Genomic DNA, 56,271 nt, shown 5'->3' on the forward strand with positions numbered 1-56,271 from the left:
GGTCCCCTGCACAGCAAAGGACCTCTTGGATGAATAAAAATCTTCAGCTTATGGTTTGACTGCCTTGAAATGGATCAACCCTTCCAAGACTCCTTCGGAAGCCGGTTTGGTTGCAAAGAAACGGTTCTTGGTTCGTTTCAAGGCATCCAATGCCGGTTCGTGGTTGGCCACGATGACCGATTTGAACGGTTTGGCGAACATGTCACGGTCGTTTCCGGAGTCACCGCAGGTGACGATGTTTCCCACCTCGAGCCCCCACTTCCATGCGAGGTACTGGATGGCATCCCCTTTACCGGCACGGTAGGGCAGGATATCCAGATATGTATCATGGGAAAGTATCAGGTGGTGCATGCCGGTATGGTTTCCCAAGGCCTGTTTTACCTGTTCCATGATCGTCTGGATATTGGCAGGGTCGGTGATCGTGTAGCTGATCTTATACGTGCGTTGGGTTCCTTCCTCGGTTTGCAGGACCAATGCGGGGATGTCATGGAGGGCTTGCTTGATCGCCTCGCGCTTCCAGCGTCTTCGGATGTAATTCGACCAGCCCTTATCGGGCACGTCGTCTGTTCCATAATGAACTTCACTTCCCACTGCAGTGATGAGAATGTCAGGGTGGGGGAAAGGATACTGGGAGAGAATCTCATGGGCTGAATCCAGGCTTCTTCCGGTGGCTATGGCGAATCCCAGGTGTGCCTGGTTGGTTTTGAGGACGTCGGCCAGTTTTCGGGCCGCCTGCATGTCTCCGGTCAACGTGTTGTCGATATCACAGACAACCAGGTGCTCGATGTTTGCCATACGCTTGGCAAGGGCGGGAAGGTCTTGCTTCATCGTCTTGATCGTTCCCAGTTGTTCGAGATAGGTATCGACATGGGTTTCCCAGTTGTAGACCTGACGGATCCGCTCGACTCCGTTGTGCGACAGCTGCTGCCACTTCTGTGTATCGGTCAGCAGTTCATAGATGGTGTCTCCGATCGCCTGATGATCAGCGATATCCACCAAGACACCGCTTTCGCAATTCTCAAAGATATCCTTGACTCCGCCTTTGTCAGTGCCGATGAAGGGGAGTCCGACCGCCGAAGCCTCGATGAAGGTGAGTCCAAAGTTCTCCAATGCGGCGGTGCTCACGAAGACACCGCGTTTCATGGCTGCAAGGCGATAGATCTCAGGAACATCACGCCCAGGGTTATGATGCTTGGGTATAGCCATTTTCCCATACAGGTCGTAGCGGTCCATCAGAAGCAGCATGTCTGTGAGGACCTGCCGCTCGCCTTCTTCCATGCTGCTGATATCGTCCCTGATGCCCGCGACGATGACCAGATTCGCGATAGCCTGCAGGTCCTTGCTTTTCCCATAGATTTCAATCAGCAAATCAATGTTCTTTCTTGCGTCCGGACGGCAAAGGGCGAGAATGAAAGGTTTGTCCATATTGGTGAGGAAGCGTTGGAGTTCCCGTACCATCGTGTACTGGGCATGCTTCATCTCTTCGGTGATGGATGGGTCCTGGATTTCATAGTGGTAATACGGGAAAAATGTTTCCAGGTCGAGGCCGGGCGGAATGACTTTCATCTTTTCCGCTTCCCGTGATGCATAGGGTGCATAGAGGGTGTCCTTTTCGTAATGCGTGCTGGTGATGACCAGATTTGCATGACGCATGGTACGCTCTTCCTGCTTGATCCTGGTATGGATGTGATAATACTGGTCGAGTTTTTCCTCGCTCACCTGTTGTGATCTCAGGTATTCCAGTTTATTTCTCCCCAAGGAGTGGCCGGTGAAGACAAGGGGTGTCTGGAAGTAGGTCTCCACCTCGGTTGCCACATAGCCTGCATCAGCGTAATGGGCATGGATGATGTCCGGTCCTTTCTTTTGGGTTCTGAAGAAGGAGATCAGGTTGTCGACATACTCGTCCAGATAGGGCCAGAGCAATTCCTTTCGCAGGTATTTGGTCCCGCCGCAGTTCAACCGCACGATCCGGGCGTGTTCACCAAGTTTTTCGATGCTTTTACTGTATCCTGCATCATAGCGGACATCCTTGATAAGGCGGGTGAAGAGATCGACCTCAACATCCTCACGTTTTGAGAGTTCCTTGACGAGGTCTACGACGTACCGGGTTTGTCCACCGGTATCGGCGTCACGACCCATTTCAATATCCTCTTTGCGTACAAGTCCGTGTAAGTTGATTATTGCTATATACATAGTAACCTCTTAAGGAATTTTCCCATATATGGAGAGCCGTGTCAAACGATGAACAAAAACAGGCTGCCAATCCTGACAGCCTGTTTGATAATTATTTGTTTGTAAATGGTTTAGAGATCGAGTGTCTCGAATTTATCCTTGATATTGGTCAGGTTGACCAGGGTCAAGGCGACGGCCAGGTCGGTCTGCCCGTTTTCCAGTGCTTCCACCAGATACCGATATTCGTTGACTTTCTTACGTTGTTCGTTGAAGGTTTCCGGCAGCCGGTCCATTGCCGCATACAGCTGCGGGGCAAGGTTCTCGTAGATGCTGCTGAGAATGATGTTATCGTTCGACTTGATCAAGGCGGCGTGGAAATCGAATTCTGTGGCCTTGAACTGCTTGATGGCGTCCATGTCTTTTCCTGATTCCAGGGTCGGCAGCAGTTGTTCCATCTTGGTACATGCGCGATCGAGGGAGCGGACGATCAACATTCGGTTCTGGTCACGGGAAAGTTCCCTGGTCGCCGATACCTCGATGGTGGTGCGCACCTGCATCAAGTCGGTGAGCAGTTTTTTGTCAGGCGCCTGCTTGCTGATCATTGAGTGGGAGAGCGATTCCACGAATTGATCGAGGCTGTTGCTCTGTACGATGGCTTTCTTGCCTTGCTTTACCTTGATCAAACCTTTGGCCTCAAGGTTCTTGAACGCTTCACGGACACTACGGCTGGAAGCGTTGAAGCGGTCGGCCAAATCGTGTTGGCTGGGAAGGTTCTCTCCAGCCTTGTATATCTTGGCGAGGATCTCTTCTTCCAATTTCTGGGCAATCACGCTTGATTTGGTTTCGGAACCTGATATCGTAGCACTGTTCATCATCATGTTCATCCTTGTTGGCGTCTTTTGCAAGGCACCGTATCACTGGGCAGTACGATTTTGTACTACCATATATGTATATACGGCATTTTTGTAAGAAAAGCAATGGTATATCTTAAGAATATGTTATAAGTATGTGTAAAGGGACTTTTCTTGATTTCTTAAAATAAGTATTGAAAATATAGTATTTTATATACTACTGATATGTTTTTATTGAATTAATCGATACCGTAACATCTCTGTAAACTTCTTCCATGGTGACATAGGAAGTGGTGAGAACTGCTTATGTTATAGGTAATTCTTGGAAAAATGGCTTAGAAAAGAGGTGAAAATGCATGAAATTGGAAAATGATGACATAAGCAAAAATAATAATAAAACAATATAAATGAATAAGTTAACAATATGAAATGCATGTAATTGTATAGTTTGTACGGTAAAACAAGGAATGTATTGACATAAGTTTTTCTCTGGATGTATAGTAGAAAAGAGCAGAACGGAAGAGCACTTGCACGCTTTTCCGGGAGGGAACGACCGATACATGAAACGACACAGCCTGAGTATCCTGTTGCTGGTGCTTTCTCTGAGTGCATATGCAGGTCAGATCAATCCGGCACAGGTGACCATATCACTTACTACCAGGGTACCGGAGTATCTGGTGCATGGATTTCTCACTGGTGGTGAGGAATCCCCTACCATTATGGCAACAGCGGACGTTGAGGATGCATTCAATCCTGATGGAGCCAAGCTGACCTATGCGATCCAGACCAATGTTTCCATCCCCTTGGAAGTTACCGCTACGGTGAGCCCGTTCACCCGCAAGCTGCCGATCGAAGGTGGGCAGGTGGGGATAGATTCAGTGTTGGTCAACGATACTGCTGCAGAAGTGCTCAACCAGGGCAATGGTACCTATAAGCTGCTGTATTTCACTCCTCCCAACTCAGGGATGGGATTGTATTCCTATACCTTGACGGTCAAAGCCAACCAGGATGAGGTGTCGAATGCTTCAAGCGGTTATTATGAATCCACCGTCTCCATAGGGATTGCACCGGTCAACTAAACCACACGCTTCCCTGCAAAAAAGGGCCTGAAAAGGCCCTTTTGCTGTCTCTTGATATGACAGATGTTTGAAAAACAGCACATGCTTGTATCAGTATTTCTTACTGAACTGATTCTCATTAAGGAAGCAACACTATAAGATAGGCAAACATGTGTAACAAGTTGAAATCTATATAAATATAAATAATAGAAAGAATTGAAATATTGTTGTTGTATGTATAATCTTTATGATTGAAAAAATGAATCTTATTCTTGACATAAGTCCAACTCGATAGTAGTCTATTGGTGTATAAGGGTATTCGTCGAAAAGTTATATACCTCCAAAAGGAGTTGGCTATGAATAAGAAACTGATAGTGTTGGCAATGGTTCTATTGCTTGCTGCGGGTGGGTTGTTTGCTACATATTTTGTAACGGTGCCACCTGATGTTACCGCCTTACTGAAAGCGAATGTAGGTGAGTATCTTGAACATGGATTTACGGTAAACTCGGTTAAATACCAAAGCTCCACTACGATTTTGGATGCTTTTGATACTGCAAATCCTCCGCAATTTGTGTATGGGTATCGAACCAATGCTCAAGGAAATTTTGAATTCAGAATGACGGTCGGGGACTTTTTGAATACAAACGGCGTGAATAAAGTTAGGATTGCTTCAGTCGAAAAGGGAGGCACTCCTATAAGTCCGGTTTCCGGGCAGACTTATTATCTACTATTTTCAGAAGCCAACGCTAGTAGTCTTGGTACCGTCCAACATAGTGGAGAAGATACGTTTACCATTATTCCTGCGACAAGTACCGGATCAGACCATCTTGGAGCGAGCATCGGTCCGTTGGAGTACATATCTGAAAATACCGTCGCCGGTTCCTATACTGCAACAATTACCATCGGCATTTCCGCTTCCTGACAACTACCTCTGGTGTTGAGAGTTTGGGCTGTGCAGGCAACTGCACAGCTTTTCTATTCTCTTGCATCCTGTTACGATATACCCAGTGTTTGAATACATGGAGAGCCGTATGAGAAAACTCCTCATCCTGAGTCTGATGTTGTGTTTGTGGTTCCCTCTTTTTGCGGAAGATGCCCCGAAATTTCCTAAAGCGACTGTCTATTTGGTAGGGGTCATTGAACCTAAGGACCTTGAAATATCCATCTATAATGAAGAGGGCGACCAATTGACTGCTGAAGACGCCCAGCTTGTGTTTGATTTCCCGAATCTTGAGGAATGGGAAGTGACCAAATCCCTGTATTTCAAGTATTCGGCGCACCTGACCAAGCAAACGGTCGGAAAGCTCATATTCGAGGTTGCCGATCTTTCTTTGGATGATGCGAACACCTTGCGTACGTCGCTGGAACTCGCCTCGGAAAATCTATTGACCCGTGTAGAGAATGGAAACACGTTCAACACCACATTCCTGGCAGGAAACCAGGAGAATGTCGCCATGGGGAAATTGACGGTACGGGTACAGAAACGCGCCGACGATGTATATACTGCCGGAACCTATGCAGGATCCTTCACTATTAATTATACCGAAGGGAGCTAAACTTTGTAACTTTGTCGATCTGATGTACCGAATCGCACATATATCGCTGAATTAGGGAAATAGTTACAAATTTTTGAAATTAATGTTTTACAGCGCGATAAAAGCATGCCATAATCATGAGTGTCGTTGCTCGAGTCCAGTCCGATGTTTCCAGCGGGTGGGCGCGTACCTTAGGAGAGGAGTCCTGAGGTTCTCAAGGAGGTTGCCGCTACTCGGTTTCGAGTAGCGGTTTTTCTTGGTCCAAGCCCTGCATCGTTTCCAGAATACTACGATGAAACACCCAATGATCGAGCGCTGATGCAACGCTTCCCAACACTGAACTGCGGTCCTTCAATTGGGAACGTACAAGGGGAATCTCAGCCAGTGCATGATGGGCATGTTCACGGTAGAAATCCTGTATCAGCTGCAGATACCGATCATCAAGATTTGCGATACCCCCGCCGAGAATGATTTTCTCGCAACCGGTGACCGCACTGGCTGCGATCAATGCCATAGCCATTGCTTGGCATGCAAGGCTGAGACTCTTGACCACCGCATCATCGTTAAGCTGCTGCAGCTGTTTGACGGACAGGCCTTGGTGTTTCTCGCTGAGCGCCCAACCTGCAGCGATTGTTTCCAGGCACCCGATCCCGCCGCATCGGCACAATCCCGTAGGGGCGATGGGCAGATGACCGAATCGGGTGCGCTCGCAACTGATCGTATTTGCATGCACCCATGCGCTGCTGATATGTTCACCCCAGTTCACATAGAAGAATGTTTTCGTTGTCTCATTTCCGAACCAACGCTCCGCCTGTACCATTGCCTTTACATGATTGACCAATCGGGTTGGCAGTTTGGTATGCATTTCGATGGCTTTCGCCAACGGGACATCCTTCCATCCCCAGTATTCATGATTGAGGATGGTATTCCCGTCCTCACTGATCGTCCCACCGCATGAAACGATGATACCGGCGATCGGAATCGAACTGATGCGGGTCAATTTCATGCAGGTTTTGATCACCAGTTGCCCGAATTCCTTGGCATCGGGTTGCCGCGGGGTGGGAAGCCGTTCGAACCGCAGCAGATTTCCTTTCAGATCCGAAAGAGAGAAGCTGGCCGTCCGTGTTCCCAGATCCACCCCCAGTACCAGGCGGGCATCATGCTTGAGCGCCACCATGGTCGGTCTTCTACCGTTGCGTTGCACCGTCTTGCCTTGTTCCTCCACCAATTGTTCCCCCAGCAGCTGTTCCACGATCTCGCTGGTTGACGGTTTGTTCAAGGCGAGCATGCGTGCAATATCGGAACGGCTGAGGGATGGGTATGCATCCAGTAAGTTCAGCACCCGAAGCCGGTTGACCGTACGGGCGGTGGCAGGTTGGGAAAACTTCATGGATTGAGCATACTGCACGTACCGGTTTTTGTTAAGGAACAATTGCCGATGGCATGAAAAATCAGTATGTTTGCACATATCCCTTTGGAGGTATGTACGTAAGATGGAACAGAAAAAGTTCAAAACTGAAGTATCGGAGCTGCTTCAGCTGATCATCCACTCGCTTTATTCACACAAGGAAATCTTCCTTCGCGAGTTGGTATCAAACTCATCAGATGCTCTGGATAAACTCAAGTATCTCACCCTCACCGATGAAAAGCTCAAGGCCTTGGCCTTCGAGCCGCGAATCGACCTTTCGTTTACTGAGGAAGGTGAGCAGAAGACGCTTACCATCAGTGACAACGGGCTGGGCATGAGTCATGACGACCTGAGTGACAACCTTGGAACCATCGCCTCGAGCGGAACCAAGAAATTCCTTGCATCGCTCACCGATGAGCAGAAGCGGGACAGCAATCTCATCGGCCAGTTCGGTGTCGGTTTCTACAGCGCCTTCATGGTGGCTGGCAAGGTTGAGGTTGTCAGTCGAAAAGCAGGAGAGGAGCAGGCTTGGAAATGGACCAGTACCGGTAAGGGCAGCTATACCCTTGAGGAAGCTGAACGTGACGGACACGGAACCACCATAACCCTGCATCTGAACGAAGAAGGATCCGAGTACGCCAACCGCTGGCAGATTGAGCAATTGATCAAGAAGTACAGCGATCATATTGCCTATCCCATCTTCCTCTCGTATGACCAGACCACCTATGACGACAAGAAGAAGGACAAGGAAGGCAATGCCGAGAAGAAGGTCGAGCACAAGGTGGAGCAGATCAACAGCTCCTCTGCGTTGTGGAGGAGACCCAAGAACGAACTGACCGACGAACAGTACAAGGAATTCTACAAGCAAAGCAGTTATGACACTGAAGATCCTCTTTTCTATGTCCATACCCGTGCGGAAGGAGCCACCGAATATACCACGCTGTTCTATATCCCAGGCAAGGCGCCGTTCGACATGTACTATGCCGATTATCGGCCGGGGGTGAAACTGTATGTGAAACGGGTCTACATCACCGACGATGACAAGGAATTGCTTCCTTCTTATCTTCGTTTCGTACGGGGCGTCATCGACAGTGAGGATCTACCGCTCAACGTCAGTCGTGAGATTCTGCAACAGAATCGGGTGATGAGCACCATCCGCAACGCTTCGGTGAAGAAACTTTTGGGTGAATTCCAGAAGATCAGCGAGCAGAATCCCGAGATGTACGCCAAATTCATCGAACAGTTTAACCGTCCGTTGAAGGAAGGCTTGTATTCCGACTATGCCAATCGTGATGCATTGCTGGAACTGGTTCGCTTCAAATCCTCCACTCAGGACGGGTATGTCAGCCTTGCTTCCTACAAGGAGCGGATGACCGGTGATCAGAAAGCCATCTATTACATCACCGGCGGCAAGGAGAACACCTTGAAAGCAAGTCCCTTGTTGGAAGCCTATCGTAAGAAGGGCTTCGAGGTGTTGATCATGAGCGATGACATCGACGATATCATTGCCGGATCGATCGGTACCTATAAGGAGCTGCCGCTGAAGGCCATCAACAAGAGCGGTGCGGTCGATGATCTGAAGGAAGAGAAGGATAAGGAAAAGGCCAAGGAAGCCAAGGGTCTGATCAAGAAGGTCAAGAAGGCACTTGGCGAGAAGGTCAAGGATGTCGTCGTTTCCTCCCGTCTGGTGGAATCTCCGGCTGTGGTGGTCGTGGATGAGAATGATCCTTCGGTCCAGATGCAACAGATTCTCAAGAGTATGGGGCAGAATGACCTTGAGGAGGTGAAGCCCATCCTGGAGATCAATGTGGAGGACCCAATGGTCAAGAAGATTGAGGCCAGTGAGGATGAGGCCTACATTGCAGACCTTTGCTCGGTCCTGCTCGACCAGGCATTGCTTGCAGAGGGTGTCATGCCCAAGGATCCCGTGGATTTTGCCAAGCGGCTCCACAGTCTGCTTTCCAAATAGCAGGACACACACAACCATACGGTGACGACAAGGCAGGAGGTTTTCCTGCCTTGTCTTTTTCCTGCACGGATGGTAGGGTTTTCTTACTATCTTCTGATAAGGATGTGTGCTCTATGAATCCATTATTCATGACCCTAACCGCTTCTGCTGCGCAATCCTCTTCCTTTTGGACTGTCTTGGTGCAGAAATTCAATGAATGGTCACAGTCGGGACCGCTGTCCTTCGTGCTCCGTCTGGCAACTGGGCTCTTGATCGTTCTCATCGGAAAGCTGTTGATCGTATGGATATCCCGGATCGTGAAACGGTCGCTTTCCCATGCAAAGAAGATCAACGACCTGATGGCTCGGTTCATTCTGCAACTGGTGAATATCGTCGGTTGGATTTTTCTGGCAATCGCCTTCCTCCAGCATATGGGCATCAATATGGGGCCGGTCCTGGCAGGGCTGGGGCTCACCGGAGTGATTCTGGGATTCGCCTTTCAGGAAACATTGGGGAATCTGCTCAGCGGGGTGATGATCGTCATCAATGCTCCGTTTAGGATCGGGGATTACATTGATTCGGGTTCATTCAGTGGAACGGTTACCGATATGGATATGATTTGCGTCATCCTTTCCACACCGGATAACAAACGGATCACCATTTCCAACAAACTTGTCTGGGGGAGTCCCATCGTCAATTATTCCAATGTGGAACGAAGAAGGGTTGAATTGTCGGTAAGTGTGGCCTATGGTTCCGATCTGCAGGTGGTCAAGGAAGTGGTATGGAAAATATTGGGCAGCTATGCTGAGATCCTACCTGATCCGGCGCCGGTGGTGGAGGTGAATAAACTCAATGCATCTTCCATAGACTTCGTGGTGCGCCCTTGGACCAAACCTGCCGATTATTGGAAAGTCTACTGGCGTTTCCAAGAGCAGATTTGCGACAAGCTGGCGGAAGTCGGCATTTCCGTTCCCTTCAACCAGCTAGATGTCCATATGATCAATTCGTAGATGCTGCAGATTTACATTCCCGTTCCAACAAGGTGCACAGCTCTTGGGAATCGGAGAGCAGGAACTTTCCGAGATAGGAATTGCGTTTCCATTCCTTGGTACCAAAGAGCAGGGTAATGACGCTGTCCTTGGTTTCGATCTCCACGGCAATGTTGGTCAGCTTTCCGTTTTCCAAGGTGTCATAGGTCTGTTTCACCCCGAGGAAATCGGAAAAGCCGAATAGGTAAAACGCATCCTTGAGGGTAATGCCCACCAAATGATTGGCATGATCGAAGGTGATCAGGATCCCTTCGTTCAGGTCGTTGATGTACCCCTGCTTCTGGTCGAAGTGGATCTTGCGTTCCTGCATGGCTTCATAGGCTTGCTGCTCAAGCGCCTTGAGCGTCTGCTGATAGTTGTTCGTAGCTTGTTGCTTCTTCTTCTTTCCTACCGTAAAGGCGTAGAAATTGAAGGCGGTGAAGAGAATCAATGCAATCAGCAGGATGTATTGGAAGATGGTTGTTGCACTCATAGCCGACAATACCAAGAGCGGTACGGCTTTGTAAAGAGTGTCTGTTCATGGTACACTTGCGAACGGAGAGCCCAGGTGATAAAGATTCTGATCGTCATACCCTACCAGGAGCTGATGCAAGCCTTCGAACAGGTGATCCAAGGCTACGACCTCAAGGACATCTCGGTCAGTACCACCCATATTTTCGGTACCGACCCCAAGGTCATCGATCCGTTGCATGCAGACATCATTGTAGCCAGAGGTATAACCGCTCATGCGATTAGCGAGTTCAAACCCTCGGTACATGTGGTGCCCATCGCCTTGAGCAGTGCCGACCTGCTCGAGGCGCTTGCACAGGCAAAGAACACCTCCAGAAATTGCAGCATTGGGGTCATTACCAATGAACAGCTGTGCGACCAGGAAGTGATCACCAACTTGGTAGGATGCCCCGTGACGATTTTTCAGGTGACGGACCAGCAGGATGTCCGCATGGGTATCGAGCAACTGAGACGGCAGGGCTGTACCGTATTCGTCGGTGGTTTGACCATGTGTCGGATCTGCGAGGAACAGAATCTGGCTTTCGTGCATGTAAAAACCGGGTATCAGGCGGTGGTGCACGCCGTCAGTGAGGCGGTTGCGGCCGCCCGTTCCCTGCTTCGGGCGCAGACCAGGGGGGATCTTCTGGGGACATTGCTGAACAACGCATCCTATGCACTGGTGGCGACGGACAGCAACGGCCTGATCATTGCAGGCAACCGTCAGGCGGAATTGTTGTTTGGAAGGACGTCCTTGGAGGGGCTTGCCCTGCATGAGGTATATCATACCGAAAACGAAGGTCCTGCAGTCCAGAAGGAAGAGTTGGTTTCCCTCAACGGGCAGCAGTTTCTGGTAACCCAGCAGCCGATCAGCATGGCCATCGAAACCCCTGGTTTTCTGATAACCTTCCAGAATGCAGAGGCGATTCGTCAGACCGAACATAGGATCCGCACCGAATTGAACCGGAAAGGATTGGTGGCTCGTTACAGTTTTGCAGATATCGTTACCCAGAATCCCTATATGCTGGCGTTGGTTGAGAAGGCGAAACGATTCAGCCAGGTTCCCGGGACGGTGCTGTTGCTCGGGGAGACGGGTACCGGAAAGGAATTGTTTGCACAAAGCATCCACAATGCCTCACCCCGGGCGAAGGAACCGTTTGTGGCGATCAACTGTGCGGCGCTTCCCGAGCAATTGTTGGAAAGCGAATTGTTCGGGTACACCGATGGGGCCTTCACCGGTGCAAGCAAGGGGGGAAAGTCCGGTCTGTTCGAGCTCGCCCACAAAGGTACGCTCTTTCTGGATGAGATTGCCGAGATGCCGATCGTGTTGCAGGCGAAGCTGCTGCGTGTACTGCAGGAGCGTGAAGTACGGAGAATCGGGGCCGATATGGTGGTTCCCGTCGATGTGCGGGTGGTCAGTGCTGCGAACAATACCATCATCCAAAAAGTCCAGCAGGGAACATTCCGGCTTGATTTGTTCTATCGGCTCAGCCTTCTGAATCTGCATCTGGTGCCGCTAAGGGAGCGGCTTGAGGATATTGGATTATTATTCAGACATTTCGTGCAACAATACTGCAGGGCGCATGCCCTGCCTCCCATCATGGTGAACGACGCTGCAATCGAGTTGCTCAAACAGTTTTACTGGCCGGGCAATATCCGCGAGCTTCGGAATGCAGCCGAACGGTTGGCGATCCTCCACACAAGTTCGGAAGTGGGGGAGCAGGAAATCCAGATGTTGGACATCGCTTCCACTAGTCTGTATGGGGAACAGCCGGCGCAGCATAAGGCTGTCCGCATCAAGCCAAGAATCACGGATGAGGAGTTGCATCAGCAATTTCTTGCCAGCGGGTTGAGCCGCGAAGCCTTTGCAAAACAGGTTGGTTTGAGCAGGACCACGCTCTGGAGAAAATTCGCACGGTTTGATGCATAATGTTTCAAATAGTTTCATAATGAACATGAAACATAAAAATGAAACATTGAAACAAACTTACCGTGTAGCAATTTTTTTGGAAAACTCTTTGGTATTTTTCTCTATCTAGTTGAAGAGGCATGAGATAACTGTATACAAAAATCTAAGAATTAATTGATTGTATACAATAGAAGAAAAGTTGGCACGCATGTTGCTTTCTTGTTCACTGAGCGTGCACTAGTTGTGTCTCGCACAAATGAAGAGGGAGTCTTTCATGAACAATACACCTGTGCTGGGGATACTGATCGGCGATGGAGCCGGTGTTGGCCCCGAAATCATAGCCAAGCTAGCCGTCAGTTCATTCTTTGAGCAATATTGCAGACCGATCATCATTGGGGATGCGCGCATGCTTGAGCGGGCTTTTTCGGTAATCGGGTCATCCACCAAATTACAATTGATCGATGATGTCGATCAAGCCGATTGGGCCAAAGGACTCCCCGTGTTGGATCAGAAGGATCAGGACCCGAGTGTCGTGGGATTCGGCCAACTGACCATCGAGGCGGGGAAAGCCAATCTGCATGCCCTCAAACTCGGGGTTGAACTCTATCAAGCCAAGAAAATCGAAGGTTTCTGTTTTGCCCCGTTCAACAAAGCGGGTTTGAAGGATGCTGGTTGCGAATATGAAAGCGAGCATCATTACTTGGCCCAATTGTTCAATCACACCGAGCCGTTCGGGGAGATCAACGTGGTGGGAGACTTGTGGACCACACGGACGACCAGCCATATTCCGATTAAGGAAGTCAGTCAGAACCTCACGGTCGATCGCATCCTGCGGGCAGTCCGTCTAGCCGATACATCTCTGAAAAAAAGTGGAATCGCAAAACCCAGACTTGCCTTGGCTGCCTTGAACCCCCATGCCGGCGAGCATGGGCTGTGCGGACGTGAGGAGTTGGATGTCATAGGACCGGCCATCAAGGAAGCGCAAACTATGGGTATTGATGCCAGCGGCCCCTATCCCAGCGACATCACGTTCATCAAAGCTTTCCGCGGTGAGTTCGACGGGGTGGTCACCATGTACCATGACCAAGGACAGATTGCGTTGAAGCTCCGCGGATTCGATGAAGGCATTACCATTGCCGGCGGACTTCCCGCCCCGATTGTGACCTGCGCCCATGGGACGGCCTACGATATCGCAGGAAAGGGTATTGTCAAAACAAGTGCGTTTGAGAATGCTGTAAAAATGGCCGCCCGCATGGCCCTGCATCTACAGCAGCAAGCGTAAGGAGATCGAGATATATGCAGACGAAACGGATAACGAGCAAAATGATCATCCCTGTGGTTACCGCCGTAATCGCAGCGGTGTTCATCTACCTCGGATTGACCAAATATGGCTTCTGGCATGAAATGCGTGGTCCTTTACCAGGCTTTTTTCCCACGATCATCGGATTCACCCTGCTCGGAGTGAGCCTATTGGCCTTCCTGGGGGCCCGCAAGGAAGAAGAGACCCGGTATCCCATCGAGAACTGGTATCCCGCATTGGGTGTGGTGGCCATCATGCTTTCCACCTTGGTAATTGGGATGCTCCCCAGTCTGGCGGTCTTTGTGATTCTCTGGCTCAGGTTCTTTGAGAAGTTCAGTTGGAAAACAACCCTGATCGGGTTTGCCGTCATTATGGCCATTGTGATCGGGGCCTTCGTGTTGTGGCTTGGGGTTCCGTTTCCCAAGGGTTTCATCTACGACCTGATCGCATATTGAGGAGAACCCTATGGAAAATCTACAGATGTTGTTCATGGGCTTCTCAGTAGTCCTTACCTTTCAGAATGTAATGGTGACTTTGCTCGGTGCGGTTCTCGGCTTGATCGTCGGTGCAATGCCGGGTATCGGATCACTTGCCGGCGTGGCCTTGTTGCTTCCGCTTACCTATAAATTCAATCCCACCACCGCTATCATCATGCTCGGGTCGCTGTATTACTCAAATATGTACGGTGGTTCATTCAGTGCAATTCTCCTCAATATCCCCGGTGACTCACCGGCCGTCATGACTGCACTGGATGGATATCCGATGGCAACCAAGAAAAACCGTCCTGGTCAAGCCCTGTTTACGTCCAACATGTCGTCCTTCACCGGTGGCTTGATCGGGATGCTCATTCTTACCTTCATGGGGCCTTGGCTTGCTGATTTCGGCTTGAAGTTCGGCCCGGCGGAAATGACCGCCCTCTTGTTGGTGGCAATGACCTCGATCGGTTGGTTGGTCGGTGAGAGCCCGACGAAGGGTGTGGTGCTTACCTTGGTGGGTATCCTGCTTGCAACCATGGGGATGGATACGCTCACTGGAAGTCCTCGCTATGACTTCGGCAACATGTACCTGCTCGGAGGAATTCCCTTCACGCCGTTTGTCATCGGAGCGGTTGGGTTCAGTCAAGTCCTCAAATTGATGGAAGAGCGCAATAAGGTAGTTGAGGCCAAGCTTGATCAGAAACTGACGATCAAGGGCTCGATGCTGACCCTCCATGATGTGCGGCGTCTGCTTCCCCCTGCAATCAGAAGCGGTGTGATTGGAACCTTCGTGGGAGTACTTCCCGGCGCAGGAGCCACCACCGGAGCATTCCTTGGATATGCCATGCAGAAAGCATTCAAGAGTGAGGAACCACTGGGAACCGGGGCGATCGAAGGGATCGCCAGCTGCGAGGCGGCGAACAATGCTGCTGCAGCCGGGTCCTTCGCTCCCTTGCTGGCCTTGGGAATTCCGGGTTCCGGAACAGGCGCCGTCCTGCTCGGCGGCCTGATGATGTGGGGCCTCAATCCTGGTCCACTGTTGTTCTCCACCAATCCTGATTTCGCCTGGGGCTTGATCGCCAGCCTCTTTCTGGCCAACCTCCTTACCTTGATCATCGCCTTGGGTGTCATTCCGTTCTTGATCAAAATCCTGACCGTACCGGTACGAATGCTGATCCCCATCATCACCGTGGTGTGTGTGGTCGGCGGCTACAGTACATCCAACTCGATGTATGGCGTCATCATCATGTTCCTGTCCGGATTGTTCGGGTATATCCTGGACCGCAACGGGTATGGGGCTCCTCCGATGCTTCTTGCGTTCGTATTGGCTCCGTTGCTTGAATCCAATATGCGCAAGGCCTTCATCATCAGCCACGGTGGTTTGGGAATCTTCTTTGCCTCTCCGATTGCTGCCATTCTGATGCTGGTGTTTTTTCTGATCATCCTCACGCCGGTCATCAAGTTCATATTGAGAAAACTCGGATTGCGAAAAAAAGCTGCTTGAGCAGCGTATGAAAAGGGAATTCCGGGATTCGTCCCGAAAGAATAACAAATAGGAGAAATAGTATGAAAAAAGTTGCTATCTTGCTGACTATGGTTCTTCTGGTAAGCATGGCTGTTTTTGCCAATGGCACGACCGAGGCCACCGGTGCCGCAAAGACCTTCGTTCCGACGAAAAACATTGATTGGTATGTAACCAGTTCCCCAGGCGGTGGCTCTGATATCTTCACCCGCCAGATCATGGATATTGCCGTCGCCGAAAACCTGCTCAACGGACAGAATATCGTCGTTCAGTACAAAACCGATGGTGCCGGTGAAGTCGGTCGCCTCTTGGTTTCCCAGATCAAAGCCGGTGTCCAGGCCGACCACACCCTGTTGACCTTCAACAGCGGCGACCTCATGCCGATGGTGAAGAACACCAACAACCGTTTCCAGAACTTCCAGCCGATCGCGCACATGGCTGTGGATAAGCACCTGATCTTCGTCGGTGAACAGTCCAAGTACAAGAGCTTCGAGGAAGTGCTGGCAGCTCTGAAGAATGGTGAGAGAATGGTGCTTGCCGGTTCCAAGGGTGATGACATTGCGTGTCATGCAGCACTGATCAAGGAACTGGGTGTGAGTGAGGACCAACTGTCCTATGTTGCACATGATGCCACCAGCGGCGCCATCACCGGTATCCTCGGCGGTCACTTTGATCTGTTGATCTCCAAGCCCGCTGCTGCTTCCCAGTATGTCGAGGCCGGCAAACTGAAGCCGATCCTTGCGCTTTCCACCAGCCGTTTCCCCGGCAACCTTAATTCCGCTCCCACCCTCAGTGAGTTCGGCTATAAGAACGTCGAGGTTCCCAACTGGAGATCGGTTGTTGCTCCTGCTTCCATGAGCCCTGAGGCTGTTGCCTACTGGACCGACGTAATGAAAAAGGTCAGCGAGAGTGATGCTTGGCAGAATGGATACATCGCCAAACAGAAGCTGGTTCCTGATTTCATGGATTCTGAGACTTTCAAAGCATATGGTACCAAGTACCAGGCTGATTATCTTGCTTCCATCGGGAAGGACAAATAAGCCAATCGGCAGAAGACAACGATATTTGAGGGGTGGGGGATTGATTCCTTCATCCCTCTCTTGTTACTTGTTACGTGTATCGGTAAAAATGAAGAGAGGGTGTTTTCATGAAACGAATTGCAATGGTGCATACGGTACGTCCGGTTTTGGCTTCCTTCCCGAAATTGTTGGAGGAGGTAGTGGGTGAACCATTGAAGATCCACAACCTGCTGGATGAGTTTCTTGCCTCCGATCCGGCTGAGATCGGCTATTTCTCCGAAGAGAACAGGAATCGGTTGCTTTATGATCTGAAGGCCTGTGAGCTGACCAAGGCAGATCTGATCGTCGTAACCTGTTCCACCCTTACCCCGGCTGTGCAGTTGATACGGCCGTTCATCAGTATTCCGGTCATCGCCATCGATGATGCAATGACCGAGCAGGCGGTGAGGATAGGCAGGAAGATCAAGGTGGTGGCAACCGCCATGAGCACCCTCAAACCGACCATCGCCAAGTTGGAGCAGGAAGCTGCAAAACTCGGTTTGACGATCGAAGTCGATGCTCAGGACCATGAAGCGGCGTATACAGCGATGCGGGCGGGGGATATGGAAACCCATGACCGCCTGGTTCTGGATATGATCAGTCAGGTAAAGGGGTACGACTGCATTGTATTGGCACAGGCCTCCATGGGGCATTTGCAGCAGCAAAGTCAGCAAATCGCAGGAGTCCCGGTTCTTGCTTCTCCGATCCTTTGCTGTGGAATGGTTAAGGAACGTCTACAAGGGGGACGATGATGCAGGATGACATACATGCCTACGGCCGGTTGGGCATTGTGCTCTCTATGGCCTATCCTTCCTGCATGAGAAGTGAGGAATCCTACGTTCAAGCGCTGAAAAAGGTATTGGTCGACCCGTTTTTCGAGGTTGTTGAACTTGGTTCGCTTCCCTTTGCATCCCTGAAAGCTTCTGTTCCTTTGCTTGTCTTTAGTGCACATTGCTCCTTCATCTATAGTGCCCACTCCCTGCTTTTCTCCAGGAAGCTGAACATCAACAGTCTCGTTGAGGAAGAGCGCAGGGAAGCGGTATCAGTGCTGAAAGCAGGCTTGGATGAAGCATATGCGCTGGGAGCCGAGGAATTCCAATTTCTTTCACGTCAGTATGAAACGGGAAAAGAAGATGCCTATCTGGAGGCGTTGATTACCTCCACCGAGGAAGTGTGCCGGTATGCTGCATCCAAAGGTTCGATGCCGGTTGTCCTTGAGGTATTCGACCATACCATAGACAAGAAGTCGCTCTTGGGTCCTGCTTCCCTGGTACGGCGGTACGCCAAGAGAATCTGTGCTCTGCATCCGAATTTCGGCATCATGATCGATTGCTCCCACATCCCGATGATCGGCGAGACCATCGATGAGGCGGTCGACCCCGTCAAAGGCTATATCCGCCATGTCCATGTCGGCAATACCTTGATCAGTGACCCGGCTCATCCAAGCTATGGGGATATGCATCCACGGTTCGGGTATCCTGGGTCCGAGAACGACACCGAGTATCTATCAGCATTCCTGCAGAAGATGAAGGATATCGGGTATCTTGTTCCCGGAGGCCGGAACATGCTTTCCTTTGAAGTGAAACCACAGGCTTCGGAAGATTCTGACCTGGTGGTTGCCAATGCAAAACGAACGTTGCTTGCAGCATGGAGGATGGTCCGATGAAACTGGGTGGTACGGATATTGAGATTCCTTCCCTTGCCTTGGGTACCTGGGCTATGGGCGGTGGTGACAGTTGGGGGGAAAGTGATCGGAACCTGTCGATTCGGACGGTGCATCGCGCCTTGGAATTGGGGGTCACCTTCATCGATACCGCACCCGCCTATGGGAACGGGACAAGTGAGCGTCTGCTCGGCGATGCGTTGGAGGGAAAACGCAGCCGGTGTATCCTTGCTACCAAATGCGGCCTTGTATGGGGGGCTGAGGATGAAGGATCGGTACATAAAAGCCGTGACGGCGTCGTCATCCGGCGCAATTTGAGCAGAAGCAGCCTGATCAAGCAGGTGGAGGAGAGCCTTCGACGCCTGAAGACCGACTATATCGATCTTCTGCTGACTCATTGGCAGCCCATTCCCCCGTTCTACACCCCGATCGAAGAGATTGTATCTACCTTTGAGGAATTGAGGCATCAAGGGAAAATCCGAGCATATGGAGCCTGCAATGTCAGTTTGGATGAACTGAAGGAGTACCAGAATGTTGGTTCTCCTGCATTGGTTCAGGAACGGTTCAGCATGCTGACCCGCAACAAGGCTGCGCTTTCCGCCTATTGCGCAGAACAAGGTCTCACGTTCCAAGCCTACAGTCCGTTGGAACGGGGACTTCTCACCGGTCGGGTAAGCTTGGACAGTGAAGTGGTAGGGACGGCAAAGGCATCGGTGACTTGGTTTGAATCTGAGAGACGTGCCAAGGTTCTGCATCTGCTTGATGCGCTTTCTGATTATGCCGTAAAGTATGACTGTACGATCGGCAATCTGGTTCTTGCCTGGACCAAAGAGGCCAGCCCCACCATGAACGTACTGTGTGGGGCGAGGAAACCCGAGCAGATAGAAGAGAACAGCAAGGCCCTCGGATTGCATCTATCCCATAGGGATTGGACGATCATCGACTCAATGGCTCGCTCGTTACTCTAACTCCTTGATGAACTTGATCATATCAATGGCTTTCGGGGGGCAGCCGGTGAGGCTTTTCCCCAGGCCTCTGGTACATATGCCCACCCCGACCTTGGAAGGATCGTTTACCTGCTTGTAGCCTTGGCCGATGCATATCTGCTGTTTCACATTCTTCAGCCTGTTGACCTCATCCAAACGCTTCAATGCATGGATCAAGTTGCCGTAACAAGCCGAGCATGCACTGTCGGCATTGGTGTGTTTTGCCAGATAGCCCGCTCTCCCGGTAGGATGGAAAGGCGCTTCATCACTGGGCTGGTTCAGTTGTATGACCTCAGCCTTGTCCAGATCGCCTTCTCCCACTCCCAGTGCTTCAGCCATACCGATATAGGGAATGTCCTTACGTTCAAATCCCATCAAGGAAGCTCCGTAGCTGTCACAGAGGACACTGTCGATGCAGGCGAACATCCGATTGGTTTGGACCGGGTTCCCTCCCTCCTCGAAATCGAGGTCGCCGTTGATGCCGTCAACGATGACCAAATCGGCAGAACGGACCTTGTTGAGTGCGGCAATGGGACGATGCAGCCCGAGTGTATGGAACATTCGCTTGGAGCGGTCCGAAAGGCAGCCCTTCATATTCTTCAAGGCACAAGTCATAGCGGTCTGGCAATGCCCCTTGAGGACAGGTAGGTTGATCAAAAAATCAGTTTCAAGGATGGTCTTGCTTACTTCCATCGTAATGCCGTCAACGGTCTTGTGTATGTATGCATCATCCTTGACGTCGATCAACGGCACCTGATAGGTGCGGCTGATCTTGGGGTATCCATTGACCTTGAACCCTTCCTTGGTGGAATCTCCCACCCAGGCGCTTTCCACGATCGAAATATGGTTGAATCCATGTTCCTGCAGGTATTCGATGATGGCTACGACAATCTGGGGATGGGTGGTGGCGCCACCCTCCGGTGTCACGGCAACCACCAGGTTGGGCTTGAGGGCGATTGAAGCCTTCCTATCCCCTATCATGGCGGCAAGGTCCATACGTTCAAGCAGAGCGCGTGTCATGGTTTTCGGCTCTGATCCATAGGTGATGAGAATATCGTGTCTGTTCATCCTTTCTTTTCCATTACGTGACTGGTCAAATCGTGGGTGATATGTTCGTACAGCAAACGCTTTGCCGTTTCCTTGTCTCCGTTTTTCAGGAGGGTCATCAGTTGGGCATGCTGACCCAGATAGTAGGATAGTTCATCATCAGGAAGGTTCTGGGCGATGCGAAGTTGCTGAATCTTGGCATCGAGCCGTTCGCAGATGTTGAGCAGCGCACTGTTGCCCGACGAGCGGATCAGGGCAAGATGAAACAGGCTGTCCTGTTCGAACACCGTAGCACGATCGCCGATGCCCATCGCATACTGGCAATCAGCAGCGAATCGGGAGAGTTCCTTCACATTCTGGGCATATTTGGTATCGTCGATCGAGTCGATGGCAAGCTGTTCCAGTGTGACCCGGACCTTGGCAATGTCATTCGCCTCCTGCTCGGTGATGACCGACACGATGGCATGGCTTCTCGGTTTGATGGTGATCAAGCCGTATTCGCTCAGACGCCTGATGGCCTCTCGGATGGGGGTGCGGGAAACTCCGAACTGCTCGGCAAGTGATTCCTCGGGAATTTTCATTCCCCCGCGCAGCTGGCCGGAAAGAATCTGCTCCTTGAGCATCGTGTAGACTTGGTCGGAAAGACTGTTTTGTATACATTTCGGCATAAATGGTTCCTCATCTGTTCCTTGTAAGAGTAAAAGGATTTCTTTTGTTCGTCAATGTTAATTGTGTACAAAAAACGTTCATCGAAACCATGCAAGCCACCTGTGTCCGGTTTTTTTCTCCAATTTATTGGAATTCATCAAGAAATAATAAAAAGTCAAACAAATCCCAAGTATGTACACCAATCCCTTTGACAAGATTTTCACTCCATGGTATCACTATTGTATACAGTACACAATGCAGAACGCCTGATCCCTGAGCAAACAGCGATTCTGCAAACCAAGGAGTTTCCGAGATGAATGCATGTATCAAGGATTTGCTCGCGACGCCGAACCGACAGTTCAATGCAACCGAACTGGCCGCTTTGGCAGCATATTTCAGGATTGTCATGTTCGATGTCCTGCACCAAAGGGGAACCGGCCACTGGGGTGGTGCTGCCTCCAGTGCCGAGCTGACCACCGCTCTCTATTTCAACCGGCTTTCGATCAATCCGGAAGATCCTGATTGGGAGGACCGCGACCGCGTCATCCTTTCCAAGGGGCATGCTTCGGTGAACCTGTACACCATACTGGCCCATCGTGGATTTTTCCCGGTTGAGGAGTTGCCTACGTTCCGAACCCTCGGCTCCCGTTTGCAGGGCCATCCTTGCATGCACGCCTTATCCGGGGTGGATATGTCCACCGGGGCGCTGGGACACGGGCTTTCCATCGGTCTGGGTATGGCGTTGGGTGCCAAGCTTTCGCAAAAGCATTGGTGGACCTATGTGATCAGCGGGGAAGGCTGTCTCAATGAAGGACAGAGCTGGGAAGCCCTCATGAGCAGCGCCAAGTTCAAGCCGGAGCATTTCGTGCTCATGATCGACTACAACAAGGTGCAGCTTGATGGAACCGAGGATCAGATCATGCCGCTCGGTCCGCTCGCCAAGAAGCTGGAAGCCTTCGGATGGCATGTCGCCCCCAAGGCATATGATGGACATGATACGAAGGATATCCTTGATTCCTTTGCCTGGATGGACAGTGATGATGTGTGGCCGAAGGCTGTCATCTATGACACGATCAAGGGCAAGGGCGTTTCCTTTACCGAAGGAAAGAACACCTGGCACGGAGCGGTTATCGATGATGAGTCCTATGCGAAGGGAATCGTCGAACTGGAAGCTGACCTGAAGAAGAAGGAGGCTGCATTATGAGCATTGCCATGCGAGACGCCTTCGGCATGAAACTTGCCGAACTGGGCGCAACCCATCCGGAGTTGGTGGTCTTGGATGCCGATGTATCCTCTTCCACCAAGAGTTCCTTGTTTGCCAAAGCCTATCCCGATCGCTTCTTCAATGTCGGGGTCGCCGAGGCAAATATGGTCGACATTGCAGCCGGGTTGGCCACTACAGGCTATCATCCGGTCGTCAATGCCTTTGCCATCTTCCTCGCCCTCAAGGCAACCGACCAGATCCGCAACACCCTTTGCTACAACAACCTTCCGGTTGTCATCGCCGGAGCTTACGGAGGTCTTTCGGATTCCTTTGACGGAGCCAGCCATCAGGCGATCACCGATATAGCCATCATGCGTGCGCTTCCGAACATGCAGGTGATCGTTCCCTCCGATGCCCGCCAGGCACAGGAAGCCTTGGTCTATGCATTGCACCAGAACGGGCCGGTCTATATCCGGCTGAACCGCAATGCCATGCCTGATCTTCCTCCCGTAAACGGCATACAGACCGTGTGCAGCAGGGAAGGAAGCGACGTCACCATTGCAGCCAACGGTATTACGGCAAGCTTCGCCGACAAGGCTGCCGATCTGCTTGCCAAGCAAGGTGTCAAGGCTGAAGTGCTCAGCGTTCCGGTGGTCAAGCCGCTGGATGTGCAGACATTGGCTGCAAGTGTAAGGAAGACGGGAAAACTCGTGTGTGTGGAAGAGCATGTGTTGGCCGGTGGATTTGCCTCCGCGGTGAGCGAGGCCTTTATGAAACAAGGAATTTTTTGTAGATTTGATGCGATGGGAATTGAAGATACCTTCACTGAGTCCGGCCCCTATGAGCCGCTCTTGGCAAAATATGGAATCAGTGCAGAGCAGATTGCAAGCCGTGCAAAAGCTCTGTGCAACTAAGGAGAACAGCAGATGGATCAGATGAAACGCGCGTATGAATTGTTGAATGCATGGAAGGGAGATTCCTATATCCATGGTCTTGGGGTGCTCGACCAAGTCGGGAAGCTTGCCGCCTCGTTTGGCAAGCGCGCCTTGGTAGTAAGCAACACCACCTATATGAAACCGATCGCCGACCGTGTGGTCGCTTATCTTAGTCAGGCCGGGGTCGAGCTTGCCGGAGGCGTCGTAGCCCCCGATGCAAAACCCAATGCCCCCCGTGAGGACGTGTATCGCCTGGAGTCCTATATCCTCCATACCAAACCCGATTGCATCGTGGTCATCGGCGGAGGGTCTTCCATCGACGCGGTGAAGGCTGCAAATGCATTGGCGACGCTCGGTGGGAAGGTTACCGCCGAAATCGATTACTATTTCGGTACCAACGTGGTCTCCGATGCACTGAAGAAGACCGATTCTTCCCTGATTCCGGTCATCGCCGTCCAGACTTCGGCTTCCAGTGGAGCACATCTTACCAAGTATTCCAACATCACCGACCCGGTGGTGGGGCAGAAGAAGTTGATCGTAGACAACGCATTGGTCCCGACTGTCGGCTTGTTCGACTATGAGACCACCGTTTCCATGCCGATCAGTGTTACGATCGATGGTGCCTTGGATGCCATCGCCCACACGTTCGAAGTGTTCTGCGGAGCAAAGAGCGAGACCTATGAAAAGGCGCAGGAACTGGCGGAATGCGCCATCAGCTTGGTTGCTGAGTATGCCAAGGTGCTTGTTGACGACCCGAAGAACGTGAAGGCTCGTGAGGCCATCGGACTGGCCACCGACCTTGGTGGATACGCCATCATGATTGGGGGAACCAGCGGTGCCCACCTGACCAGTTTCTCCCTGGTCGACATCGTCAGCCATGGGACGGCCTGTGGTATCATGAACCCGTACTATGCGGTTTTGTACGAAAAGGCAATCCAGAAACAGCTGAAGGTCATCGGTGCCATCTTCTCACAGTATGGATTTGGTCCTTCGGTGGACAAGCTGGAAGGAAGGGCTTTGGCCGAGGCTGTAGCCCAGTCCATGATCACCTTCAGCAAATCCATCAACGCCCCTTCCAAGCTCAGTGACCTGAAAGGTTTCACTGAGGCACACATCCAACGTGCCCTCGCTGCGGCGAAGGATCCTCAGCTTGAGATGAAACTGAAGAACATGCCGGTTCCCATGACCAAGGATGATGTGGACACCTACATGGAAAAGCTGCTTCGTGCAGCCAGTACCGGGGACCTCTCTTTGATCAAGGAGATGTAAGGAATGAATGGGCGGGATGACCGAGTCATTCCGCCCGTACCTGCAGGAGTATTGATATGAAGCTGTCTGTAGCCATTGCCGGCCAAGAGGCGATGCCCAATGCGTTTGTTGTCTTCAGAGGGGTGAAGGAATCGATCATAAAGGCCCATGCGCTTGGGTATGATGGGGTGGAACTCGCACTCAAGCGTCCAGATGAGGTGACTCGGACGGAGCTTGCCCAGTGGCTGGGGGAGAACCATCTGGAAGTCAGCGCTATTTCCTCCGGTCAGGTTTTTGCCGCCCGGAATTTGTATTTCACCGATGAGAATACTGAACATCGTGCAGAATTGTACAAGACGTTTTGTGATTTCATCGACTTGGCTTCTGAATTCGGATCTTTGGTGAACATCGGTCGAACCCGTGGTCCGATCGCCGGTCGCGATCAGGCTTTGGTCGAACGATTGTTCCTGGATATGGCCCACAAGGTCGCCGATCATGCAGAGAAGCGGGGTGTCGACTTGATCCTCGAACCGGTAAACCGGTATGAGATCGACTTCATCAACAATCTGGACGAATGTGCGGCATTGCTGAAGAAGGTCAACCGCAGGAACTTCGTCATGATGCCCGATGTCTTTCATATGAACATCGAGGATGATCGCATCGGGGAAAGCTTCATCCGCAACAAGGAATATGTACGGTACGTACATTTTGCCGACACCAACCGGCATGCTCCCGGGGATGGTCACATGAATTGGGATGAAATCTTCCATGCCCTTGAGGAGATTGGGTACACTGGTTGGACGACCGCTGAGATTCTTCCGCATCCCGATCCCGATACGGCTGCGAAGCGGACGGTCGATTTCCTACGGGAAACCTACGGCTCCTTCTATCGGTGAACACAAAGAGCGGCCACCCTGGATCAGGGTGGCCTGATTGTTTACTGCAACAAGGCGTCAATATTCTGTTTGACCATGGCTTCCAAGCTGCCTCTTCCTTCCCGATCGGGAAAATTTCGCCAAACAACCAGCTTGCTTTTCGGCGATACCGAAAGGAGAACGGAAGCGATCGGGTTGTGGAAGTTGTCAATGATGATCGCATACCCGCCTTTGGCCGCTTCTGCAATCTGCTTTGCGGAGATAGGACCGGGGCCGAACGTTCCTGCCACCTGCAACCCCAGATCCTTGGCCAGATACATCTGCATCGCATGGCAATAGACCGGTAGCTGATCAAGACCGGCTTGATGCACCAATGCTTTTCCCTGCTCGATTACAGCCCGATAGGAATCCACCCGTTGCTTGCTTTGGACCTCGGTGCCCAGCAATGAAGCGATGTACTCGGCTTGCTTCGTCACATTGGCGATGCTGTTGTCGGTCTCGATCTTGATCAAGGAAGCAGCGTCCTTCTTGATCGAAGAGCCCATGCTCTGCATCATCCGTTCATATCCTGCATACAAAAAATAATCGGCCTTGTTGATGGCAACGACATCGTTGACGGTGATCTCGTACTCAGGTGGATGTACAAGATTTGCCGGGGCGATGGAACGAACGCCGTCAAGACCTCCCAGATCGGCGAAAGCAGCCGTCCAGCTGGTGGATGCAACCACCGAAGGGTGTGTTTCGGCAATCGGCTGGGCGTAGAGTGCAACCGAAGACAGGACGAGCAAGACGAGGACACTGAATTTTTTCATTGTGCGTTTCCTTGTTTCTTTGATATTGGGGGTAGGAGATACAGCAAGGCCGAAAGCAACGCAATCGTTCCGCTGGGAGGCATGTCTGTGGTGATTGCGAAGAGGAATCCGAACAAGGAAACCCCCAGCCCGAACAGGCAGGATCGCAAGAACAGTTGCTTCAAGCTGTTGCTGCGCTTGTCGGCAACCAAAACAGGAAGGATCAGCAGTGCATCAATCAGTAACGCACCGAGCAGCTTCATGGCAAAGGCGATGACGCAGGCGATGATCAGGACCATGGTTGTGTAATGCAACGACACGGCCATGCCCAACGATTGGGCGATTTCCTGATCAAAGAACAGGGCGCTGATCGTCCGGAAGTTCAAGATGATATAGACCAGAAGCAAAACGGCAATGCCGCCCAAAAGCAGTACATCGATCCAGCTCAGGGCAAACGGACTGCCCCAAAGCAGTTGCAGGGTATCTTTGGCCGGAACGTCCCAGATATGCATCACCAAGGAGGCTGCAGCCATGGTGAAGACCATGGTTGCAGCGCTGGCAAGGCCGAAACCGTACCGTCTGTCCTTGGTCAGGTGCAGCATGACGAGCACCAACACAACATTGAGGGCAATGCTTACCGGAAGCAGTGGAAGCTGCAGAGCCAGGGAGATCGCCCCGCCGAGAATCACTCCATGCATCAGCATATACCGCATGGGAACCAGATTCATCCTGAGTACCATCACCCCGCTGGCCGGAAAACCCAAGCCTGCCACCACCATTGCCAACAGGCCTTTGTAGACTGGAGGAAGGGTCAGGATGTATGCGATGTCAGTCACGTTGGTCTCCCATCTGGAGGACAGGCCACTGCAATGCGATTTCCAGTTCCTTGTCATGGGTGACGATGATGATCGTCGGCATCTCATCGATGGTAAGGGAATGGAGGATGTCGACCAGGGTAGTCCTGCTTTTGGCATCCAGGAACGAGGTGGGCTCATCAAGCAGCAAAAGTCGTGCTTTCTGACAGAGTGCACGGGAGAGGGCTGTTTTTTGCCGTTCCCCGCCGCTTAAGGTGAAAAAATTCCGTGTAGCCAGATGCTGGATGCCTGTTCTTCTAAGTGCCGTATCAATCTCCCATGCTTGCCGTTCCGCCGAAAGTGAAGCGTCGACTGCCATGCTGACGACTTCCCGTACCGAAACGGGGAATTGTTGCTGGGTTTGTTGTTGTTTGATATACCCTATGGTCCGTTTGGGAAGCTGGTCCACCGGCATGCCATCGATGAGGATTTCCCCCTGCGTGGGTTTCAGATTGCCCAGAAGCAGGTTGAGCAACGTAGTTTTTCCCTGTCCATTGTCCCCTTGGATGACAAGCCTCCCACCCTCAGGAAGATGGAAGCTCACGTCCTTGAGGAGTGCATCCTTGTCTGGATACGCGAAGCTGACATGCTGGACATCAACCGATACCCCTTGCACCAACTTTGCCCGAATTCGCAAAAGACGATACATCTGGTTTGCGTCGGTCATCGGTTCGAGCAATGCTTCGGTCTTACATTGCAGTCGTTCGATGCGTCGTTCATAGGTGACGGTGATGCCTTGCTGCCGGTAGTATGCCAAGGCAAGGTCGCTGATCAAGTTGATGTGCGCCCTGTGGATCCCGAGCCTCGCCATCAGCACCGCTGCAGCTTTTCCTGCAGCGGTATCGTGGGCACTCAGGCAGTCGCGGCCACCAGTGTAGGTGGCAAGAAAACGTTCAAGGGCAAACAGTGGGGTAAGCCACCGTCCACTGTCCGAGAAGATGAGTTGGTCGTGGTTGTAGACGCAGAGTGTACAACCTTCAGGAAGATTCTGTTGATATGGTTCCACCGGTGACTCCCATACAAAAAGCCATGAAAGCAAAGGACTGTCATCCTTCTCTGCCTTCATGGCTCTTCTCATAAACAGGTAAATATTCGGATCAATACCCCTTCATGGGGTTGGTTATGCACAATGGTACCCTTCCTTTCCGTGGTGTGTCAAGGAAGCATGTCAGGCAATGAACAAGGCTATTTCTTCCACGGCGAGGCTGACCATCTCCCCCAGGCTCAGATCCTGCCTTCCTACGATGGAGACGTTGCACTTGCTGATGGGCAGCAATATCTTGTGTGCCCTGCTTTGGGCGATCGCCAACGCCATGGTCGGTGTGATTTCCCCGTGCAAGGCGTCAGCGGTGATGATGCCCAATGGTCCTACGATCAAGTCAGCCGTTCTTGCTGCCACCACCACTGGATTCTCCCCGGTGGCAATCCCGTCGGCACCACTATGCAGCATGGCGCTTGCTGCCATGCTGTTGGTCCCGATTCCCAGTACATATGTTCCGGGAAACCGCTGCTTGATGGCTTGTACCAAGGTTTTTCCGAGGCTTCCCCCTTGTCCGTCGATGACTACGATCTGCATGGTTGTTTCTCCATTTCCATCTTATCCAACCCGACCAGATAGATTTCAAACGAATCATCACGGCATGCTTTGGGTTTGAAGGGTTTCACCTTCGAAAAAAAGGTACGCATCAGCTTGAGCAATTCCACCTGACCGCCACCTTGGAAAATCTTGACCACCAAATTCCCATGGGTCTTCAGATGATCCTGCGCCAGATAAATGACCTGCTCTGCCAGATTCTCGCTTCTGGCGGTATCGACGGATCGGTTTCCCATGGTCATCGGGGCTGCATCGCTGATGATTGCATCATACGGACCGTGTTCGATCAACAGGGGCCTGATCTCTTTGCTGAACGCATCCCCGACAAAGGAGATGACCGTATGGGGTACCGGATTCAAGTTCAGCGGATTCAAATCCACTGCAACGATTTTTCCCGTCCCCTTGAGCAGCTGGGTATGGGTGTACAGGGTCCATGAACCGGGAGCCGCTCCTACGTCCAATACCGTATCACCGCTTTTGATGAGCTTGAAATTCTGCTGAAGTTCTTCCAGCTTGTAAACGGAGCGGGCAGGGTATCCTTCCTTGTGTGCACGTTTGGTATATGAGTCTGCACGATCTCTTCTACTGGTAGCCATGCTTCTGACTATACCAGACATTCAAAGATAGAAGAAGGTACCAGCGGGGCTTTGGTTGGGTGGAGAGATTTACCCGCTGGTACCTAGGAGTAACACGAAAAGGAGGTTGAAAAAACGGTTGCTCTGTTCTGTCTATAACAGTGGCATTTTTCATGCCAAGTATTGAGATCTCTGCAACCTGCTATGAATTCATGTACTCGGTTGCCATGTTCTTTCGGGGTCGGTGTGCAGAATGTGAACAAAGGGAATGGCTTTCCATTGATGTTCACCGGATAAAAAGATGGTGCCAGCGGTATTTTGTGGGGTGGGGAGAGAGAACCGCTGGCACCAAGTATCACACTTAAGGAGGTTTGAAAAAAACTGTTGCTCTGTTCTACCTAGTATAATGCAACTACCGTGCCAATCATTGATAAAAGAACTAATGGTAAATATTCTATACTATAGGAGTTATATTTTTGCATGACACCATGTTCAGTCGTGTGCAAAATTGTTACAGGTGGAATCTGTTGCGCATCAACTTTCTTGTATGAGGACAAAAAGATGGTGCCAGCGATATTGTGGGGTGGGGAGAGAGAATCGCTGGCACCAAAGAAATCACACTTTAAGGAGGTTTGAAAAAAACTGTTGCTCTGTTCTGCCTAGTATAATGCAACTACCGTGCCAACCATTAAAACCTATACAAATAGTGTATATTAATTTCCATTTGTATTTATCTGATATGTGGTTTGGGTTTGGCGCAGTGTGAAAAATCGTAACACCAATACAAATTTTCACAGAATATCGTGAAGATAAAAAGAAGGATGCCAAAAGCTGATTGGGGTAAATCTCTTGGCATCCTGTCGGAATAAAAGGAGGAGTATGAAAAAAAGTGTTGCTCTGTTCTGCCAAATATGATGCAACAACCATGCCAACTCATATTCCTTAAATCACAAAGGCAATTGCGGGTTTGTTTGTGCTCGGGCTGTGCATTGCTTGCACACTTTCCCAAAAGTGTGCATTTATTGCGCAATTGACGATTTGGCAGGTAATTTATACTGTATGCATATGAAAAAAGGCACCTTCCTCAACCGGCGATTCCGGGATGGCACGTATAGAAACTTTACGCTCAAATTGGTTTTGGTCAATGTCTTGGTATATCTGCTTACCGGAGTCTTGATTCCCAAAAGCACGTATTACCTTGCCATGATTCCTTCCTTCGTATTATCCGGATATTTTTGGCAACCCTTTACCTACATGTTCGTGCATGGAGGATTCAGCCATCTCTTATTCAACATGCTCAGCTTGTTTATTTTCGGCACCATGGTGGAGAAACGCATCGGCAGTAAGGAGTTTCTCCTGTTCTATCTGCTGACAGGACTTCTAAGTGGGATTGCCAGTTTCATCAGCTACTATCTGGCGGGAACAAATGTCGTGCTTGTCGGAGCCTCAGGTGCCATCTACGGAGTTCTGCTCATGTTCGCAGTATTCTATCCGTACTCGGTTATCTTCGTCTTCGGTCTGATACCGGTAAGGGCCCCGATTCTGGTGCTGATCTATGCAGCCATCGAACTGTACAGCCAAGTATTCGGTGCAGGAGGAAATGTCGCGCACCTCACCCACTTGAGCGGTCTGTTGTTCGCATACCTGTACTGCAGGATTCGGATGCACATCAATCCGATCGAAGTGTTCAAGCGAACCCTTTAATCCAGGATCCCGTACTTGTCCCTGATGGAAGAGTAGCCTTTCTTGATCACATTGTAGATGAGCTCCAGCTTCTGGTCATGATGGATGAAGGCTGACTTCATCGCATTGATCGTGATCTTCTCCAAGTCCCTGATCGTCAGATTGTAGTATTGCACCGCCAGCTCCATCTCCTTGGTGAGGGTGGTATCGCTCATCAGGCGGTTGTCGCTGCAAAGGAAGACCCGAAATTTGTTGCGATAGAAAATCGGGAAGGGGTGGCTGGCATAATCCTTTGCCGCTCCGGTTCCCACATTGCTGGTAAGGCACATCTCCAAGGGAATGCGTCTGTCGAGAATGAAATTCGCCAAGGAACCCATCTCCTCGATCCGTGTCCCATCGAGTGACATATCCTCAACCAGACGGGTACCGTGTCCGATGCGGTGGGCCCCGCACACCTGGATTGCCTGCCAGATCGACTCCACTCCGAAAGCTTCCCCGGCATGGATGGTGATGTTGAAATTCTTGTTGCGGATGAATTGGAAGGCTTCCAAGTGCTTTTTGGCAGGATAGCCCATTTCATCACCGGCAAGGTCGAACCCCACCACACCGCGGTCGGCGAATGCGACGGCGAGCTCGGCGATGGTATGGCTCACTGCAGGGGATTGGTTGCGCATGGCGCACAGGATCAAACCGACCGGCATGCCGGTCTGCCTGGTTCCCCATTGCAATCCATCAAGTACCGATTGCACCACCTCCTCCAAGCTGAGCCCTTGGTTGGTATGAAGAATCGGGGCGAAACGTATTTCGGCATAGCAGACATGTTCGGATGCAAGGTCCTCCACCGCCTCGAAGGCAACTCTGCGAAGTGCTTCCTTGGTTTGCATGACCTTGGTGGTGATTGCAAAGGGCTCAAGGTACAGTGACAGGCTTTTTTGTTTGCAGCCCCGGATGATCCAATCATGCAATTTCTGCGGATCGTCACTGGGAAGCTTGACATTTTGCTGTTTCGCAAGTTCCAAAATGGTCTGGACCCGCAGCCCACCGTCAAGGTGGTCATGGAGTTCAACTTTCGGAACCTGCTGAATGATTTCCTTTGTTATCATGGACATATCATACAGCATATACCGAGTAAACAGCAAATCATTTGGACGGCAGTGATGAGAAAACCCTGATTCCTTGGCTTTGAGGCTATACAATTTTATAAAAAGTTGGGATACTAGGAGTGTCTAAGTACAACGCAAATAATGAGTAAGGAGAGAGCTTGCTATGGCAAAACGTGAAGAAGCCCTGAATAAGAAGCTGCTTGCAGCCTCCGTTTCTGCTACCAAGGTGAAGGAAATAAAGACCCTTCTTCAGCAGGGTGCTGACATTCATACCCAGAATGAATGGGGCCTTACTCCCATCATGTTGGCAGCACAGTACAATCCTTCGGTGAATGTACTCAAAGCTTTGCTGGATGCTGGGGCGGATATTCAGGAAGCTGAACCCAAGTACCGTTCCAATGCACTGCATCTTGCAGCAAACAAGAGTTCCAGCCCCAAAATCATTGAGGAACTGCTCAATGCAGGGGCGGATCTGAATGCACGAAACTACCTTGGGGAGACTGCCTTGATCATGGCGGTGAACAGCAACCCCGAGACCAGGGTCATTTCCGCCCTGTTGAAGGCGGGTGCCGACATCAATGCCCGTGACTATCAGGGTCATTCCGTCCTGGAATATGCCAAGGCGGCAAAGCGAACCTATATTGTCAACCAACTGAAGAAGATGGGTGCAAACTAATAAGTTTCACTTCTTCGAAAAAACACCCCCTTGCTTCGTTGCAGGGGGGTGTTGATTATTCTTTGCGCTCTTTTCAGGCTTTCTGCCATTCCTTTTCGACGATCTGTTCGTCAATCTCAGCCTGCAGCTTTGCGATCAAGGCCTTGGTTTCCTCCACCAGCGAGTCGAGGTTGAACGAGAAGGTCTCCTCAAGATTGCGTCTGAGCTTCACCTCAACCTTGCCTTCCTTCAAGGAACGGTTGCCCAAGGTCAGACGAATCGGCAATCCGATCAGATCTGCATCGGCAAACTTGACTCCTGCCGATTCCTTGCGGTCGTCATACAGGACTTCGATGCCTGCAGCACTGAGCTTCTGATACAACTGCTCGGCGATCTCTGCATCCTTTACCAAACTGACCAGATGGACCTGCATGGGGGCAACCGAGATGGGAAGGCACAGGCCTTGCGCATCCGAGTAATTCTCCGCGAGACAGGCAAGCAGTCTTCCGACCCCGATGCCGTAGGAACCCATGATCACCGGCTTGCGGCTGCCGCTTTCATCCTGGAAGAAGCAGTTCATGCTCTCACTGTAGCGTGTGTTGAGTTGGAAGATGTTTCCAACCTCGACACCTTTGGAAGATTCGAGGGGCTTGCCGCATTCGGGGCATGCAAAGCCGGATGATGCGCTGGCAATATCAGCCACCAAACCTGTGTAGTCACGATCGAAGTTGGTGTTCAGCAGGTGATATCCTTCCTCGTTTGCTCCAGCCACCAGATTATTGCTCTTCGCCACGGAATCGTCGATGATAACCATCGTATCGCTTGTACAGCCGATGGCGGATCCATAGCCTGGAACCATCTTTTTTGCAAGAATTTCCTCTGCATGGGCCGGTCTCAGGGCATTGGCACGCGCTGCATTCTGCAGTTTATTCTCCTCAACCTCAAGGTCGCCTCGGACGATGCCGACAATCAATTTCTCTTCTTCTTCCCCGTTGGTATCGTTGATGAATGTTCCCACCATGAATACCGCTTTGGCGGTCTGTCGCTTCTCGATCTTGAGGAAATCGGCCAATTCCTCGATCGTCTTGCATTCGGGAGTCAGCACTTTCTCAACAGGTTTGGGATCTTCCGCATAATAGGTCTTTGCAAAGGCGGCAACTTGGCGGTTTGCCGTGTAGCCGCACGCAGGACAGGTGATGATGGTATCCTCTCCGATGGAGGAGAGATACATGTACTCATGGGAAATCTTTCCGCCCATCATGCCGCTGTCCGCACCGACTACGATCACCGGAAGTGCACAACGACTGAAAATCCTGAAGTATGCCTTGTAGTGGGCTGCATACTGGGCATCGAGTCCAGCCGCATCCGTGTCAAAGGAATAACTGTCCTTCATGGTGAATTCACGCACCCGAATCAAGCCAGCACGAGGTCTGGGGTCATCCCGCCATTTGGTCTGGATCTGGTAGACGAGCAAGGGAAGCCGCTTGTAGCTGTCGATTTCCCCACGGGCCAGGTCGGTGACCGCTTCCTCATGCGTCATGGCCAGCACCATATCGCGGCCGACGCGGTCGTTGAAGCGGCTCATCTCCTTGTCGATGCTGTAATACCTTCCGGTTTCCTTCCAGATGTCGGCAGGATTGACCAAAGGCATCAGGATTTCCTGTCCCCCGATTGCATTCATTTCCTCACGGATGATCTGCTCGATCTTCTTTGTTGCATTGAACCCGAAGGGGAGCAAAGAGAAGATGCCGGCCCCCAACTGGCGGATAAAGCCTGCACGAAGCAAATACTCATACCCTTTGCTGTCTGCTCCATTGGGGGCTTCGCGAAGGGTTTTGGAAAAGAGTCTGGACATCCTCATCTTGTTGCGTCTCCTTAACTATTCGAACAGTGGCCATTGTAGCAAAACAAGATGGCCTTCTCAAGGAGTAGGAACAGATGAGTCGAGTTTCAAGGCTTGGTTTTGTGCCTCGATCGCAAGGCGCATCGCCAAAAAGGTATGTTCTTGGGATATTGCATCTTCACGGTGATGCAAACAATCGAGGATGAGCTTCCCAAAGAACGGATATCCGATGGTCCCGTATGCAGCAATATGATGTTCTCCCGTTTCATCGACCAAATATACCTGGTCTCCTTCCGTTGAACGGGCTACATCAAGATATTTCCTGATTTCTATGGTGGCTTTCGTGCCGACGATGAACACCCTGCCGTCCCCCCATGCGCCAAGCCCGTCGGGGGTGAACCAGTCTACCCGGAAATGACAGACTGCATGGTTGTCTGCAAGCAAAGTGCAATGGCCGTAGTCCGAGAATTGCGGATGGTCCGGCGTATGGTAATTGGCAACGCAACTTTCCAGCACCTGTGCATCCTTGGCTCCCGCATAGGTAAGGAATTGTTCGATCTGATGGCTGCCGATATCAACCAGGATACCTCCGTTTTCCTCAGGATTGAAGAACCAGAGTGGACGGGAAGGCTTGTTCAGGCGGTGTGGTGCGAGAATGGTAACCGAAAGGACCTTGCCCAGCTTCCCTTCTTCGATGAGCTGTTGGGCATACAAGGCTCCTTCCACATGAACCCGCTCCCCGAAGTAGACGAAATACCGGAAATTCGTCCGTGCGCAAGCCTCTTTTGCCAACGCAATCTCCTGGAGCGTCAGCATTCCGGGTTTGTCACAGAAATAGTGCTTCTGATGCTCGAGTACCTGTAAACCCAGTGCGCATCGGTCACAAGGCTTCACTGCACTGGCAACCAAACGGATGTCTGCATCCGCAAGGATCTGATCAATGCAAGGGGCAGGCTTTGCCTGTGGATAGCGTCTTACAAATTCAGAGACTTTTTGCGGGTCATCATCATAAACCCAGACCAAGGTGGCTCCTGCTTCCAAAAGCCCGTTGGTCATGGCAAAGATATGGCCATGATCCAGGCCTACCACTGCAAAGGGGAACTCATGTTCCCCTACCACCCGCTCCCCCTGCTTCTGCGAACGGGGAGCGTACGTCATACCATCCATTTTCTGCACAGTTGCTACTCCATGAAAAATCTTCTATTGGTGGCGGCAGAAGCATAGGAAGCATAGAGAACCTTCATGGTATCATAGGCTAGTGCAAATCCTGACTCCGGTTCTTTACCGGTATCAACACAGCGAAGGAAGTCCTCCAATTCACCTACATACCCACGCATTTCTTCCTCGCAGAGAAATACGTACTGCCAACCCGCTTTTGTTTCCACCTTTTCCGTCATATAGACGCCGGAAAGCTTGGAAGCGTCCGTATGATAGCACATAAAGGCATCATTGGGAGCGATTTTCCCTTCATAACATCCGTTGGAAGTATACGCCTCGACTTTGTTTCGTACACCTCCCACAATCATGTCTCCGCTGGATATGATCGCTTTGGTCCCGTCGGAAAAGGTCAGGATGGTCTCAGACCAATCCTCGACATCCTTGGGATTGGAGAGGATGGATCCCCGTTCAGATTGGCTGAGCGAACCGGTTACCTGGGAAGCATCACAGAGCACCGAAGTGACGGTAATGGTTTCACAGCGCTTTTTTGCCTCCGCCTGTTTGAGATAGAGGATGGCACTGAGGGGATGACAGCCTTGGCGGATGAGGCATCCTCCACCGTTCATCGACCAGAGTGCTGCATGAGGTGCATGGCTGCCGCTGTGCGCCTCCTCTCCTTTCAGAAGAAGCAGTTTCTCTCCGGTGGCTTCGATCATTTCACGGATTTTCACCACCGATGGGGCGTAGATGTAGTTCTCTGCATAGAACAGTTTCTCCTTCCTGCCGGAGAGAAACTGTTTCAGGTCATCCAGTTCCTCACTTACCTTGGCATACATCAGCGTTTTGTCATCCGATCCATTGCCGAAGTACCCGTTCAAGGGCTTTTCGCACACAACATGCTTGCCGCTCTCCATCGCCTGTTTGACCAAGGCGATATGTGCCTCTGGAGGTACGATGATGTCCACGATGTCCACCAGCGGGTCATTGAGCAGTTCCTCGACTGTCTGACAAGCCTTCTCAAACCCATGGCGTTTCACGAACTCCTCGGTCTGCCGGGCGTCCGCTGAACAGGCGGCATAGAGATTGGCGTGATACCCGGGGACCCGTTTGTACGCCTGGGCATGGAGGTTTGCGGCAAATCCGCATCCGATGAATCCGATATTGTATTGTTTCATGCTCGTTCCTTTTTGAGCTTGGCGAATACTCCCAGTTGGGCGAGTATCATGCCGATGATGATGATGAGAAAGAAGATACAAATGGGGCGTTGGAACATGGGAAGGAACGATCCGTCGGAGAGTCGGAGTCCCCGTCTGAGATTCGAGTCGGTCATGGGACCGAGAATGACCCCGAGCAGGAAAGGTGCTGCAGGGAAATTGGCTGACGAGAGCGCAAGCCCCACCAAACCGAAAACAAACATGACCTTCACATCGAAGAGATTGTAGTTGATCAAGTAGGAGCCGATGACGCACAAGAGGAAGATGATGGGCATCAGCAACTTTTTCTTGATCCCCAAAATCCTCACGGTCCCCCGGGCGATGAGCATGGCCAAGAGCCACATGACCAAGGAAGCTGCAATCAGATAGATGCTGACACCGTAGACAAAAGACGGTGACTCTGTCATCAACAACGGTCCGGGCCGGTACCCATGCATGAGAAACGCGGCAAGCAACACTGCCGCCGGTGCCGAACCGGGGACGGCAAGACTCAGGACAGGGATGATCGCCCCGCCGATGCACGCATTGTTTCCTGCTTCGGCGGATATGACACCCAGCTCATTACCGGTCCCGAAGGACTCAGGGTTCTTGCTCTGGCTCTTGCTCGCCCAATAGGAGAGCCAGCCTCCGGTATCTTCTCCGACACCCGGGATGATGCCGACCATCACGCCGATCAGACTGGATCGGATGATGGCCACCCAATGATGGGCAACCGAAGCGAAACCTCGTTTGGGCTCGAACTTCGATACCTTGATGGGAGTGCCTTCCCCTTCCTTCTTGAAGGCGCGGACGATCTCGGGGAATCCGAACAAACCGATCATGACGGGGATGAGTTGTATATTGGACATCAGATTTACATTACCGAAACTGAAGCGTGCGAATGTATCTACGGTATCCAGCCCGATCATCGCAACCAACAAGCCGAGAATGCCGCTTATCCAGCCTTTGAGTGCATTTCCGCTGGAGGTAAGGGCTCCGCAGATCATGATTCCGAAGATCGAAAGCAGGAAGAATTCCCAACTGGCGAATTTCAGAGCCATACTGGTCAAGAACGGGGTCAACGTCAGTACGAAAACGACGCTGAGCAGGGTGCCGAACATGCTGGACGTGGTCGCAACGAAAATTGCATGACCTCCGTCACCGCGTCGAGCCATGGGAAATCCATCCAAGGCGGTTGCGGCGGATGCAGGAGTACCTGGAATGTTCAGCAGGATCGCCGACTGACAGCCACCGGAAATCGATCCGACATAAACGCCCAACAAGGAAATGAGGGCGGTCTGAGTGGGGAAATTGTAGGTGAGTCCGGTTAAAAGTGCGATTGCCATGGTGGCGCTGAGTCCGGGAAGCATTCCCATGACCAATCCGGAACCGACCGACAAGGCAAGTACCAGGATATTCAAGGGGGAAAGAACAGTAATGACTGCCTGTGCGAGGTATTGTAAAACCATAGGTGTCTCCATTAGGGAAGTGAAACCTTAAATACGACTTGGAAGAGCAGAATTACCAAGGCGACGGTGACCAGGGCCACCAACAGGGATTTTCGAATTGATGCTGCCTTGAGAAATACCATCAATGCTAGGAGGAAGAGGGCGGAAGCCAGTGCATAGGGAATCTTGCCGATAAGCAGGAAGGCATACACGGCCATGATGAGCATTCCGCCCACCATCATCCGGATATCAGTATTGGTAAATGCCTGCCTGAACCAAAGCATCAGTGTATGCATGCGTTCTTGAAGCGAACTCTCCTGCAGACTCTTGAAAAAAAGCAGGAAGCTGAGCACCAGCAGCAAGCCTCCCAATACACTGGGAAGCAATCCGGGGGATATGGAAAAGTTCTCGATATTATACGGCGGCTTGGATGCTCGTATATATATCCTGATTCCTTCTATCGTGGTGTAGAAGCCGAGGGCTACCAACGCGAGGGAAATGGTGAAGTCTTTTTGTTTACTGTCCATGGGGGAATCCTACAAAGAAGGTGAATTCAAGACGTACCAGGGCATAGGAGAGCCCTGGTACGGTTTGAAATTTGAATCAGCGGGTGATCCCGAACTTGGCCGGATCAATGGAGACTGCTCCTGCATCATACATCAGGTAGCAGGCTTTGCTGGCAAAGGAGTCGAGGAACTTCTGGGATTCTGCACGACCCTTGGGAATGACGGAGAAACTCTTCAGAGCAGCAAAATCCAGGAATGCCTTGTCATTGACGGCAACCTCGAAAGCTGCATCAAGCTTGGCAAGCTTGTCTTCGCTCAACCCCTTGGGGATCAAGATGCCGGTGACTTCGCCCATGGGGACGAACTTCTTGGCTTCAGGATAGGAGTGAAGAATCGACTTCACCACTACGCCGGGGGCAAGCTCGATGTCGGTATCCGAAAGGGTGGCCAGACATTTTACATCGCCGCTGATGATGAGGTCCTTGTATTCGGCCAACAGCTGCGGACAGAAGTCGACTTCCCCAGCGAGGGTTGCGGTAAGAGCGGGGCCGCCGCCGGCATAGGTGATGTGCTTGTACGGAGCGCCTGCAATCGCCTTGATGACCTCAGCGCCGAAATGGCCGCCGGAACCGATGCCTGCAGTACCTGCAGTGATCTTGCCGGGGTTCGCCTTGATGGCTGCGATCAGGTCTTCGATGGTGTTGTAGGGAGAATTCTTGGGAACGATGATTGCGTTCGGAGCAAAGGTTGCAATCCAGATGTCCCAATCACGATAGGTCTTGTCGGTATATCCGTTGATCGGCATGGTGGTGAAGGCAAGCATGCCGTTGGCAAGCATGGTGTATCCATCAACCTTGGCATTCTGTACATTCAACGATCCAGCACTGCCACCGGCTCCCGGGGTGTTCACTACGTTGATGGTGGTCCCCAACTTCTGGCCCATGGCATTTGCCAATGCCCTTGCCGTGAGGTCAGTCGTACCTCCGGCTCCATAGGGAACGGTCAAGTTGATGGTCTTGGTGGGGTAGGCTTCTTCTGTATTGCCTTGGGCAAAGCAGAGACCGACAGCGAGCAGGAGCACTGTGCAGATCACAAGTGTCTTTCTCATTTTCTTATCCTCCTAGAAACTATCTCGTACAGATGTCCCTTCAACCAAGGAACAATCCTGTATGATATGCTGAAAGGGAACCTCATCGGGTCTCTGGATCTGATCCAGAAGCAGATTGGCCGCTTTCCGGCCGAGTTCGAGATCATGCATGTCCAAGTGGGTGAAGCAATTATTTCCGGCCATGATCCATTCCGGGCTGCCGATGATCAGCACAGATAGATCCTCAGGGATGCGTATACCCATTTCATGCAGGTATTTCACACCCCCAAGCGCCTGGACGTTGAAACCGAAAAACAATACGGAAATTTCCGGGTGTTCCTGCAACAGCTGCTTGGTGAGTCGGTACCCTTCCTCTGCTGAGAAACCACCTTCGGCGACGTATATTTGCTTCTTGGGGATGTGGTTTGCCTCGGCAGCATCAAAGACGGCGACTTGTCTGGCCTGCAGGTCCTCGATCGTACTGTTCCACCCAACGTAGCCGATATGCTTGTGCCCTTTGGCCAGTAGATACTGCGCTCCGACATAGCCGCAGCCATAGTTGTTCGTGGCCACCCAAAAATAATCCTTGACTCCGGGAAGCGGTCGGTCGACCACCACCATCTTGATCCCTACTTTCCTGAGCAGTTTCGTGTTCTCCGTCCCTTCCTTGGTAGGGGTGAGAATGACCCCGTCGACCCGTTGCTGGATCATGCGGTTCAGAATAGCCTTCTCCCGTTCCGGCTTGTCCCAGGTGTTGCAAATGATCAAGTCGTATCCATGCTTGACGAAAACGTCCTCACTGGCGACCACGATACGGGTGAAGAACTGGTTCTCGAACTGCGGGACGAGGATGCCGATGAGTTTTCTGCTTTTCCCTTTCAGCGAGGAAGCCCCGATGCTTTTCACGTAATCCAGTTGCTTAGCCGCTTCCAATACCTTGCGGCGCGTCTGTTCACTGATGTAGCGTCCTTCTTTCTCGTTGAGCACATAGGAGACGGTAGCAGCAGTGGTACCGGCAAGTTTGGCAACATCCTTGAGGGTCGTGTACTGTTTCATTGGTGTCCTCCTGAAGCTCGGCAAACGATTGCTTGTTGAAATATACTAATAAGCAAACGTTTGCTTATGTAGCATTGCATAGGTTTTTCAACCTGTCAAATAAAAATCATCATTTTTTTATCTGTTGCATTGCTCCTTAACAGAGCAGGCTTGTCATGCTATACTCGCCCCATGGATATCAAGCAATTCGAACCACAACGACAACAGGTCGCTTCCTTCATGAAGCGACTGTATGATCGTCAACTCACTACTGCCAGCGGTGGAAACATCAGCCTGCGCCTCGATAAGGATTTGTTCTGCATCACCCCCTCGGCCTTGGACAAGGGGCTGCTGCGAGGTGAGGACATCGCCGTGGTTACACTCGAAGGGAGGAATTTGACGCCCCACCTTCGACTGAGCATAGAGACCGAGATGCACCGCCTCCTCTTGCTCGCCCGACCTGATTGTTCGGCGATCGTGCATGCGCATCCAACCTATGTCTCGGCATTCACCGCCATCAAAAGCAACGGTGTTTGTGCCATCAACACTCATTTGATCGCAGAATCCTACTATATTCTCGAAGACCCGGTGATGGTTGACTACCGCCTGATGGGAACGGTGGATCTTGCCGAGCAAGTCGCCGTTCAGGCCATCGACCATGAGGTGCTTCTCTTGGAAAATCATGGTGCGGTGGCGCTCGGGCGGTCAATGTTGGAAGCCTTCGACAAGATGGAGCTGTTGGAACGTGCGGCCCAGATGACGGTCATCACGGAACAGATGCAAGCCAAGGGATATGAGGTTTCTCCGCTTGAGCAAGGACGTCTGAAGCAATTGATGAGAATGAAGCACGGTACGTGAGGCAGGAGAACCTGTGTGCCTCAGCGTTTGGGGTACTGCTGAGGTGATGGATGAAACTAGAACTTGAGACAATTCCCGTCTGGGATGGAGTGCAAAGCCAGAGCGAGTGCTATCTGTGCGACCTTATGGCCGAGGCTCAGAAGGATGCCATTGCGTTCCATCTGGGCAACTCTGTCATGAATCCGGAGACCAGGGTCAGAGTCAATGAATATGGTTTCTGTACCAAGCATTGGCAACTGCTGGTTGCCGCCAACAAGGCGCAGGGAGTCGCCCTCATGGCCGACACCTACCTGGCAACCACCCGTACGAAAGCAGAAGGAGCCATCAACGCCCTTTTGGGTGCGAAGCGTCCCCGGCAGGCGAAAAAGGCCATCGCTGCTTTTGCCGCTGTCATGCGTGACCGAGAAAAAGGATGTCTGGTCTGTACTGCAATGCAGGAACGATTGAACCGATATCTCTACACAACCTGCTATCTCTGGGGGGATGATCCTGCTTTCAGGGAAGCCTTACGACAAGGAAAAGGGTTCTGTCTCCACCATTTCCAACTGCTGCTCCAGACTGCCGACCAAGCGCTCTCTGCGCAGCAATACCCAATATTCGTCCATGCGATTACCGAGACGGAAGTAATGAATCTGGACAGGATAGCCAATGATGTTTCCTGGATGACCCAGAAATACAAATCAGAGAATATGGACAAGTCGTGGAACGGGTGCGAGGATGCCCACAAACGGGGAGTGGACAAGATGACCGGTCGTCATCGCGTCATAGATCCGCTTTCTTGATCCTGGTCCGTTTCCTCCGGTCCTTGAGTCCCAGAAAAAGCTGGCTCTCATCTGCATCCCCTTCCACTTGGCGTTGCTTCAACAGCGTGGTGCTTCCGTCGACTTTGTGGAAATGCAGATATTCCATCCGCTCCTGGTTGGGACGGTACAAGAGTACGTACTCCTTTTGGGGAAGAAAAGCCGCACCCAAGACAAGTTTGCATCCTTGGTTCTGCAGTTCGTGCAGGGTATCCTGTTGGACTTTGGTCAAATAATCATTGCCCAGAATCACCGCCAATGTGCGCCCGCCTTTCCGGTCATGGACCAGAACATCGCAGCCCTGTGTCAAAATGTCGACCTTCAGATCCCCGGGGAGCGAGAAATAGGTAGGGCTGGCACTGTCTTGGCTCAAACCGAGCACACCCCGCAGGCTGCGCTGCAACTGCGAGGCAAGGCAGTGGGCGAGACTGGCTTTGGCTTTCGACCAGGAAAGAACCTGCTCATCCTCAAGCACAAGCTGTTTGAGGGCCTCATGAAAAGCCTCGAAGAGCAATATGGTTGTAGAACGTCCATTCCCGGCCATGAAGTTCTCCTAGAGGAAATCAACCGACCAGTGCATCTCGGCTACATGGGAGATGGTCTGGTAGATCGAGCAGTACCGTGTTGCAGTCTCGAATGCCTTTGAGAATTTCTGTTGGTTGTCCACGCCTGTTGCCTCGACGACAATATATACTTCCTGCAAGGTGGTGGGGACTTCCTCACGTTTCTCACCCTTCACGTCAAAGCTGATATGCTCCCAACCCACACGCATTTTAACCGCCAATTCCTCGAAGGTCTTGAAGAGGCAACCGGATAATGCGCCGAGTAGGTAGTCATATGGAGCACTGGATTTTCCTATTTCAAAACTTGCACCTGCATCGGTGGCGAATTGGTAATGCCCAGGTACAAAGTCTGCACGGATATGTTTTTTGTCACCCATGAATAATTCTCCTGTCCCTGCATCATAGCCCATTTGATGTACTTTTTCCAGCAAGAGAAGCAATTATGGATGGGCAGTGTGTGCTCTACAGTGTGTTTCGGTACGGATTTACATGCACCATGCAGTGCTTGACCTCCGGAAAGCTGATCTCGATGGCATGATGCACACGCTCGGCGATACTGTGTGCATCGACCAAGGACTGTGATCCCTCGGCGGAAATCTCCACATCCACAAAGCAGCGGGAACCGAAGGTACGGGTCTGCAGCAGATCCACCCCCCGCACCCCTTCCTGGTCGAGGATGACCCGTTTGATGGAAGAAACCGTCTCCTCATCGCAGGCGTGGTCCACCATCCTGTCCATTCCATCCTTGAAAATGCCCATTCCGACTCGAAAAATGAATAGTGCAATGATGATGGCTGCTATTGAATCTGCAATCGGATAGCCAAACCGGGCTGCAACGATCCCGATCAAGCCGCCGGTGGTTGCCAGTACATCACTCTGGCTGTCCCATGAGGAAGCCATCAGGGCTGAGGAGCCGGTCTTCCTTGCCGCCCAACGGGTGTACAGGAACATGATCTCCTTGATGATGATCGAGGCAATGGCAGCGATGACGGCAAGGATACCGGGAGTCTGGTTGAGCAGATACGTTTTTTTGATGATCGTGACCGATCCATCGATCAATAAGCCAAGACCGACCACCATGATGATGCCCGAGAGCAGGATGGCGGCGATGCACTCCAGCCGTTCATGTCCGTATTGATGATCGTCATCCGATTCCTTCGCCCCTGCAGCAATGCCGATGGATGCAATGACGGAGCTGATCACATCACCTGCGTTGTTGATGCCGTCATTGAGCAACGCCCCCGAATGGGCAAAAAAACCGATGCTGATCTTACTGATGGCAAGTACCACATTATTGAGGATATTGATTCTGGAAACAATCAGTGCGAGATGCTTTTGCATGTTCTTTTCTCTCTTTTCTATGCAAAGACATCCATGGGATGGTCATTCCATGGATGATTCCCTCCACAGTAGAAGGCGTCGGCATATTTGTCAAGAAAAGCCCCGGAACAAATCCGGGGCTCATGATCAATCTTTCGGCTTGGGATAGTTGATGATCAGATGCAATTCATCCAACTGTTTCTGGTCGACTTGTGAAGGGGAGTCGTCCATCGGACTGACTGCCGCTGTATTCTTGGGGAAGGCAATGACTTCATGAATCGATGTCTGCTCGCTCATGATCATCACCATCCGATCGACACCCGGGGCGATGCCGCCATGGGGAGGCGGCCCATAACGGAAGGCATTGAGCAGGAAGCCGAAGCGTTCCTCCGCTTCCTGATCCTCGAAGTTGCAGATGCGGAAGATGCGCTTCTGCAATTCCACGTCATGAATACGAATGGAACCGGAGGCCACCTCATATCCATTGAGCACCAAGTCGTACAAATCACCTTTCACACTGCCCGGATCGGACTCGAGGGTGTCGAGATATTCGGCCTGAGGCATGCTGAACATATGGTGTGCAGCCTCCCAATGGCCTTCATCCTCATTGTACTCAAAGAGCGGGAAGTCGATGATCCAGCAGAATTCGAATCCCTTTCTGATCAAATGCAGATCCTTGCCGAGCTTGGTTCTTACGGCACTGAGGCTGGCACAGCACTTTTTCCAACTTTCGTGGGCGACAAAGAGGATCAAGTCGCCTTCCTTCGCATCCACTCGCTTCAGCAACGCTTCCTCCAAGCCAGTAAAGAACTTGGACACGCCGCCGCTCAACGACCGGTCGGCTCCTACCTTGATCCAGGCAAGACCCTGGGCGCCATAGATCTTTGCGGCTTCCTCGAGTTCGGTGATGTATTTGCGGGAGAAATCGACACCTTCGGTCCTCGGGGCACACAGTGCCTTGACGAAACCGCCTTTCGCGACAATTTCCTTGAAGGTGGAGAAGGTGGACTGTTCGGCCAGATCGTTCACATCCGAAAGCGGAACATCGAAGCGAAGGTCCGGCTTGTCGCATCCATAGGTATTGAGCGCATCGTGGTAGCTGAGTCGTCGGAAATGCACCGGAAGCTCATAATCCATGACATCCTTGAATACATGGTTGAACAATTCCTCCATCAGGGAAAGCACATCATCACGCTTGACGAAACTCATCTCCAGGTCGAGCTGGGTGAATTCAAGCTGGCGGTCCCCGCGGGCATCCTCATCCCGGTAGCATCGTGCAATCTGGAAATACTTGTCCATACCACCGACCATCAAAATCTGCTTGAGCAGCTGTGGACTCTGGGGAAGGGCATAGAACTTGCCTGGATATACGCGGCTGGGTACCAGGAAGTCCCGGGCTCCCTCGGGGGTGCTCTTGATCAAAGTCGGGGTTTCAATTTCCAGGAAACCACGGGAAGCGAGGAAGTTCCGGCAGGAAAGGATGAATTCGTGGCGGAGTCTGAGCCGCTGTTGCATCCCTTGGCTGCGCAGATCGAGATACCGGTATTTCAGACGGAGGTCCTCCCGTGTTTCCTTGCCGTCGTCGATCTGGAACGGAAGCGGCGCACACTTGCTCAGGATTTCGATCGATTCGGCTTTCACTTCAATTTCACCGGTGGACATCTCCGGATTGACCATGGAATCGGGTCTGAGGCGGACAAATCCGGTTACGGCGATGCAATACTCAAGATGCAACTCATTCGCCACTGCCTGCAGTTCTGCACTGGCATCATCATCCACCACGACTTGCGTTATTCCGTATCGGTCACGCAGGTTGATGAAATGCAAAGCGCCATGGTTGCGGTCACGATGCACCCAGCCATTGAGGACAACGTGTCTGCCGTTGTCAGCCTTGGTCAGTGCGCCACAGGTTGTTGTTCGTTGGGAAAATACTTCTTCAGCCATACTCGGTCCCTCTTGGGTCTCCTTTGGAAAGTATTCCCATACTATCGTATAGAGACCCAAAAGGCAATTGCTCCTACGAATTGAGCGACCGAACCACCACTTGTTTCTTCTGCAGGTATTCAATGGCCTGCACTGCGGCGATGGCTGCACTGGTGGTGGTTGTATAGGGAATTTTCAAGCGCATGGCGATGCTTCGGATCTCATCATCGCTGCTGTGGGCTTGGAAACCCATCGGGGTGTTGATCACCAGGGCGATCTGTCTGCTCTTCAGGTAATCAGTGACATTGGGCCGTCCCTCGTGCACTTTCTGCATGACTTCGCACATGATCCCTTCATTGAAAAGAAAAGCTGCCGTTCCCTTGGTTGCCGCGATGGAGAAGCCCAGCTCGCACAGCCGTTTCACCACGGGAAGGATTGTCATTCGATCCTTTTTATTCACACTCACGAACACCTTGCCTGCAACCGGCAGACGATTTCCTGCACTTATCTGGCTCTTGGCGAACGCCTCGCCGAATGTCTTGCCCAATCCGATCGACTCACCGGTCGAGCGCATTTCAGGTCCCAAGGCCGGATCGACGTTACTGAAACGGTCGAAGCTGAATACTGCTTCCTTCACCGCCCATCCGGTCCTGCACCTGCCCATCGCACGCTGTCCCCTGCTTTGTACCAACCCTTGTTGGACCAAGTCCTGTCCTTCCCAGATGCGTACGGCGCATTCGATCAAATCGACTCTTGAGGTCTTTGAGATGAAGGGTACTGTACGGCTTGCTCTCGGATTGACTTCGATCAGATACAACAGACCATCCTTGGCTGCAAACTGGATGTTCATCAATCCTTTCACCTTGAGTGCCAAAGCAAGCATATGCGCCCATTCCTGCATCTGCTCCAGAATCTGCGGTGAAGACTTGTAGGGCGGGAAGACTGCAGCGGAATCCCCGCTGTGGATGCCCGCCGCCTCTATATGCTGGAGGATACCCCCGATGTACAGGCTCGATCCATCCGATACCGCATCCAAGTCATACTCGAAAGCATCCTCCAGAAACTGGTCGACCAGCACCGGTTCCTCCTTGCTGGCTTCAATGTGTCCCAGCTGGGCCAGGCCTTGCTCATCGTAGACGATGTACATCCCCCTTCCGCCGAGGACAAAGGATGGTCGGATCAACACGGGGAATCCGACTTCCTGGGCAAGCGGAAGGATGTCCTCCGTCGCTTCTGCAATCCGGTTTTTCGGCTGTCTCAGGCCGAGTTCCCGTACCAGAGCAGAGAATTTCCCCCGGTCCCCTGCATCCAGAAGACCCGCAAGGCCGGTTCCGACCAGGCAAGCTCCCGAAGCGGTAAGCGAGGCGGCAAGATTCAACGGTGTCTGGCCCCCCAATTGGACCACTACCTGGTTCGTTCTTTCAAGTCGAAGGATTTCCTTCACTTCCTCAGCACACAGACTTTCCATATACAGACGGTCGCTGATATTGAAATCCGTGGAGACCGTTTCGGGATTGCTGTTGACCATGATGGTCTTCTTCCCCAATTTCCGGTAGGCGAGGGAGGCGAGCGTACAGCAGGTATCGAACTCAAGACCCTGGCCGATCCGATTCGGACCGCTTGCCAGGATTACCACCGCATTTTCTCCCAATCCGCTGGCCTCGTTGGTCTCCCCGTAGGTGGTGTAGAGATAGGGCGTCAAAGCATCGAATTCCCCTGCACAGGTGTCCACATGGTGGGTGACCGGATGCAGTTCGTAGGCATAGCGGAGCCGTTCGATGTCCTGATGGATCCTACCGGTCAAAAAGGCGATGTGCCGATCGCTGATGCCCGCTTGCTTCGCCTCAAGGAGCGTAGGGTAGTCGAGCTGCCTTTGGATGGCTTCTTCCAAGGTATATTGCTGGACAAGCAGGTTGAGGAACCATCGGTCGAAACAGGTGATACGTTCAATTTCTGCAAGGGCGTCAAGGCCTTGCCTGCACAAGGTGGTGTAGGCGGCCAGTAACCGCAGAGGATGGGCGCTCCTGAGGAAACGGTCGACATCCTCGGGGGTGTAACGGCCGGTGGCGACCAGATCACACAATCCCTCCAGTTTCCGTTCCGAAGCGCGGATGCCTTTGTTCAAGGCTTCCAGCGCGGTCCTTCCGAGTGCCAGAGCTTCCCCGACACTGCGCATCTGTGTTCCCAACGCGGAGAAGGGGAGCGGGAATTTTTCCAATTCGAACCGGGGAACCTTTACGGCGCAATAATCGAGCACCGGCTCGAAGCAGGAAACGGACTGACCGGTTATTTCGTTGACCACCTCGTCAAGCGTGTAGCCGACCGCAAGCTTTGCCGAGCATCGGGCGATTGGAAACCCGGTTGCCTTGCTTGCCAAGGCAGAAGAGCGGGAGACTCTCGGATTCATTTCGATGACCACCATCCTTCCTGTTTCCGGATGGACGGCAAACTGAACGTTGCTGCCGCCGCAGTCCACCCCCACCGCCCTGAGAATGGCGATGGATGCATTGCGCATTTTCTGATAGAGCTTGTCATCGAGGGTTTGGATGGGGGCGATCGTAATACTGTCACCGGTATGCACCCCCATCGGATCTATGTTTTCGATCGAGCAGACGATGATGGCGTTGTCGGCCTTGTCCCGCATCACCTCCATCTCGAATTCCTTCCAGCCGATCAGGGATTCCTCGATGAGGGCTTCTCCGGCCGGACTGGTTTCCAATGCATGTTCAAGCAAATCGGGGAATTCCTCGGCTGTATAGGCGATCGATCCACCCATGCCGCCCAGGGTATAGGAAGGCCGGATGATCACCGGGAAGGGGAAGGTGGCCAACACTTCCTTGCCTTCCTTGAGCGAATGCACGACTTGGCTACGCGCGCTTTCCAGACCCAAGCCTTCCACCACCTGTTTGAAGGCGCCCCGGTCCTCGGCCAATTTGATCGAAGCGATGGAAGAGCCGATGACCTCCACCCCGTATTGGATAAGCAATCCCGCCTTGTCGAGTTCGAGGGCCAGATTAAGGCTGCTCTGGCCTCCCATGGTCGTCAGGATGGCATCCGGACGTTCCCGTTGGAAAATCTGTTCTACATACTCCACCTTCAATGGATCGAGGTAGACTTGGTCGGCCAAGGAGGGGGTGGTCATGACGGTCGCCGGGTTGGGATTGAGCAGGATCACCTCATATCCCTCTTCCTTCAGGGCTTTCACCGCCTGGGTTCCGCTGTAGTCGAACTCGCAGGCTTGTCCTATGACGATCGGGCCGCTGCCTACGATCAGAATGCGTTTGATATCGCGCCGTGCACTCATGAGCGGGCCTCCTCTGCAATTTTGATGAAACGGTCGAAAATCCAGGTTGCATCCTGTGGTCCGGGGGATGCTTCGGGGTGGAACTGTACGCTGCACACCTGTTTGGCGGTGTGATACAACCCCTCTATGGTGTAGTCATTGGCGTTGCGTAGCCAGACATGTACCGCATCAGGGAGAGACGCTTCTTCACTGGCATATCCGTGGTTCTGGCTGGTGACGAAGCAGGCTTTGCTGTCAAGGTCGATGATCGGATGATTTCCTCCGTGATGACCGTACGGAAGTTTTATCGTCCTGCCTCCCAATGCCCAGGTGATCAACTGATGCCCCAGACAGATGCCGAAGACAGGGAGTTTCGTGATGACTTCCCTGGTCATCTCCACCGCCTCGATGAGCAAGGCGGGATCTCCGGGTCCGTTGGAAAGCAACATTGCATTGCATCCGGATTCGAGAATTGTTCGGGCTTTTACATCCGGGGGGAACAGGGTGACGCCGACCTTCCGCCGATAGAGTTCGGCAATGATGGAACGTTTGATGCCGAAGTCAACAAGTGCGAATCGCAGGACCGGGGTGAATGGGACGGAACCTGCAATCGGTGGATCGTAGATCACCTGCTTGGTCGCCACATTTTCGATCAGGTCCCGTTCGCCCAGATGGGGGAAGGCCCGGACCGATGCAAGGGCAGCCTCATACTGCTGCTGCGAAAGGTCCGATGTGTCCGCATCAAAGATGATGGCGTTCTGAGACCCTTTGGTGCGAAGGTGGATGGTCAGGGAACGGGTGTCGACTGAGGTGATGCCCACTACATGATGGTGGGTAAGGTATCTATCCAAAGAGACCCTCTTCATAGGAAGAGGGCCTTCATACACGGATCGTACAATCAATGCGGAACAACTGATGCCGCTGGGATGCTTCAGTCCTTCGTCAAACGCAGGATCGCATCCATAATTCCCTATGTGGGGGTAGGTCATCACCACCATCTGCCCATGATACGAGGGGTCGGTCAGGATTTCCTGATAGCCGGTCATGCTGGTGTTGAATACCAGCTCTCCTGCAACAATACCTTGGCCAAGGTGTGGTGCAGGGGCGCCGAACCTTCTTCCTTTGTACAGGGCTCCGTCTTCCAGAAGTAGAAAGCGTGTTTCCATAGCTGCTCCATCTGTGTGTATTCCAGCGGATGATAGCGAAAATGAGAAGGTTATGCAACACTATTTGCATGAATATACAACAATTTCCGGAAAATAACGAATAAATGCAACAAAATACACCAAATATGTTGCATTATTGCTGTGTATCCCCCATGGTGAAGTGTTCGGGGTTGAATGCATCTCCACCCAACCACAGATCGATGCGCAAACCACTGTCCGAGTTGTCGACACTGGCGTGTTTAATCTGCCAGCCGATCAATTTCAAGCGTGCATCCCAGGTCATGTCATGGCCTGCCATCATTCCGTAGTATTCGGCCAGCTCCGGCCTGCTCTGTTTGGGATTGAGGGCTTGGTAGATCTTTTGTATTTCCTCTTCCGACCTTATCTGGTCATCAAAGAAGCTGACATGAGCACCATCCTCTTCCTGGTGGAGGGAAACCACCAGACGAAGCGGATTGCCTTGGAGCAGGAAGTTGGTAACTTCCCCTATGAGTCGTCCGAGAAACTCTTTGCGTTTCATCGTGTGAAATCCTCCTTCGGGCGATTGGTCGAATACCATTGGAAAATGGCGACAAAAAGACTGGCGGTCAGGCCACCGGCAAACCCGTTGTTATACAGATCCAGTCCCGCATGCCATTGCGCACTCACTTCCACCATGATCAGGTGTACAAATCCTGCCAAGAGTCCGGCAAGAAATCCGAACTGGCCGGCGATGGGCGCCAATGTGGTGGAAAAAAGGGCGGCAAGCAACGGTCCCGGGGCGGTGAGGTCCTTGCCGAACACCAGGGTTGCAACAACCACGCCCAGAACAACGGGAATTGTATTCTTCAAGGTTTTTCCAAAACCTCCAAACGCCATGATGGTGAGGATTCCTCCGATGACCGGTCCGTTGACCGGTGATCCGATTGCCTGTACATAGGCAAACGCAAGCAATCCAAGCAACCCGATATTGAGCAGGGTTCCTCCGGTATACCCGGTGTCGAAGAAATCATATGGAAGGCGGCCGGACAGCTTTTGGATTTCCAACAGGCCCTTGCATCCCTGCCTGGGGTTTTCGATGAACAGCCCCAAGACCAGCAAAGCGAGGCTGAACAGCGGGACCAGCAAGAACAGGGGAAGGGAGAATGCCTCATTCCAAGTGATGGTGATGGTTTCCATCTTTCTTGCTGCAATAAGAAGGTTTGCTGCAAACAGGCCGATGAAACCACAGCTGAATCCGATGTTGTAGAGATTGTATCCCTGGTGGAGCTGCAACATGGATCCTGCAACGGCAGGAAGTATGAACCCGACTGCAATGCCGCTTGCAAGTCCCAACGGGATGGAAAAAAGAGGATGCAAGCCGAGCGAGAACATGAGGTAGGTGACCAGCGGACCCAAGGCGGTACCGAAGAGGGCTATCAGGCTGTAGGACCCGAAGCTCTTGTGGGCGAACTTGCTGGCAAGAAACACCCCGAGCATGATGGGAATGCAGTTGAGCAGCGTATTGCCGAAGAAAGAGAACCCCATCATGGTCAGGATGGCAGAAAGAGTGGGGCCCGAAAGGCTGACCGAGGCGTTGAAGACCAAAATCAGGGCAAGGACGCCGACGGTGGCTGCATTGAACATTGCAGTACCCACGCCTTCGAAGGTGAAGTCATTGATCAGTCTGGCGCTCTTGGTCTGCAGCACCAATGTTTGTTTGAGAACCTCCACGGGACCTTCTGTGATGATTCCTGTCAGGGCCAACATCGTGATGAGCATGATCATCACCAGATACAAGGTACGTTCTGTTCGCTGCACGGTGCCTCCTGTTGTCTCTACTTGCATGCTAGCCGGTGGGACAAGCGTGTGCAAGTCAATTTTGCCAAAGAAGAAGGCCGCCATTTGCAGAGGCGGCCTTCTTGGCGGGAAATACGAGCTTTCAGTACAACAGAGATATGGTTCCGCTGACCGTGTTCATCTGGACGGTATGTGATGCGTCCCCTTCCTGGACGTTGGTTTTCTTTTGTTCCTGACTCTGTCCGTTGAACCGGATGTCGCCGCTGAGCGTGGAGGCGGTGATATCCAGGTCCTTGGTTTTGCGCAGATCCAGATCGAGGGTTCCGCTGGTGGAGGACGCTTTCAGCGAGCCTTGGCTCGACAGATTTGCCTGCGTTTGGATGCTGCCGCTGATGCTCTTGAGCACGGCATCCTTCGTTTGGATCTGCTGCACCTCGATCGTACCGCTGGTTGTCGCCAGTTCCACCGAGCGGGCAGCGGTTATGCTGCTTGCATCGATGCCTCCGCTCACTGAGGCAAGTTTCACTTGGTCCTTTGCCTCCAGCGAAAGAATATCCAGACCCCCGCTGGTGCTCTTCAGCTCCACCCGATTGGCTTTGAGTGCCGGGATGACCCGGATGTCACCGGACACCGATGCTGCTTCAAGGAAATCGACGGTATCGACGGGCAGGGTGACCACCAAGGGAGCGGGCGTATAGGAAACGAAATGCAGGAACCAGTGTTCGACGGGCTTGACCTCAACGGTTACCAGGTTTCCTTTCTTGTCGACATGGAGGACATCGCGTTCATTTCCGCCGACCGAGAAGGAAATCTGTTTGGCATTCGGATCCACCTCGATGACGATATCGTTGGTGATGGTTGATATCTTCAGGGAATCGGATGCCTGGAATGCCAGATTCTGCGTGCTTCGGTTTTCCGTTCCCCGTCTTTCCCAACCTTTGACGAAGGAAAAGACGATCGAAAGGAGGATGACCAGGATGATCAAGAAGATCTTGTTGGCCTTGGTATCACTGAGCATATCACTGTCCTTGTTGGAAACGATCGTCCCAATCCCGTTCCTTGTTGAACATTTCGCTTTCCATCTTCTCAACCTTGCGCTTGAGCCGTTCGTATTCGGCTTTCAGCTCTTCCTCACTCTGTGAGCTCGAGGAAGCTGTGCTGTTGTTCGTATAGATGGTTTCGCTTGCCTCATAACCCGGATTCATGGGGATGAGCAGAGCCGCTGCAAGGTAGATCAATGCACCAGGGAAGACTCCGGTGAACAGAATCACCAGGAACACAATCAACCGGACGGGTTCGGCGGGCAGGTCGCGCCATTCAGCAAGGCCGGTGCAAACCCCGAAAATCTTTCCCCGAGGGGATCTGTACAATTTTTTGGTAGCCATAGCAATCATTCCTTCCATTCCTTATCGTGTACACCTTCGGTTTTCTCCCTCCGGTTGTTCATTATTGTTTCCAGATTCGCAAGCCGCTGCTGCAGATCGTTGATACCCTTTTTCAGCTCTTCTCGTTTCGAACCCTGCTGCCAGGCGACGAAGGAAGGGTCCCAGGACGCATCCTTCTTGCCTTTGCCGTGTTTGATCCTGACATCACTGTAGGTCCCCGGGGGAAATCCCATTTCCATCTCCCGCATTCTCAGCGCCGCTTCGATTTTCTTCTTACGTAGCGTATAGCGATGGTCGATGGTTGAAACGATGATGATGAACGTGAAGATGACCGAGAGAATCCATACCGCTTGCATGTCACACCCCTTCCTTATAATCCGGCCCGTTTGCGAAGTTCTGCGATCTCGGCATCGATGTCATCCATCTCCTCCAAGTCCCTGAATTTCTCGTCGAGGGAGGAAGCAGTCCGCCGATTCAGGTCATTGTTGGCCTGCATGCGGTCGATCTTCTCTTCCATATCATTGAACCGGTTGAAGGTGGCTCCTTCATTCGCCCGTCTAAGGGTCTCTTGGGCAGCCTGTTCCTCGCGGGCACGCTTGGCTCGTTCGGCCATCATCTGGTATTTCTGTTTGACGGCGGTCAACTTGTCCTCGATCTGATTGATTTCGCCTTTTGCCGTCTTGATCAGTTCATCATACGAAGCCAGTTCCTCACTCAGGTGGTCGAGGGTGGCCTTCGCCTGCTTTCTTTCCAACAAGGCTTCACGTGCCAGATCCTCGCGTCCCTTGCTGATGGCAAGCTCCGCCCGGTTCTGCCAGCGTTCGACGGCATTGAGTGCTTCCTTGTACGAGCGATCCGTCTTTGCCCTGCTGGCCATCTTGGCCGCACAGGAACTCTTCAGCTCGATCAAGGTATCTTCCATTTCCTGCATCATCAACTTGATCATCTTTTCCGGATCTTCCGCCTTATCCAGCAGCGAGTTGATATTTGCATTGACTATGTCCAAGAATCTTGAAAATACTCCCATACTCTTTCTCCTTAGGTAGTAGTACCACCTGTGTGTCTGAAAATCCAGATGCACGAACCGTGCCAATAATTGAAATTGTCTAAAAAATCTGCTAATTCGCCAAATTACCAAGGATTGCGTATGTCCCTCTTTTCTCCCTTCGTCTGCTGTGGTACCCTAACGCTGGTGAAACCGGCCAATGATGGCAAAATTTACCAAGTGAGGAATGTCCCATGGATGCAGTGCAGGGAGGATACAATCAACAGCCGCTCGGGGAGAGCGAGGTGTTTCTTGATTTCCAAAGCAAACTCAGCAGGGCTGCAACCGTCAACCGTTCGGTATTGCTGGTAGGCGAACGGGGAAGCGGAAAGGAAATCGCCGCCAGAAGGCTGCATTATCTTTCTTTGCGATGGCAACAGAACCTGGTGACGGTCAACTGTGCAGCCCTTCCGCCCTCCTTGATAGAGACCGAGCTCTTCGGATATGAACAGGGAGCCTTCACCGGAGCCCAGAAAACCCGCAAAGGTCGGTTCGAGGAGGCCGAGGGAGGGACGCTCTTCCTGGATGAGATCGGCCTCATCCCTCTGGAAGTCCAGGAGAAAATCCTGCGGGTGGTTGAGTACGGCACATATGAACGAGTCGGTTCTTCGGTGACCCATGAAGCGAATGTCAGGATCATCGGAGCGACCAATGCCGACCTGCCCACCCTCTGCGATGAGGGAAAGTTCAAGGAGGACCTGCTTGACCGGCTCTCATTTGAGGTGTTGTTCTTACCGCCACTGCGTGAACGGGGTGAGGATATTCTGCTGCTTGCAACCTACTTCGCTTCAAAAATGGCCTTGGAATGCGGCAGGAAGGAAATGCCCTCCTTCTCGGATGATGTGCAACAGCAACTGCTTGCCTATCCATGGCCGGGCAACGTCCGGGAATTGAAGAACGTCATCGAACGGGCGGTCTATCGAAGTGATTGCGCCCTCATCGAACACCTGCAGTTCAATCCCTTTGCAAATCCATTTTCACCGGTTCGGATGAATACAGCCGAAACCGAGGAGCCGACGACGGAACACCCGCTGGATCTGCTCGGTTTCGAGCAGGCGAGGATAGAGCTTGATGTCTCCTACTTGTCCCAAGCCCTTGCCAATGCAGGGGGGAATCAGAAGGAAGCAGCAAAGCTGCTCGGCCTCACCTACGACCAGTTGCGGGGGTTGTATCGGAAATATCAGGACCGTCTGTAAAGATCGGACAGAACATCAACGATGTTCTGTCCAGAGAGAAATGCTCTATATTGTCATGAGAATTCGTGTA

At 52.0% G+C, this 56,271-nt stretch carries 53 protein-coding genes; 22 read left to right on the plus strand and 31 right to left on the minus strand.

Translation table 11 applies throughout. The features are described 5' to 3' along the window. Positions 1-48 precede the first annotated feature (48 nt). A complete protein-coding gene (locus AB7C91_RS04635; RefSeq protein ID WP_428589536.1) occupies positions 49-2,193 on the minus strand; it encodes an HAD-IIB family hydrolase in 2,145 nt (714 codons plus the stop codon). 110 nt (positions 2,194-2,303) lie between these two features. Further along, a complete protein-coding gene (locus AB7C91_RS04640) occupies positions 2,304-3,047 on the minus strand; it encodes a FadR/GntR family transcriptional regulator (RefSeq protein ID WP_332446505.1) in 744 nt (247 codons plus the stop codon). Between the two features lie 536 nt (positions 3,048-3,583). On the opposite strand from AB7C91_RS04640, the gene AB7C91_RS04645 reads away from it, so the two are divergent. The 3 genes from AB7C91_RS04645 (at position 3,584) to AB7C91_RS04655 (ending at position 5,638) form a co-directional block, all read left to right on the plus strand. Continuing rightward, a complete protein-coding gene (locus AB7C91_RS04645) occupies positions 3,584-4,102 on the plus strand; it encodes a hypothetical protein (RefSeq protein WP_332446506.1) in 519 nt (172 codons plus the stop codon). A gap of 335 nt (positions 4,103-4,437) precedes the next feature. Then, positions 4,438-5,004: a hypothetical protein gene (locus AB7C91_RS04650; protein WP_332446507.1), complete on the plus strand. Its 567-nt coding sequence runs from the start codon at positions 4,438-4,440 to the stop codon at positions 5,002-5,004. Positions 5,005-5,113: 109 nt separating this feature from the next. Further along, positions 5,114-5,638: a hypothetical protein gene (locus AB7C91_RS04655; RefSeq protein WP_332446508.1), complete on the plus strand. Its 525-nt coding sequence runs from the start codon at positions 5,114-5,116 to the stop codon at positions 5,636-5,638. A gap of 208 nt (positions 5,639-5,846) precedes the next feature. Here the strand turns inward: AB7C91_RS04655 and AB7C91_RS04660 are convergent, their stop codons facing one another. Then, positions 5,847-7,007, minus strand: coding sequence for an ROK family transcriptional regulator (locus tag AB7C91_RS04660; protein ID WP_332446509.1), 1,161 nt, complete (start codon positions 7,005-7,007; stop codon positions 5,847-5,849). A 103-nt stretch (positions 7,008-7,110) separates the two neighbouring features. Between AB7C91_RS04660 and htpG the strand changes: the two genes are divergently transcribed. Both htpG and AB7C91_RS04670 read left to right on the plus strand, forming a co-directional pair. Beyond that, positions 7,111-8,994 carry a molecular chaperone HtpG gene (htpG, locus tag AB7C91_RS04665; protein WP_332446510.1) on the plus strand — a complete coding sequence of 628 codons (1,884 nt, stop codon included), beginning with the start codon at positions 7,111-7,113 and terminating at the stop codon, positions 8,992-8,994. A 113-nt stretch (positions 8,995-9,107) separates the two neighbouring features. Next, positions 9,108-9,983: a mechanosensitive ion channel family protein gene (locus AB7C91_RS04670; protein ID WP_332446511.1), complete on the plus strand. Its 876-nt coding sequence runs from the start codon at positions 9,108-9,110 to the stop codon at positions 9,981-9,983. On the opposite strand, the gene AB7C91_RS04675 is transcribed toward AB7C91_RS04670, so the two are convergent. Beyond that, positions 9,973-10,494: a hypothetical protein gene (locus AB7C91_RS04675; protein ID WP_332446512.1), complete on the minus strand. Its 522-nt coding sequence runs from the start codon at positions 10,492-10,494 to the stop codon at positions 9,973-9,975. The two genes, AB7C91_RS04670 and AB7C91_RS04675, sit on opposite strands and share 11 nt — an antisense overlap. A gap of 75 nt (positions 10,495-10,569) precedes the next feature. On the opposite strand from AB7C91_RS04675, the gene AB7C91_RS04680 reads away from it, so the two are divergent. The 8 genes from AB7C91_RS04680 (at position 10,570) to AB7C91_RS04715 (ending at position 19,404) form a co-directional block, all read left to right on the plus strand. Next, positions 10,570-12,438 (plus strand): sigma 54-interacting transcriptional regulator, encoded by a 1,869-nt coding sequence (locus AB7C91_RS04680; protein WP_332446513.1) that lies wholly within the window; start codon positions 10,570-10,572, stop codon positions 12,436-12,438. Positions 12,439-12,691: 253 nt separating this feature from the next. After that, positions 12,692-13,699, plus strand: coding sequence for a PdxA family dehydrogenase (locus tag AB7C91_RS04685; RefSeq protein WP_332446514.1), 1,008 nt, complete (start codon positions 12,692-12,694; stop codon positions 13,697-13,699). A 14-nt stretch (positions 13,700-13,713) separates the two neighbouring features. After that, a complete protein-coding gene (locus AB7C91_RS04690; RefSeq protein WP_332446515.1) occupies positions 13,714-14,172 on the plus strand; it encodes a tripartite tricarboxylate transporter TctB family protein in 459 nt (152 codons plus the stop codon). A 10-nt stretch (positions 14,173-14,182) separates the two neighbouring features. Further along, on the plus strand, positions 14,183-15,697 hold the full coding sequence (locus tag AB7C91_RS04695; protein ID WP_332446516.1) for a tripartite tricarboxylate transporter permease: 1,515 nt from the start codon (positions 14,183-14,185) through the stop codon (positions 15,695-15,697). A 62-nt stretch (positions 15,698-15,759) separates the two neighbouring features. Beyond that, positions 15,760-16,755, plus strand: a complete 996-nt coding sequence (locus AB7C91_RS04700) for a Bug family tripartite tricarboxylate transporter substrate binding protein (RefSeq protein ID WP_332446517.1) — start codon at positions 15,760-15,762, stop codon at positions 16,753-16,755. 107 nt (positions 16,756-16,862) lie between these two features. Continuing rightward, a complete protein-coding gene (locus tag AB7C91_RS04705; RefSeq protein WP_428589550.1) occupies positions 16,863-17,525 on the plus strand; it encodes an aspartate/glutamate racemase family protein in 663 nt (220 codons plus the stop codon). Next, positions 17,525-18,439 carry a sugar phosphate isomerase/epimerase family protein gene (locus AB7C91_RS04710; protein ID WP_428589553.1) on the plus strand — a complete coding sequence of 305 codons (915 nt, stop codon included), beginning with the start codon at positions 17,525-17,527 and terminating at the stop codon, positions 18,437-18,439. The genes AB7C91_RS04705 and AB7C91_RS04710 overlap by 1 nt, the downstream gene beginning before the upstream one ends. Then, positions 18,436-19,404 (plus strand): aldo/keto reductase, encoded by a 969-nt coding sequence (locus AB7C91_RS04715; RefSeq protein WP_332446520.1) that lies wholly within the window; start codon positions 18,436-18,438, stop codon positions 19,402-19,404. Before AB7C91_RS04710 ends, AB7C91_RS04715 begins: the two co-directional genes overlap by 4 nt. Here AB7C91_RS04715 and AB7C91_RS04720 read toward each other — a convergent pair. Then, positions 19,396-20,490, minus strand: coding sequence for a DUF362 domain-containing protein (locus AB7C91_RS04720; RefSeq protein WP_332446521.1), 1,095 nt, complete (start codon positions 20,488-20,490; stop codon positions 19,396-19,398). The two genes, AB7C91_RS04715 and AB7C91_RS04720, sit on opposite strands and share 9 nt — an antisense overlap. Continuing rightward, positions 20,487-21,137, minus strand: a complete 651-nt coding sequence (locus AB7C91_RS04725; protein WP_332446522.1) for a GntR family transcriptional regulator — start codon at positions 21,135-21,137, stop codon at positions 20,487-20,489. Before AB7C91_RS04725 ends, AB7C91_RS04720 begins: the two co-directional genes overlap by 4 nt. 293 nt (positions 21,138-21,430) lie before the next feature. Between AB7C91_RS04725 and AB7C91_RS04730 the strand changes: the two genes are divergently transcribed. From AB7C91_RS04730 to AB7C91_RS04745, 4 genes are read left to right on the plus strand one after another with little or no spacing between them, the layout of a single operon-like run. Then, on the plus strand, positions 21,431-22,321 hold the full coding sequence (locus tag AB7C91_RS04730; RefSeq protein ID WP_332446523.1) for a transketolase: 891 nt from the start codon (positions 21,431-21,433) through the stop codon (positions 22,319-22,321). Then, the gene (locus AB7C91_RS04735; RefSeq protein ID WP_332446524.1) at positions 22,318-23,235 is read left to right on the plus strand and encodes a transketolase family protein; all 918 of its coding nucleotides are present in this window, start codon (positions 22,318-22,320) and stop codon (positions 23,233-23,235) included. The genes AB7C91_RS04730 and AB7C91_RS04735 overlap by 4 nt, the downstream gene beginning before the upstream one ends. A gap of 12 nt (positions 23,236-23,247) precedes the next feature. Beyond that, entirely contained in the window at positions 23,248-24,525 is a 1,278-nt protein-coding gene (locus AB7C91_RS04740; protein WP_428589559.1) for an iron-containing alcohol dehydrogenase, read from the plus strand. 56 nt (positions 24,526-24,581) lie between these two features. Continuing rightward, positions 24,582-25,400: a TIM barrel protein gene (locus AB7C91_RS04745; protein WP_428589562.1), complete on the plus strand. Its 819-nt coding sequence runs from the start codon at positions 24,582-24,584 to the stop codon at positions 25,398-25,400. 41 nt (positions 25,401-25,441) lie between these two features. On the opposite strand, the gene AB7C91_RS04750 is transcribed toward AB7C91_RS04745, so the two are convergent. From AB7C91_RS04750 to AB7C91_RS04770, 5 genes are all read right to left on the minus strand, one after another. Further along, complete coding sequence (locus tag AB7C91_RS04750) at positions 25,442-26,191, minus strand: metal ABC transporter solute-binding protein, Zn/Mn family (RefSeq protein ID WP_332446527.1); 750 nt, start codon at positions 26,189-26,191, stop codon at positions 25,442-25,444. Further along, the gene (locus AB7C91_RS04755) at positions 26,188-27,006 is read right to left on the minus strand and encodes a metal ABC transporter permease (protein WP_428589565.1); all 819 of its coding nucleotides are present in this window, start codon (positions 27,004-27,006) and stop codon (positions 26,188-26,190) included. The genes AB7C91_RS04750 and AB7C91_RS04755 overlap by 4 nt, the downstream gene beginning before the upstream one ends. Next, complete coding sequence (locus AB7C91_RS04760) at positions 26,999-28,090, minus strand: DUF1893 domain-containing protein (RefSeq protein WP_332446529.1); 1,092 nt, start codon at positions 28,088-28,090, stop codon at positions 26,999-27,001. Before AB7C91_RS04760 ends, AB7C91_RS04755 begins: the two co-directional genes overlap by 8 nt. A 102-nt stretch (positions 28,091-28,192) precedes the next feature. After that, positions 28,193-28,600: a DUF3842 family protein gene (locus AB7C91_RS04765; protein ID WP_332446530.1), complete on the minus strand. Its 408-nt coding sequence runs from the start codon at positions 28,598-28,600 to the stop codon at positions 28,193-28,195. Further along, positions 28,588-29,214 (minus strand): RlmE family RNA methyltransferase, encoded by a 627-nt coding sequence (locus tag AB7C91_RS04770; protein ID WP_332446531.1) that lies wholly within the window; start codon positions 29,212-29,214, stop codon positions 28,588-28,590. Before AB7C91_RS04770 ends, AB7C91_RS04765 begins: the two co-directional genes overlap by 13 nt. Before the next feature lie 1,044 nt (positions 29,215-30,258). Here AB7C91_RS04770 and AB7C91_RS04775 point away from each other — a divergent pair. Further along, on the plus strand, positions 30,259-30,897 hold the full coding sequence (locus AB7C91_RS04775) for a rhomboid family intramembrane serine protease (RefSeq protein ID WP_332446532.1): 639 nt from the start codon (positions 30,259-30,261) through the stop codon (positions 30,895-30,897). Here AB7C91_RS04775 and AB7C91_RS04780 read toward each other — a convergent pair. Further along, entirely contained in the window at positions 30,894-31,979 is a 1,086-nt protein-coding gene (locus AB7C91_RS04780; protein ID WP_428589570.1) for an adenosine deaminase, read from the minus strand. The two genes, AB7C91_RS04775 and AB7C91_RS04780, sit on opposite strands and share 4 nt — an antisense overlap. A gap of 163 nt (positions 31,980-32,142) precedes the next feature. Between AB7C91_RS04780 and AB7C91_RS04785 the strand changes: the two genes are divergently transcribed. After that, positions 32,143-32,655: an ankyrin repeat domain-containing protein gene (locus tag AB7C91_RS04785; RefSeq protein ID WP_332446534.1), complete on the plus strand. Its 513-nt coding sequence runs from the start codon at positions 32,143-32,145 to the stop codon at positions 32,653-32,655. 73 nt (positions 32,656-32,728) lie between these two features. Here AB7C91_RS04785 and AB7C91_RS04790 read toward each other — a convergent pair whose 3' ends face one another. The 7 genes from AB7C91_RS04790 to AB7C91_RS04820 form a co-directional block, all read right to left on the minus strand. Continuing rightward, on the minus strand, positions 32,729-34,495 hold the full coding sequence (locus AB7C91_RS04790; protein ID WP_428589573.1) for a proline--tRNA ligase: 1,767 nt from the start codon (positions 34,493-34,495) through the stop codon (positions 32,729-32,731). 60 nt (positions 34,496-34,555) lie between these two features. Next, on the minus strand, positions 34,556-35,644 hold the full coding sequence (locus AB7C91_RS04795) for a Gfo/Idh/MocA family oxidoreductase (protein WP_332446597.1): 1,089 nt from the start codon (positions 35,642-35,644) through the stop codon (positions 34,556-34,558). Positions 35,645-35,658: 14 nt separating this feature from the next. Next, positions 35,659-36,810: a Gfo/Idh/MocA family oxidoreductase gene (locus tag AB7C91_RS04800; protein ID WP_332446536.1), complete on the minus strand. Its 1,152-nt coding sequence runs from the start codon at positions 36,808-36,810 to the stop codon at positions 35,659-35,661. After that, positions 36,807-38,297 carry a tripartite tricarboxylate transporter permease gene (locus tag AB7C91_RS04805; RefSeq protein ID WP_332446537.1) on the minus strand — a complete coding sequence of 497 codons (1,491 nt, stop codon included), beginning with the start codon at positions 38,295-38,297 and terminating at the stop codon, positions 36,807-36,809. The genes AB7C91_RS04800 and AB7C91_RS04805 overlap by 4 nt, the downstream gene beginning before the upstream one ends. A gap of 11 nt (positions 38,298-38,308) precedes the next feature. Beyond that, positions 38,309-38,803: a tripartite tricarboxylate transporter TctB family protein gene (locus AB7C91_RS04810; RefSeq protein ID WP_332446538.1), complete on the minus strand. Its 495-nt coding sequence runs from the start codon at positions 38,801-38,803 to the stop codon at positions 38,309-38,311. 76 nt (positions 38,804-38,879) lie between these two features. After that, positions 38,880-39,890 carry a Bug family tripartite tricarboxylate transporter substrate binding protein gene (locus AB7C91_RS04815; protein WP_428589578.1) on the minus strand — a complete coding sequence of 337 codons (1,011 nt, stop codon included), beginning with the start codon at positions 39,888-39,890 and terminating at the stop codon, positions 38,880-38,882. A gap of 12 nt (positions 39,891-39,902) precedes the next feature. Further along, positions 39,903-40,925 carry a LacI family DNA-binding transcriptional regulator gene (locus tag AB7C91_RS04820; RefSeq protein WP_332446540.1) on the minus strand — a complete coding sequence of 341 codons (1,023 nt, stop codon included), beginning with the start codon at positions 40,923-40,925 and terminating at the stop codon, positions 39,903-39,905. Between the two features lie 171 nt (positions 40,926-41,096). Here AB7C91_RS04820 and AB7C91_RS04825 point away from each other — a divergent pair, with 171 nt between their 5' ends. Next, the gene (locus AB7C91_RS04825; RefSeq protein ID WP_332446541.1) at positions 41,097-41,762 is read left to right on the plus strand and encodes a class II aldolase/adducin family protein; all 666 of its coding nucleotides are present in this window, start codon (positions 41,097-41,099) and stop codon (positions 41,760-41,762) included. A gap of 50 nt (positions 41,763-41,812) precedes the next feature. Then, the gene (locus AB7C91_RS04830; RefSeq protein WP_428589582.1) at positions 41,813-42,544 is read left to right on the plus strand and encodes a DUF6062 family protein; all 732 of its coding nucleotides are present in this window, start codon (positions 41,813-41,815) and stop codon (positions 42,542-42,544) included. Here AB7C91_RS04830 and AB7C91_RS04835 read toward each other — a convergent pair. The 12 genes from AB7C91_RS04835 to AB7C91_RS04890 form a co-directional block, all read right to left on the minus strand. Beyond that, a complete protein-coding gene (locus tag AB7C91_RS04835; protein ID WP_332446543.1) occupies positions 42,525-43,106 on the minus strand; it encodes a hypothetical protein in 582 nt (193 codons plus the stop codon). The two genes, AB7C91_RS04830 and AB7C91_RS04835, sit on opposite strands and share 20 nt — an antisense overlap. Before the next feature lie 9 nt (positions 43,107-43,115). Next, positions 43,116-43,502 (minus strand): OsmC family protein, encoded by a 387-nt coding sequence (locus tag AB7C91_RS04840; protein ID WP_332446544.1) that lies wholly within the window; start codon positions 43,500-43,502, stop codon positions 43,116-43,118. 85 nt (positions 43,503-43,587) lie between these two features. After that, the gene (locus AB7C91_RS04845; protein ID WP_332446545.1) at positions 43,588-44,466 is read right to left on the minus strand and encodes a cation diffusion facilitator family transporter; all 879 of its coding nucleotides are present in this window, start codon (positions 44,464-44,466) and stop codon (positions 43,588-43,590) included. Between the two features lie 126 nt (positions 44,467-44,592). Continuing rightward, the gene (aspS, locus tag AB7C91_RS04850; RefSeq protein WP_332446546.1) at positions 44,593-46,389 is read right to left on the minus strand and encodes an aspartate--tRNA ligase; all 1,797 of its coding nucleotides are present in this window, start codon (positions 46,387-46,389) and stop codon (positions 44,593-44,595) included. A gap of 73 nt (positions 46,390-46,462) precedes the next feature. Beyond that, complete coding sequence (gene carB, locus AB7C91_RS04855) at positions 46,463-49,672, minus strand: carbamoyl-phosphate synthase large subunit (protein WP_428589588.1); 3,210 nt, start codon at positions 49,670-49,672, stop codon at positions 46,463-46,465. Beyond that, positions 49,669-50,817 carry a glutamine-hydrolyzing carbamoyl-phosphate synthase small subunit gene (gene carA / locus AB7C91_RS04860; RefSeq protein WP_332446548.1) on the minus strand — a complete coding sequence of 383 codons (1,149 nt, stop codon included), beginning with the start codon at positions 50,815-50,817 and terminating at the stop codon, positions 49,669-49,671. Before carA ends, carB begins: the two co-directional genes overlap by 4 nt. A 133-nt stretch (positions 50,818-50,950) precedes the next feature. Beyond that, a complete protein-coding gene (locus AB7C91_RS04865) occupies positions 50,951-51,337 on the minus strand; it encodes a hypothetical protein (protein ID WP_332446549.1) in 387 nt (128 codons plus the stop codon). Further along, on the minus strand, positions 51,334-52,596 hold the full coding sequence (locus AB7C91_RS04870; protein ID WP_332446550.1) for a DUF1576 domain-containing protein: 1,263 nt from the start codon (positions 52,594-52,596) through the stop codon (positions 51,334-51,336). The genes AB7C91_RS04865 and AB7C91_RS04870 overlap by 4 nt, the downstream gene beginning before the upstream one ends. A 121-nt stretch (positions 52,597-52,717) precedes the next feature. Then, positions 52,718-53,593 carry a DUF4097 family beta strand repeat-containing protein gene (locus tag AB7C91_RS04875; protein ID WP_428589592.1) on the minus strand — a complete coding sequence of 292 codons (876 nt, stop codon included), beginning with the start codon at positions 53,591-53,593 and terminating at the stop codon, positions 52,718-52,720. Between the two features lies 1 nt (position 53,594). Next, a complete protein-coding gene (locus tag AB7C91_RS04880) occupies positions 53,595-53,960 on the minus strand; it encodes a PspC domain-containing protein (protein ID WP_332446552.1) in 366 nt (121 codons plus the stop codon). Between the two features lie 5 nt (positions 53,961-53,965). Continuing rightward, positions 53,966-54,316, minus strand: a complete 351-nt coding sequence (locus tag AB7C91_RS04885) for a hypothetical protein (RefSeq protein ID WP_332446553.1) — start codon at positions 54,314-54,316, stop codon at positions 53,966-53,968. 14 nt (positions 54,317-54,330) lie between these two features. Continuing rightward, positions 54,331-54,987, minus strand: a complete 657-nt coding sequence (locus AB7C91_RS04890) for a PspA/IM30 family protein (protein ID WP_332446554.1) — start codon at positions 54,985-54,987, stop codon at positions 54,331-54,333. 212 nt (positions 54,988-55,199) lie between these two features. Between AB7C91_RS04890 and AB7C91_RS04895 the strand changes: the two genes are divergently transcribed. Further along, positions 55,200-56,201 (plus strand): sigma 54-interacting transcriptional regulator, encoded by a 1,002-nt coding sequence (locus tag AB7C91_RS04895; protein WP_332446555.1) that lies wholly within the window; start codon positions 55,200-55,202, stop codon positions 56,199-56,201. The last annotated feature ends 70 nt before the right edge of the window (positions 56,202-56,271 follow it).

The sequence above is a fragment of the Sphaerochaeta sp. genome (assembly GCF_050256055.1).
GTDB lineage: Bacteria > Spirochaetota > Spirochaetia > Sphaerochaetales > Sphaerochaetaceae > Sphaerochaeta.

What these genes read in the sequence shown, in the direction of transcription:
- AB7C91_RS04890 (WP_332446554.1), bottom strand. Translation starts at nt 54,987, where the DNA reads ATGGGAGTATTTTCAAGATTCTTGGACATAGTCAATGCAAATATCAAC.
- AB7C91_RS04895 (WP_332446555.1), top strand. Translation starts at nt 55,200, where the DNA reads ATGGATGCAGTGCAGGGAGGATACAATCAACAGCCGCTCGGGGAGAGC.
- AB7C91_RS04645 (WP_332446506.1), top strand. Translation starts at nt 3,584, where the DNA reads ATGAAACGACACAGCCTGAGTATCCTGTTGCTGGTGCTTTCTCTGAGT.
- AB7C91_RS04635 (WP_428589536.1), bottom strand. Translation starts at nt 2,193, where the DNA reads ATGTATATAGCAATAATCAACTTACACGGACTTGTACGCAAAGAGGAT.
- AB7C91_RS04750 (WP_332446527.1), bottom strand. Translation starts at nt 26,191, where the DNA reads ATGAAAAAATTCAGTGTCCTCGTCTTGCTCGTCCTGTCTTCGGTTGCA.
- AB7C91_RS04765 (WP_332446530.1), bottom strand. Translation starts at nt 28,600, where the DNA reads ATGCAGATCGTAGTCATCGACGGACAAGGGGGAAGCCTCGGAAAAACC.
- AB7C91_RS04710 (WP_428589553.1), top strand. Translation starts at nt 17,525, where the DNA reads ATGCAGGATGACATACATGCCTACGGCCGGTTGGGCATTGTGCTCTCT.
- AB7C91_RS04690 (WP_332446515.1), top strand. Translation starts at nt 13,714, where the DNA reads ATGCAGACGAAACGGATAACGAGCAAAATGATCATCCCTGTGGTTACC.
- AB7C91_RS04760 (WP_332446529.1), bottom strand. Translation starts at nt 28,090, where the DNA reads ATGAAGGCAGAGAAGGATGACAGTCCTTTGCTTTCATGGCTTTTTGTA.
- AB7C91_RS04735 (WP_332446524.1), top strand. Translation starts at nt 22,318, where the DNA reads ATGAGCATTGCCATGCGAGACGCCTTCGGCATGAAACTTGCCGAACTG.
- AB7C91_RS04885 (WP_332446553.1), bottom strand. Translation starts at nt 54,316, where the DNA reads ATGCAAGCGGTATGGATTCTCTCGGTCATCTTCACGTTCATCATCATC.
- AB7C91_RS04700 (WP_332446517.1), top strand. Translation starts at nt 15,760, where the DNA reads ATGAAAAAAGTTGCTATCTTGCTGACTATGGTTCTTCTGGTAAGCATG.
- AB7C91_RS04720 (WP_332446521.1), bottom strand. Translation starts at nt 20,490, where the DNA reads ATGAACAGACACGATATTCTCATCACCTATGGATCAGAGCCGAAAACC.
- carA (WP_332446548.1), bottom strand. Translation starts at nt 50,817, where the DNA reads ATGGAAACACGCTTTCTACTTCTGGAAGACGGAGCCCTGTACAAAGGA.
- AB7C91_RS04670 (WP_332446511.1), top strand. Translation starts at nt 9,108, where the DNA reads ATGAATCCATTATTCATGACCCTAACCGCTTCTGCTGCGCAATCCTCT.
- AB7C91_RS04795 (WP_332446597.1), bottom strand. Translation starts at nt 35,644, where the DNA reads ATGGATGGTATGACGTACGCTCCCCGTTCGCAGAAGCAGGGGGAGCGG.
- AB7C91_RS04780 (WP_428589570.1), bottom strand. Translation starts at nt 31,979, where the DNA reads ATGATAACAAAGGAAATCATTCAGCAGGTTCCGAAAGTTGAACTCCAT.
- AB7C91_RS04730 (WP_332446523.1), top strand. Translation starts at nt 21,431, where the DNA reads ATGAATGCATGTATCAAGGATTTGCTCGCGACGCCGAACCGACAGTTC.
- carB (WP_428589588.1), bottom strand. Translation starts at nt 49,672, where the DNA reads ATGAGTGCACGGCGCGATATCAAACGCATTCTGATCGTAGGCAGCGGC.
- AB7C91_RS04880 (WP_332446552.1), bottom strand. Translation starts at nt 53,960, where the DNA reads ATGGCTACCAAAAAATTGTACAGATCCCCTCGGGGAAAGATTTTCGGG.
- AB7C91_RS04725 (WP_332446522.1), bottom strand. Translation starts at nt 21,137, where the DNA reads ATGCCGAAATGTATACAAAACAGTCTTTCCGACCAAGTCTACACGATG.
- AB7C91_RS04825 (WP_332446541.1), top strand. Translation starts at nt 41,097, where the DNA reads ATGGATATCAAGCAATTCGAACCACAACGACAACAGGTCGCTTCCTTC.
- AB7C91_RS04840 (WP_332446544.1), bottom strand. Translation starts at nt 43,502, where the DNA reads ATGGGTGACAAAAAACATATCCGTGCAGACTTTGTACCTGGGCATTAC.
- AB7C91_RS04660 (WP_332446509.1), bottom strand. Translation starts at nt 7,007, where the DNA reads ATGAAGTTTTCCCAACCTGCCACCGCCCGTACGGTCAACCGGCTTCGG.
- AB7C91_RS04715 (WP_332446520.1), top strand. Translation starts at nt 18,436, where the DNA reads ATGAAACTGGGTGGTACGGATATTGAGATTCCTTCCCTTGCCTTGGGT.
- AB7C91_RS04775 (WP_332446532.1), top strand. Translation starts at nt 30,259, where the DNA reads ATGAAAAAAGGCACCTTCCTCAACCGGCGATTCCGGGATGGCACGTAT.
- AB7C91_RS04845 (WP_332446545.1), bottom strand. Translation starts at nt 44,466, where the DNA reads ATGCAAAAGCATCTCGCACTGATTGTTTCCAGAATCAATATCCTCAAT.
- AB7C91_RS04655 (WP_332446508.1), top strand. Translation starts at nt 5,114, where the DNA reads ATGAGAAAACTCCTCATCCTGAGTCTGATGTTGTGTTTGTGGTTCCCT.
- AB7C91_RS04790 (WP_428589573.1), bottom strand. Translation starts at nt 34,495, where the DNA reads ATGAGGATGTCCAGACTCTTTTCCAAAACCCTTCGCGAAGCCCCCAAT.
- AB7C91_RS04695 (WP_332446516.1), top strand. Translation starts at nt 14,183, where the DNA reads ATGGAAAATCTACAGATGTTGTTCATGGGCTTCTCAGTAGTCCTTACC.
- AB7C91_RS04835 (WP_332446543.1), bottom strand. Translation starts at nt 43,106, where the DNA reads ATGGCCGGGAATGGACGTTCTACAACCATATTGCTCTTCGAGGCTTTT.
- AB7C91_RS04650 (WP_332446507.1), top strand. Translation starts at nt 4,438, where the DNA reads ATGAATAAGAAACTGATAGTGTTGGCAATGGTTCTATTGCTTGCTGCG.
- AB7C91_RS04745 (WP_428589562.1), top strand. Translation starts at nt 24,582, where the DNA reads ATGAAGCTGTCTGTAGCCATTGCCGGCCAAGAGGCGATGCCCAATGCG.
- AB7C91_RS04675 (WP_332446512.1), bottom strand. Translation starts at nt 10,494, where the DNA reads ATGAGTGCAACAACCATCTTCCAATACATCCTGCTGATTGCATTGATT.
- AB7C91_RS04875 (WP_428589592.1), bottom strand. Translation starts at nt 53,593, where the DNA reads ATGCTCAGTGATACCAAGGCCAACAAGATCTTCTTGATCATCCTGGTC.
- AB7C91_RS04740 (WP_428589559.1), top strand. Translation starts at nt 23,248, where the DNA reads ATGGATCAGATGAAACGCGCGTATGAATTGTTGAATGCATGGAAGGGA.
- AB7C91_RS04805 (WP_332446537.1), bottom strand. Translation starts at nt 38,297, where the DNA reads ATGGTTTTACAATACCTCGCACAGGCAGTCATTACTGTTCTTTCCCCC.
- AB7C91_RS04785 (WP_332446534.1), top strand. Translation starts at nt 32,143, where the DNA reads ATGGCAAAACGTGAAGAAGCCCTGAATAAGAAGCTGCTTGCAGCCTCC.
- AB7C91_RS04865 (WP_332446549.1), bottom strand. Translation starts at nt 51,337, where the DNA reads ATGAAACGCAAAGAGTTTCTCGGACGACTCATAGGGGAAGTTACCAAC.
- htpG (WP_332446510.1), top strand. Translation starts at nt 7,111, where the DNA reads ATGGAACAGAAAAAGTTCAAAACTGAAGTATCGGAGCTGCTTCAGCTG.
- AB7C91_RS04810 (WP_332446538.1), bottom strand. Translation starts at nt 38,803, where the DNA reads ATGGACAGTAAACAAAAAGACTTCACCATTTCCCTCGCGTTGGTAGCC.
- AB7C91_RS04815 (WP_428589578.1), bottom strand. Translation starts at nt 39,890, where the DNA reads ATGAGAAAGACACTTGTGATCTGCACAGTGCTCCTGCTCGCTGTCGGT.
- AB7C91_RS04830 (WP_428589582.1), top strand. Translation starts at nt 41,813, where the DNA reads ATGAAACTAGAACTTGAGACAATTCCCGTCTGGGATGGAGTGCAAAGC.
- AB7C91_RS04705 (WP_428589550.1), top strand. Translation starts at nt 16,863, where the DNA reads ATGAAACGAATTGCAATGGTGCATACGGTACGTCCGGTTTTGGCTTCC.
- AB7C91_RS04640 (WP_332446505.1), bottom strand. Translation starts at nt 3,047, where the DNA reads ATGATGAACAGTGCTACGATATCAGGTTCCGAAACCAAATCAAGCGTG.
- AB7C91_RS04685 (WP_332446514.1), top strand. Translation starts at nt 12,692, where the DNA reads ATGAACAATACACCTGTGCTGGGGATACTGATCGGCGATGGAGCCGGT.
- AB7C91_RS04800 (WP_332446536.1), bottom strand. Translation starts at nt 36,810, where the DNA reads ATGAAACAATACAATATCGGATTCATCGGATGCGGATTTGCCGCAAAC.
- AB7C91_RS04820 (WP_332446540.1), bottom strand. Translation starts at nt 40,925, where the DNA reads ATGAAACAGTACACGACCCTCAAGGATGTTGCCAAACTTGCCGGTACC.
- aspS (WP_332446546.1), bottom strand. Translation starts at nt 46,389, where the DNA reads ATGGCTGAAGAAGTATTTTCCCAACGAACAACAACCTGTGGCGCACTG.
- AB7C91_RS04770 (WP_332446531.1), bottom strand. Translation starts at nt 29,214, where the DNA reads ATGGCTACCAGTAGAAGAGATCGTGCAGACTCATATACCAAACGTGCA.